Here is a 57,671-nt window from a genome sequence, read left to right on the forward strand (position 1 = left end):
CCCCCGCCCACGCACCGATCCCCCGTTCGCCGTCCCCACCCCGCAATATCCCACGCACCGACCGGGCGGGGCGCCTAGGGTGATCGACCGTGATCGACTGGACCGCCCTCGCCGACCGCGACCCCACCGACGCCGAACTGTCCGCCGTCAGCGCGGCGCTGCGCTCGCCCGACCCGGCGGAGCGCGACGGGCGCGCCTACCCCCGGCTGGTCGGCTGGGTGCCCGGGCTGCCGGAGGAGCGCCGGCTCGCGCTCGGCGACGCGATGGCGGCCCGCTTCGAGGACACCGAGGTCCAGGCGCGGACGTTCGCCCCGCTGGTGCTGGCCGCCGTCGTGCGCACCGGCACCCTGCGGCCCGCGTGGCCGGCCGCCTTCGCCCGCTGGTACCCGGCCGAGACCGACCTGCGCGGCCACCACCCCGAGCTGGGCTGGCTACACGCCGTCGCGCACGGCGCGGACCTGCTCGCCGCGTTCGGGCAGCACCCGGAGGTCGACCCCGAGCCGCTGACCGCGCTCGGCGCGGCCCGGCTGCTCGCCCCGACCGGCCACGTCTTCGACGCGATGGAGGACGACCGCCTCGGCCACGCGCTCGCGCTGACCCTGACCCGGCCGGAGCTGACGGAGCGCCAGGCGGTCGGCTGGCTGGACGCGGTGGCCGAGGTGTTCGCCACCGGGGAGCCCGGGCCGGTGCCCGCCGAGGTCTCCAACACCCTGCGCACCCTGCGGGTGGTGCACCTGCTGGCGGTGCGCGGCGTGCGCCCGCGCTGGGGCGCGCCGCAGGTGCGGGCGCTGCCGCACGGCGCGGCGGTCGGCGGGCGGATCGCCGAGGTGCTGGCGGTGGCGGCGCCGTACGCGGGTTGACGGGCTGTCGGCTTCCGTAGACTGCCGCCCATGCGGAGCAGGGAGTACGGGCCGGATCTGACCCCGCCGTGGAAGCGGCAGCAGGCGGCGCCGGAGGTGGCGGCGGAGCGGGACCTGGTGGTGGAGGAGGCGGCGACCGGGTTCTGCGGGGCGGTGGTGCGCTGCGAGCGGACCGCGGAGGGGTTCACCGTCACGTTGGAGGACCGGTTCGGCAAGCACCGGGTGTTCCCGCTGGTGCCGCGCGGGTTCCTGCTGGAGGGGCGGGTGGTGACGCTGGTGCGGCCCGTCGCCGCGGCTCCGGCGCCGCCGCGCGGGCCGGGGCGCACCGCGTCGGGGTCGGTCGCGGTGCCGGGGGCCCGGGCCCGGGTGGCGCGGGAGTCGCGGATCTACGTCGAGGGCCGGCACGACGCCGAGCTGGTCGAGCGGGTCTGGGGCGACGACCTGCGGGTCGAGGGCGTGGTGGTGGAGTACCTGGAGGGCGTGGACGACCTGCCCGCCATCGTCGACTCCTTCGCCCCCGGCCCCGGCCGCCGGCTGGGCGTGCTGGTCGACCACCTGCTGCCCGGCACCAAGGAGCACCGGATCGCCGAGCGGGTGACCGGCGACCACGTGCTGGTCGTCGGCCACCCGTACGTGGACGTCTGGCAGGCCGTCAAGCCGTCCGCCCTGGGCATCCCCGCCTGGCCCGCGGTGCCGCGCGGCGAGGTCTGGAAGGAGGGGGTGTGCCGCCGGCTGGGCTGGCCGGTGGACACCCCCGCGGCCTGGCGGCGGATCCTCGCCGCGGTCGACGGCTGGAAGGACCTGGAGCCGGAACTGCTCGGCCGGGTCGAGGAGTTGATCGACTTCGTCACGCTGCCCGGCGCGGACGGGTCCTGAGCCGCCGCGCCGGACCTAGCCCGGGATCCGGCCGCCCGGGCTGCCGGACGGGGCCGGGATCCCGGTCGGGGCCGGGATCCCGGTGCCGGAGGGGACGGGCGCGGTCGGGACCGGGGTCGCCCCACCGGAGGGGACGCCCGACGGGGGTGCGTCGGACGGGACCGGGACGGGACTCTGCCGGCTCACCTCCGTGCCCCGCAGCGCGGGCAGGCAGGCGGGCACCGTGTCGACCACCGTGGCGTTGAAGACCCACGCCCCGGGCGAGTCGGCGTCGTAGGACCAGAACCGCAGCAGCACCGTCGCACCGGCCGGGATCCGGCTGGGGTCGATCCGCTCCGCGGCGTGGTCGCCCGGTTCGCTCCGGACCGCGGCCGGGGCCCGCGACGGCTGGTCGGGGGCGTCCGGGCAGTGGTCGTCGGCGGTGCCCTGCACGTGCTTGAGCCCGGCCGCCTTGACGCCGTGCCCCCGTAGCTCGGCGACCATGTCGGACAGCCCGGTCGGGTCGCGCAGTTCGAGCAGGAAGGTGCCGTCGGACTCCTCGGTGACCGCGTAGGCCGCGTTGCCGCCGTGCCCACCGCCGAGCACGGCGGGCAGCACCACGGCGGTGGCGACGGCCGCCGCGCCGACCGCGAGGGCGGCCGACAGCGGGCGGCGCAGCCGCGCGCGGTGCGGGGCGGGGACGGTGGCGGCGCTCCCCGCGGTGCTCCCCGCGGTGCTCCCCGCGGCGCGCTCGGTCGTGCGCTCAGCGGTGCGCTCGGCGGCCATGGCGATCAGTTCCTCGCCGAGCCTGCGCTCGAAGGCGGCGGTGGACGGGGTGCGGTCGGCGCTGGTCACGAGGTCACCTCGAGCATCGGTTCGGTCTTGGCGGCCCGGCGGAGCGGCGGCTCCGGGGCCGGGCGGGCGGCCTCGGGCCCGGCGCCCAGCCAGCGGCGGGCGCGGTGCATCCGCACCCGGACGGTGGCCTGGGAGATGCCGAGGGCCTGGGCGGCCTCGGCGGTGCTCAGGCCGTCCATGACGACCAGGTCGAGCACCTCGCGCAGCGGGGCGCTGAGCCCGGCGTGCCGCTGCGCGAGGTCGCGGACGGCGCGCTCGGCGTCGATCCGCTCCTCCAGGGCGAGGATGTCCTCCTCGGCGAGCAGCCGGCGGCCCTGGAGGCGGCCGAGCGCGCGGCGTTCGCGGTCGTCGCCCCGGCGGTGTCCGGCGATGGTGTGGCGGGCGATGCCGTACAGCCAGCCGATCGCGCTGCCGCGCTCGGGGCGGTAGCCGTCGGCGGCCTCCAGGGCGGCGACGAAGATGTCGGCGGTCAGGTCGGCGGCCAGGTGCGGGTCGCTGACCCGGCGGGTGACGAAGCCGAGCACCGCGTCGACGTGCTGGTGGTAGAACGCGCCGAAGCCGTCCGGTGCGGTCAGTTCCGGCGGGCGGTCCTCGGGACTCGCGGCGCGCCGCTGCCGCTGGGGTGTGCGCATGCGTCCCTCCTCGGTCGGGGAACCCCGTGCGGTTCCTCCACCGAGTACTTGGCCGCAGCGCGCCGGACCGTTTCACCCCGTCCCGGCACCGCCCGGCCCGCCCCCGTGCCCGGCCCCCGTACCTTGCCCGCCGCCGCCGTCAGTCGACCAGGTCGCGGACCACCCGGTCCGCCAGCAGCCGCCCGCGCAGGGTCAGCGCGGCCCGGCCGGCCGCGTACGGTCCGGGTTCCAGCAGGCCGTCCGCGAGGGCCCGGTCGGCGGCGGCGCGGCCGGCGGCGGTGAGCAGGTCCAGCGGGCAGCCCTCGGCGAGGCGCAGTTCGAGCAGGATGCGTTCGACCCGGCGGTCCTCGTCGGCGAGCACTTCGCGGCCGAGCGCGGGGGTGCGGCCCTCGGCGAGCGCCTGGGCGTACGCGGCCGGGTGCTTGGCGTTCCACCAGCGGACGCCGCCGACGTGGCTGTGCGCGCCGGGGCCGGCGCCCCACCAGTCGGCGCCGGTCCAGTACAGCTCGTTGTGGCGGCAGCGGCCCTCGGGGGTGGTGGCCCAGTTGGAGACCTCGTACCAGTGGTAGCCGGCGGCGGCGAGCGCCTGATCGGCCATCAGGTAGCGGTCGGCGTGCACGTCGTCGTCGATCATCGGCAGTTCGCCGCGCTTGACCCGGGCGGCCAGCCGGGTGCCGTCCTCGACGATCAGCGAGTACGCGGAGACGTGGTCCGGTCCGGCGCCGATGGCGGCGTCCAGCGAGGCCTGCCAGTCCTGGTCGGACTCGCCGGGGGTGCCGTAGATCAGGTCGAGGTTGACGTGCTCGAAGCCGGCCGCGCGGGCCTCGGCGACGCAGGCTTCGGGGCGGCCGGGGGTGTGGTGGCGGTCGAGCAGGGCGAGCACGTGCGGGCGGGCGCTCTGCATGCCGAAGGAGATCCGGTTGTAGCCGCCCTCGCGCAGTTCGGCCAGGTACGCCGGGTCGACGGACTCGGGGTTGGCCTCGGTGGTGACCTCGGCGCCGGGGGCGAGCCCGAACTCCTCGCGCAGCGCGGCCAGCATCCGCACCAGGTCGCGGGCGGGCAGCAGGGTGGGGGTGCCGCCGCCGAGGAAGACCGTCCCGACCGGCAGCTCGGTGTCGCCGAGGACGCGGCGGGCCAGCCGGATCTCGGCGATCACGTTGTCCGCGTAGGTCTCCTGCGAGGCGACCGCGCCGGAGGAGCGCAGCTCGGTGGCGGTGTAGGTGTTGAAGTCGCAGTAGCCGCAGCGGCTGGCGCAGTACGGCACGTGCAGGTAGAAGCCGAACGGCCGCGCGCCGAGTCCGTGCAGGGCGGGGGCGGGCAGCGAGCCGTCGGACGGCACGGGTTCGCCGTCGGGGAGTGCGGAGGGCATGCGCCCATTGTCCGGTAGCGGCCGGCGAAACCCGAAAGGGGTCCGACGGCCGCACCGGACGGGCCGGGCGGCGGAGGCCGCTCAGGCCTCGTTGGCGCCCGCGTACATCGCGCTGACCTCGTCGGCGTACGTCCGCTCGACCACCGGGCGCTTGATCTTCAGGCTCGGGGTGAGTTCGCCGTGCTCGATGTCCAGGTCGCGCGGGAGCAGCGCGAACTTCTTGATCGTCTGCCAGCGCTGCAGCTCGCCGTTGAGGCGCTCGACGAAGCCGTCGATCAGTTCGACGGTGGCCGGGTCGGCGACCACCTCGGCGTACGGCTTGCCGGCCAGGCCGTGCTCGGCGGCCCACGGCATGATCACCGCCTCGTCCAGGCCGATCAGCGCGGTGCAGTAGTTGCGGCCGTTGCCGATCACCAGGATGTTGCTGACGAACGGGCAGATCGCCTTGAACTTGCCCTCGACCTCGCTGGGCGCGACGTACTTGCCGCCGGAGGTCTTGAACATGTCCTTCTTGCGGTCGGTGATCCGCAGGTAGCCGCCCTCGCCGAGCTCGCCGATGTCGCCGGTGTGGAACCAGCCGTCCGGCTCCAGCACCTCGGCGGTCTGCTCGGGCATCTCGTGGTAGCCGCGCATGACGCCCGGGCCGCGCAGCAGGATCTCGCCGTCCTCGGCGATCCGCACCTCGGTGCCGGGCAGCGGCAGGCCGACGGTGCCGACCCGGAAGTCCTCGGCCCGGTTGACGGTGGAGCCGGCCGAGGTCTCGGTCAGGCCGTAGCCCTCCAGCACCGGGACGCCCGCGCCCTTGAAGAAGTAGCCGATCTCCGGCGCCAGGGCCGCGCTGCCGGAGACCGCGCCGCGCAGCCGGCCGCCGAACGCCGCCCGGATCTTGGTGTACACCAGCTTGTCGGCCAGCGAGTGCTGCAGCCGCAGGCCCAGCGGGGCGCTCTCCCGCCCGGTGGCGACCTTGCTGGCCTGGACGGTCTGCGCGTACTGGCGGGCCACCCCGGCCGCCCACAGGAAGATCTTGTACTTGGCGCCGCCCTCGGCCCGGGCCTTGCCCGCGATGCCGTTGTAGACCTTCTCGAAGATCCGTGGCGCGGAGGCCATCAGGGTCGGGCGGATCACCGGCAGGTTGTGGATGATCCGGTCCACCCGGCCGTCCACCGCCATCACATGGCCGGTGGCGATCTGGCCGGAGATCAGCGTCTTGCCGAACACGTGCGACAGCGGCAGCCACATGAACTGCACGTCGTCCGCGCGCAGCAGCCCGCTCTCCTCCTGCGCCACGCCCTCGTACGCCCAGCAGTCGTGCACCAGGCGCACGCCCTTGGGGCGGCCGGTGGTGCCGGAGGTGTAGATCAGGGTGGCGAGCTGCTCCTTGTCGAGCGAGTCGACGGCCTTCTGCACCGCGTCGGGGTGCTCGGCCAGGTGCGCGGCGCCGCGCTCCTCCAGCTCGGCCAGGGTGAGCACGGTCAGGCCGTCGGCCTGCGGGGCGCCGCCGGCCGGGACGTCGAACAGGACCACCCACTCCAGCTCGGGCAGCGCGGCCTTCTGCTCGGCGGCCTTGCGCAGCTGGCCCTCGTTCTCGGCGAACAGCGCGCGGCTGCCGGAGTTGGCCAGGATGAACGCGGTCTCGTCGGCGTTGGTGCTCGGGTAGACGGTGGTGGTGGCGGCGCCGGCGCACATGTTGCCGAGGTCGGCGAGGATCCACTCGATCCGGGTGGCGGAGGCGATCGCCACCCGGTCCTCGGCCCGGATGCCCAGGGCCATCAGGCCGGCCGCCACCGCGGTGATCCGCCGGTGGGCCTGCGCCCAGGTCAGCGAGCGCCACTGCTCGGCGCCGGGGGTGCTGTCCGCGGCCTGCTCGTCCACCGGAACCGGGTACCGGTAGGCCTCACCGTTCGGGGTGGCCTTTACCCTGCTGAGCAAAAGGTGCGCCACGGAGGGCGGACGCCGCTCGATCATGGACTGCGCGGAACTCAACGAGGACCTCCGGGGGCGGGTGGACCGAGAGTGGGCGGACACCGGCCGTGGGGGCGGCCGGCCACCGACTTAACCGGTGAGTAACAAGAGGGCACCAGCAGCCTAGGGGGTGGAAAGCCGATCCGTAAGGGGGTGGCGCGGGCTGGCACGCTCCCCGGTCGGCAGTGCAGGACCCGTCCGGACGTGAAGCTTTCCCACAGGTACCCGAAATCGGGATGCGCTCATCCCCTTCGCAGACGAGAGTGTCACGGTGCTTTTCAGACTCCTACGTGCCCATCTGGGCCCCTATTCCAGGGACATCACCCTGCTGGTGCTGCTCCAACTGGTGTCCACCATCGGCATGCTCTACCTGCCGACGCTGAACGCGGACATCATCGACAGCGGCGTGCTCAAGGGCGACACCGGCTACATCCTCCGGGTCGGCGCGGTCATGGTCGGCGTGTCGCTGGCCCAGGCCGCCTGTTCGATCGGCGCGGTCTACTACGGCGCGCGCACCGCCATGTCCATCGGCCGGGACATCCGCTCCGCGGTGTTCTCCCGGGTGCAGGACTTCTCCGCCCGCGAGCTCAACCAGTTCGGCGCGCCCTCGCTGATCACCCGCACCACCAACGACGTCCAGCAGGTCCAGATGCTGGCCCTGATGACCTTCACCCTGATGGTCGCCGCGCCGATCATGTGCGTCGGCGGCGTGGTCATGGCGCTGAACCAGGACGTGCCGCTGTCCGGCCTGCTGCTCGCCGTGGTCCCCGCGCTGGGCCTGGTGGTCACCGTGCTGGTCTCCAGGATGCGCCCGCAGTTCCGCGGCATGCAGACCCGGATCGACGCGGTCAACCGGATCATGCGCGAGCAGATCACCGGCATCCGGGTCATCCGGGCCTTCGTCAAGGACGACCACGAGAAGCAGCGCTTCACCGGCGCCAACGGCGAGCTCGCCGACTACTCGCTGCGGGTCGGTCGGCTGATGTCGCTGATGTTCCCGATCGTGATGGGCGTCGTGAACGTCTCCAGCGTCGCGGTCTTCTGGTTCGGCGCGCACCGCATCAACAGCGGCGGGATGCAGATCGGCGCGCTCACCGCGTTCCTCACCTACCTGATGCAGATCCTGATGAGCGTCATGATGGCCACCTTCATGTTCATGATGGTGCCGCGCGCCGAGGTCTGCGCCGAACGCATCCAGGAGGTGCTGGACACCGAGTCCAGCGTCGTGCCGCCGCTGCACCCGGTCACCGAGCTGCGCGCCCGCGGCACCCTGGAGCTGCGCGGCGTCGACTTCCGCTACCCCGGCGCCGAGGCGCCCGTGCTGCGCGGCGTCGACCTGACCGCCCGGCCCGGCGAGACCACCGCCGTCATCGGCTCCACCGGCTCCGGCAAGACCACCCTGCTCGGGCTGGTCCCCCGGCTGTTCGACGCCACCGGCGGCGAGGTCCTGATCGACGGCGTGGACGTCCGCGAGCTCGACCCGCGGAAGCTGTCCGAGATCATCGGGCTGGTCCCGCAGAAGCCGTACCTGTTCTCCGGCACCGTCGCCTCCAACCTGCGCTACGGCAAGCCCGAGGCCACCGACGAGGAGCTCTGGCAGGCGCTGGAGACCGCCCAGGCCAAGGACTTCGTGCAGAAGTTCCCCGAGGGCCTGGACGCCCCGATCGCCCAGGGCGGCACCAACGTCTCCGGCGGCCAGCGCCAGCGCCTGGCGATCGCCCGCGCGCTGGTCCGCCGGCCCGAGATCTACCTGTTCGACGACTCCTTCTCGGCCCTCGACTACGCCACCGACGCCCGGCTGCGCGCCGCGCTCTCCCGGGAGACCGGGGACGCCACCGTGGTGATCGTCGCCCAGCGGGTCTCCACCATCCGCGACGCCGACCGCATCATCGTCCTCGACGAGGGCGCCGTCGTCGGCACCGGCACCCACCAGGAGCTGATGGCCGGCAATCCGACGTACCGGGAGATCGTGCTCTCCCAGCTCACCGAGCAGGAGGCGGCGTGACCACCCCCGACAAGCCCGACCTGTCCAAGTCCGCGGCCGCGGCCTCGGCCGACGGGGCCGCCGAGGCGCCCGAGGCGCCCGAGCCGTCCGGTTCGCAGGAGGCGGCGGCCCGGCGCGGCGGCGGCGGTCCGGGCCGGTTCATGGGCGCGCAGGGCACCGAGAAGTCCAAGGACTTCGGCGGCTCCGCCAAGCGCCTGCTCGGCCTGCTCGGCCCCGAGCGCAAGCTGCTGCTCACCGTGCTCGGCCTGGGCGCGCTCTCCGTCGGCTGCGCGGTGGCCGGCCCCCGGGTGCTCGGCAAGGCCACCGACCTGATCGTCGCCGGGGCCACCGGTCCGCGCTTCGCGGGCGCCCCCAGCAAGCAGGCCGTCCTGGACGGGCTGCGCGCCAAGGGCGAGGGCAACATCGCCGACCTGCTCTCCTCGATCGACTTCACGCCCGGCCGGGGCATGGACTTCGGCGCCATCGGCGGCATCCTGCTCTGGGTGCTGGGCATCTACCTGGTGGCCGTCCTGTTCGGCATCCTCCAGGGCCGGCTGGCCGCGCTGGCGATCAACCGGACGGTGTTCCGGCTGCGCGAGGAGGTCGAGGCGAAGCTGTCCCGGCTGCCGCTCAGCTACTTCGACCGCCAGCCGCGCGGCGAGGTGCTCAGCCGGGTCACCAACGACATCGACAACATCAACCAGTCCATGCAGCAGACCATGGGCCAGGTGGTGAACTCGCTGCTCACCATCGTCGGCGTGCTGGCGATGATGTTCTGGATCTCGCCGCTGCTGGCGGTGATCGCGCTGATCTCGGTGCCGGTCTCGGTGGTGGTCGCCACCAAGGTCGGCAAGCGCGCCCAGCCGCAGTTCATCAAGCAGTGGGGCTCCACCGGCAAGCTCAACGCGCACATCGAGGAGATGTTCACCGGGCACAGCCTGGTGAAGGTCTTCGGCCGCCAGCAGGAGGCCGCGGAGCTCTTCGACAAGGAGAACCAGGCGCTCTACGAGGCGTCCTTCCGGGCGCAGTTCATCTCGGGCATCATCCAGCCCGCGATGATGCTGGTCGGCAACATCAACTACGTGCTGGTCGCGGTGGTCGGCGGCCTGCGGGTGGCCTCCGGCGCGCTGTCCATCGGCGACGTGCAGGCGTTCATCCAGTACTCCCGGCAGTTCAGCCAGCCGCTCAGCCAGGTCGCCTCGATGGCCAACCTGGTGCAGTCCGGCGTCGCCTCCGCCGAGCGGGTCTTCGAACTGCTGGACGCCGAGGAGCAGTCCCCCGAGCCGCAGCACCCCGAGCACCCCGCCGAGGTCCGCGGCCGGGTCGCGTTCGAGGACGTCTCCTTCCGCTACGACCCCGACAAGCCGCTCATCGACGGGCTGTCCCTGAAGGTCGAGCCCGGCCACACGGTGGCCATCGTCGGTCCGACCGGCGCCGGCAAGACCACCATGGTCAACCTGCTGATGCGGTTCTACGAGGTCAGCGGCGGCCGGATCACCCTGGACGGGGTGGACATCGCCGCGATGTCCCGCGAGGAACTGCGCTCCGGCATCGGCATGGTGCTCCAGGACACCTGGCTGTTCGGCGGCACCATCGCCGAGAACATCGCCTACGGCGCGGAGAGCGCCACCCGCGAGCAGGTGGTGGCGGCCGCGAGGGCCGCCCACGTCGACCGCTTCGTGCGGACCCTGCCCGAGGGCTACGACACCGTCCTGGACGACGAGGGCACCGGCGTCAGCGCGGGCGAGAAGCAGCTGATCACCATCGCCCGGGCCTTCCTCGCCCAGCCCTCGATCCTGGTCCTCGACGAGGCCACCAGCTCCGTCGACACCCGCACCGAGGTGCTGATCCAGCGCGCCATGGCCGAACTGCGCACCGGCCGCACCAGCTTCGTGATCGCCCACCGGCTCTCCACCATCCGGGACGCCGACGTGATCCTGGTGATGGAGAACGGCTCGATCGTCGAACAGGGCACCCACGACGAGCTGATCGCCGCGGACGGCGCCTACGCGCGCCTCTACCAGGCCCAGTTCGCCCAGGCGGTGGCCGAGGTCGACTGACCCCGCACCGCCCGCCGCGCCGGGGGAGGTCCGCCACGGGGCGGGCCTCCCCCGGCGTTTCCCGTCCGCTGACGCCGGGTCACGTACCGGACGCGGCGGCCCCCGTGCGGCGCGCTACCGTGGGCGGGTGGCCGATCCGACTCCCGCCCTCACCCGCCGTCCCGGCCCCGGACCCGCCGGGCCGGTGGACGCCTTCCAGACCGAGCGCCGCTACCTGGGCGCGGTGGCCTACCGGCTGCTGGGCTCGGTCACGGACGCCGAGGACGTGCTCCAGGACGCCTGGCTGCGCTGGCAGTCCGCCGACCGCTCGACGGTCGCCGACCCGCGCGCGTACCTGACCACGGTGGTCACCCGGCTCTGCTACGACCAGCTGGGCTCGGCCCGGGCCCGCCGGGAGGCGTACGTCGGCGAGTGGCTGCCGGAACCGGTGCTCACCGCCGCGGACTCCCCCGCCGAACAGGCCGAGCTGGGCGAGGCGGTGTCGGTGGCGATGCTGGCGGTGATGGAGCAGCTGACCCCGGCCGAGCGGGCGGCGTTCGTGCTGCACGACGTGTTCGCGGTCGGCTTCGACGAGATCGCCCCGGCCCTGGACCGCTCCCCCGAGGCCGCCCGCAAGCTCGCCTCCCGGGCCCGCCGCCGGGTCCGCGACGGCGGTCGGCACGGGCCGGTCGACCCGGCCGAGCACCACCGGGTGGTGACGGCGTTCATCGCCGCGGCCACCGGCGGCGACCTGGCCGCGCTGATGGAACTGCTCGACCCCGAGGTGGCCTGGCACGCCGACGGCGGCGGCATCGTCAACGCGGTGCGCCGCCCGGTGTTCGGCGCGCTCCGGGTGGCCCGGCTGCTGCGCAAGCTCACCACCCGCGTGGTCGACCCGGAGCACCCGCTGCTGCCGGCCACGGTCAACGGCGAGACCGGCGCGCTCTGGTACGCGGCGCCCGGCACGGTCGGCTGCGTGATGGCGTTCACCGTCGCGAACGGCCGGATCACCGCCGCGTACGTGATGGTCAACCCGGAGAAGCTGGGGCACCTCGCGGCGGAGTGACCCGGCCGGCTGCGGTGTGACCCGGCTCACGGTCACACCCGTCCGGGCTGCCCCGTCCCCCTTCCAGAACCGCCACCGGCGGGGTCACGGAGGAGGACGAGATGACCGGCAAGCACATCGTGGTGATCGGCGCGGGCTACGCGGGGCTGTCCGCCGCCGCCGGGATCGGCCGCGGGCCGGACCGGGTCACCCTGGTCGCCCCCGAGCAGCGCTTCGCCCACCGCGTCCGGCAGCACGAGATCGCCGCGGGCCGGACGGTGGCCCGCCCCGAGATCGCCCGCGTGCTGCGCGGCCGCCGGGTCGCCCACCGGGCCACCCGGGCCGTCGGGATCGACCTGGACGCCCGCGAGGTGCGCACCGAGGACGGCGGGCGGCTGGCCTACGACACCCTGGTGTACGCGCTCGGCAGCCGCACCGCCTGGGGCGGCGTCCCGGGGGCCGCCGAGCACGCGTACTCGGCGGAGCGCGCCAAGGAGCTGCGCCGCCGCCTCGCCGGGGCCCCCGCGCCCGGCACCGTCGCGGTGGTCGGCGGCGGCCCGACCGGCATCGAACTGGCCACCGAACTGGCCGAGGCGTACCCGGCCTGGCAGGTCCGGCTGGTCGCCGCCGGCCGGGTCGGCGGCTGGCTGTCGGCACGCGGCCGGGCGCACGTCCTGGCGGTGCTCGGCCGCCTCGGGGTGCGGGTCTACGAGGAGCACCGGGTCACCGCCGTCACCGCGGACGGACTGACCTGCCCGGACGGGGACGTCCCGGCGCAGGTGGTGGTGTGGGCCGCCTCGCTGGAGCCGCACCCGCTGGCCGCCGAGTCCGGCCTGGCCGTCAACGCCCGCGGCCGCGCCCTGGTGGACGACCACCTGCGCTCGCTCTCGCACCCCGACGTGTACGTGATCGGCGACGCCGCCGCCGTCGACCTGCCCGGCACCGGCGAACTCCGGATGGCCTGCGCCACCGCCATGCCGCAGGGCCGCTACCTGGCGAAGCTGCTCACCGGCCGCACCGGCAAGCCGTTCTCGTTCCGCTACGTCACCCAGTGCCTGAGCCTGGGGCGCGGCGAGGCGCTGGTGCAGCTGATCCACGGCGACGACTCGATGCGGCCCCGGGTGCTGACCGGCCCGGCCGGCCGGCTGGTCAAGGCGGGCATCGTCAAGGGCCTGCCGCTGTCGCTGCGCTGACCGCCGGCGGCGGGCCGAGTGCCGTCACTGCGCCGGGTCCGTCGCTGCGCCGCCGTCCGTCACTGCGCCGAGTCCGTCGCTGTCGGACGGCGGCGGGCCGGCACCCCCTCGTCAGGGGTGCCGGCCCGCCGGCGTGGACCGCTCCGGAGCTACTTCTTCTCCTTCGGGGCCTCCGCGTCCGTCGACAGCGCGGCGATGAAGGCCTCCTGCGGGACCTCCACCCGGCCGACCATCTTCATCCGCTTCTTGCCTTCCTTCTGCTTCTCCAGCAGCTTGCGCTTGCGCGAGATGTCACCGCCGTAGCACTTGGCGAGGACGTCCTTGCGGATCGCCCGGACCGTCTCGCGGGCGATCACCCGGGAGCCGATCGCGGCCTGGATCGGCACCTCGAACTGCTGGCGCGGGATCAGCTTCTGCAGCTTGCCGGCCATCATCACGCCGTAGTTGTAGGCCTTGTCCTTGTGCACGATCGCGGAGAACGCGTCCACCGCGTCGCCGTGCAGCAGGATGTCGACCTTGACCAGGTTGGCGGACTGCTCGCCGATGGGCTCGTAGTCGAGCGAGGCGTAGCCGCGGGTCTTGGACTTCAGCTGGTCGAAGAAGTCGAAGACGATCTCGGCCAGCGGGAGGGTGTAGCGCAGCTCGACCCGGTCCTCGGAGAGGTAGTCCATGCCCTGGAGGGTGCCGCGGCGGGACTGGCAGAGCTCCATGATCGCGCCGACGAACTCGTTCGGGGCGAGGATGGTGCCGCGCACCACCGGCTCGTACACCTCGGCGATCTTGCCGGTGGGGAACTCGCTCGGGTTGGTGACGGTGTGCTCGGTGCCGTCCTCCATGATCACCCGGTAGATCACGTTCGGGGCGGTGGAGATCAGGTCGAGGTTGAACTCGCGCTCCAGGCGCTCCCGAATGATCTCCAGGTGCAGCAGGCCGAGGAAGCCGCAGCGGTAGCCGAAGCCGAGCGCAACCGAGGTCTCCGGCTCGTAGACCAGCGCCGCGTCGTTCAGCCGCAGCTTGTCCAGGGCGTCGCGGAGCAGCGGGTAGTCCGAGCCGTCCAGCGGGTAGAGGCCGGAGAACACCATCGGGCGCGGGTCCTTGTAGCCGCCGAGGGCCTCGGTGGCGCCCTTGTTCTGCGAGGTGATGGTGTCGCCGACCTTGGACTGCCGGACGTCCTTCACACCGGTGATGATGTAGCCCACCTCGCCGACGCCGAGGCCGTCGGCGACCTTCGGCTCCGGCGAGATGACGCCGATCTCCAGCAGCTCGTGGGTCGCGCCGGTGGACATCATGGCGATCCGCTCGCGCTTGGTGAGCTGGCCGTCCACCACTCGCACGTAGGTGACCACGCCGCGGTAGGCGTCGTACACCGAGTCGAAGATCATCGCGCGGGCCGGGGCGTCCTTGCGGCCGACCGGGGCCGGGATCTTCTCGACCACGTGGTCGAGCAGGTCCTCGACGCCGAGGCCGGTCTTGGCGGAGACCTTCAGCACGTCGTTCGGGTCGCAGCCGATGATGTGCGCGATCTCGGCGGCGTACTTCTCCGGCTGGGCGGCCGGCAGGTCGATCTTGTTGAGCACCGGGATGATCGTGAGGTCGTTCTCCAGCGCCAGGTACAGGTTGGCGAGGGTCTGCGCCTCGATGCCCTGGGCGGCGTCGACGACCAGGATGGTTCCCTCGCAGGCCGCGAGGGAGCGGGACACCTCGTACGTGAAGTCCACGTGGCCGGGGGTGTCGATCATGTTGAGGATGTGCGTCGTGCCCGCGTGCTCACCGGACCGCGGCGCCCACGGGAGGCGGACGGCCTGGGACTTGATGGTGATGCCGCGCTCGCGCTCGATGTCCATCCGGTCGAGGTACTGGGCGCGCATCTGCCGGGGGTCCACCACGCCGGTGATCTGCAGCATCCGGTCGGCGAGCGTCGACTTGCCGTGGTCGATGTGGGCGATGATGCAGAAGTTGCGAATCACCGCCGGGTCAGTACGGCTGGGCTCTGGCACGTTGCTGGGGGTCGCGGGCACCTTGGTCCGATTTCTGATCCGATCAATAATGGTTCCGCCCATCCTCCCATGCCGAACGACCCTCGGGCCTTCCCGCCCGAGCGGGTGTGCGGGACGATCGCCGCATGATCTTGGAAAGCGCCCTGCTCGACGTCCGCCCCGGCCAGGAGCAGGACTTCCTCGCCGCCTTCGCCGAGGCCCGCCCGCTGATCGCCGCCCAGCACGGCTTCCGCTCTCTCGAACTGCGCCGCTGCTTGGACGGGGGGCGCACCTCGCGCTTCCTGCTCCAGGTCGGCTGGGACACCCTGGAGGACCACACCGAGGGCTTCCGCCGCTCCCCCGAGTACGCGCGCTGGCGCGAACTGCTGCACCGCTCCTACGACCCGTTCCCGGCCGTCGAGCACTACGGCGAGCCGCTGCTCACCGCCTGACGGCCCGTCGGCCGCCGGGCCGGCGACCGGGCCCGCCCCCAGGCCCGCGACAGGGCCCGCGGCAGGGCCCGGCGGTCCGGTTTGGGCGGGCCGGGGCGCCCCTGGTAGCGTGGGCCGCTGCACTCCGCCCTCGGCATGCCCTCTCAGCTGCCCGAGCGGCAACCGGGGTGCGACCCGTCGTAGCAACGATTCACACAGACTGAGGCTCTTTCGTGGCGAACATCAAGTCCCAGATCAAGCGCAACAAGACCAACGAGAAGGCGCGCCTGCGCAACAAGGCCGTCAAGTCCTCGCTGAAGACCGCCCTGCGCAAGGCCCGCGAGGCCGCTGCCGCCGGTGAGTCCGAGAAGGCCACCGAGCTGGCCCGCGCCGCCTCCAAGGCCCTCGACAAGGCCGTGAGCAAGGGCGTCATCCACAAGAACCAGGCCGCCAACAAGAAGTCCGCGATCACCAAGCGCGTCAACGCCGCTGCCTGATCCGGCTTCCCCGGTACGGCCCGCCGTACCCCGGTGCCTCCCGGCACCACCCCGGTCGACACGGACCCGCGGCCCTCTACCCGCCCCGCCGACCACCCGCTCCCGGCAATCCGGCCCTCTACCCGGATCCCGACGAGCCGCACGACCCGTACCGCACGCGGCCTGCGTTCGCCACGCGGGTGCGGTACACCAGCTTCACAGTGCGAGCGCCCGTCCACGGGCCCGCACCCTCCACTGCCCGCCCGGGCCTCCCGGGCGGGCAGTCGGCGTTCCAGCCCCCTCCTCCGGCTCCCGCTCCGGAGCCGGGTGAACGGGCGACGGGCGTCAGCCCGGTACGGGCGCGGAACCGGCCCGCCCGACGCACGAGAGGACCGCCCGCTCCCTCCCGAAACGGGACCCCTTCCGGAACCGGGGGACTGCCCGCCTCCACCTCCGCCTCCGCCAAGATCCAGCGGCAGAGCCCCCGCGTGAAGCCTTGCTGCTCACCCTGGCGCTAATTGCTAGGTGCTAGTAGGAGCGGGACCCGGCCCGGGAGGCCCGGGCGACCGCGACGACGGCGCGTTCCAGCGCGTACGCGGGGTCGTCGGACCCGCCCTTCACCGCGGCATCGGCCTGGGCGACGGCGGTCAGCGCGGCGGCCACGCCGTCGCCCGTCCAGCCGCGCATCTGCTGGCGCACCCGGTCGACCTTCCACGGCGGCATGCCCAGTTCGCGTGCCAGGTCGCCGGGTCGCAGGTTGCGGCCCGCGGAGGCGAGCCGGCCGATGCTGCGGACGCCGGAGGCGAGGGCGTAGGTGATGCCGGTCGGCGGCTGACCGACCGCCAGGGCCCAGCGCAGCCGCTCCAGGGCTTCGGCGGCCCGGCCGGTCACCGCGAGGTCGGCCACCTCGAAACCGGTCGCCTCGGCACGGCCACTGTAGTACTTGGCGACCGCCGTCTCGTCGATCGGGCCCTCGACGTCGGCGGTCAACTGGCTGCACGCGGCCGACAGTTCCCGCAGGTCGCTGCCCAGGGAGTCCAGCAGCGCCTGGCAGGCCTCGGGGCTGGCCGCCCGCCCCAGGGTGCGGAACTCGTTGCGGATGAAGGCCAGTTTCTCGTTCGCCTTGGTGAGCTTCGCACAGGCGACCTCCCGGGCACCCGCCTTCTTCGCCGCGTCCAGCAGGCCCTTGCCTTTGGCGCCGCCCGCGTGCACCAGCACCATGATCACTTCTTCGGCGGGCGACTCCAAGTAGGCCTTGACCTCCTTGACCGAGTCGGCCGAAAGGTCCTGCGCGGCCCTGACCACGATGACCTTCCGCTCCGCGAAGAGCGAGGGCGTGGTGAGCTCCGCCAACTGCCCCGGCTGCAACCCGCCCGGCGCGAGGTCCCGGACGTCCGTCTCCGGGTCCGCCGCCCGTGCCGCCGCCACCACCTCGGCCACCGCGCGGTCCAGCAGCAGCTCTTCCTGGCCGACCGCAACGGTCAGCGGGGCGAGCAGGTCGTCGGGTGCACTCTTCCTGGCCATCGCCTACCAGGATCGCATGCCGCGCCGACAGCCCCTCACTCCACATCCCCGTCCCGCACCTCACCGGACACCTCTCTTCCTTACCTCCCCGCACCCTTTCCCTCAGCCCTTCGCGCGCCGCCCACCGGGGAAGCGGGGGCGGTGCCGGGCGGGCTGCGGGGCCGAGGACAATGACGACGTGATCGAGAACAATGACCGTCAGTTGCTCGTCCTCCCCGACCGCGATGCGGCGGAGGAGGTCGCTGAGGAGTTGAGCGCGCGCTGGCCCGAACTGGGCGACGTCGAGGTGGTCCGGGACTCCCTCGCCGGGGAGGACGACGCCGAGGACGCCCAGTGGTTGGTGGTGGTCGAGGCCCCCGAGGAGGACGGCTGGACCCCCCAACTGCTGACCGCACTCGACCAGCTCGTCGCCGAGCAGGACGGGTGGCGGGAGCAGGGCTGACACTCCTCCGCCCCGCCCACCGAGCCCTTCCCTCCTCACTCCTGGCCCCGCCCGAACGAGGTTCCGCACCCGATCGGGCGGGCGTTTGCGTTCCGGACCGCTTTCCGGCTGCGCACCGGTCAACCCCGGCCCTGGTGCAGGTGGGTCGCCACGGCCAGGGACTGCGCGTCGCCCAGCACCGCGATGTCCCCGGAACGGTCGGTCCGGACCACCGTCGCACCGAGCGCCTTCAGCCCCGCCACGGTCTGGGGCGCCGGATGCCCGTACGAGTTGCCGGCGCCGCAGGAGATCAGAGCCAGCCGCGGACGGAGCGCGGCCATCAGCGACCAGTCCTGGTTCGCCGATCCGTGGTGCGCCACCTTGAGGACGTCCACCCTCCCCACCCCCGGCGGCCCGGGTCCGCTCCGCACCACACCCCGATCGGCACCCCCGCCCGCCCTCGCAGAGCCCACACCCCCACCACCCTTTCCATCCATGGAAGTTGACATCTCATCTCCGGATCCACGAACCGCCGCCGAAGACGAGGGCGGTAGCCCGAGTGCCAGCACTGCGGCCTGGGCCGGGGGTTCCAGGTCTCCGAGCAGGGCGACGCGCAACGGGGCTGCTGGCGGGCCGAGTTCGGCGAGGACCGCGATGCTGGAGTTGTTCGGCCCCTCGGCCTCGGCGGGCAGGGGCGAAGTGGGCCACAGGACCTCCCAGGTGAGTTCGGCTCCGGCAGTGCGGCGTTCGCCCCGCTGCGCGTGCACCACCGGAATGCCGGCGGCAGCCGCCCAGCGGAGCACCCGGGGACGTTCGCCGTTCGACTCCTCCGAGGTGGTCACCTCGATCGCCCCGACCGACCGGCCGCGCAGCACGCCGGGGATGCCTTCCGCGTGGTCGGCGTGGAAGTGGGTGAGCAGCAGCAGCGGGACTCTGGTGACGCCGAGCCCCCGCAGGCAGGCGTCGGCCGTCTTGGGATCGGGCCCGGCGTCCACCACCACGGCGCTGCCCGGCCCGACGGGCAGAACCGTCATGTCGCCCTGCCCGATGTCGCACATCGCCAACCGCCAGCCCGAGGCGGGCCATCCGGTTGCCAGCCGGACGACGGAGGGCGGGCGCAGCAACACCACTGGCAGCAGCAGCGCGACCGCGAGCGCCACCAGTACCCTCGTCCGCCGGTGCCGGAACCGGCGGCCGGCCAGCAGCGGCGGCACCGCCCAGGCCAGCGAGACGATGACCACGATCAGCAGGATCGCGCCGAACGAACCTGCGGGCCAGGCAAGTTCGGCTCCCGGAAGTTCCGCTCCGCGCCGTGCGACCGCGGCCAGCCATCCGACTGGCAGCGCTGCGAGGTCCGCCAGGAACTCTGCGGCGCCCTTCGAGAGGGGCGCGACCACGAGGGCCCCGAACCCGAGCAGGGTGGCCGGGGCGACCGCGATCTCGGCCAGCAGGTTGCACGGCACCCCGACCAGGCTGATCCGGGGCGCGAGCAGCACGGTGACCGGCGAACAGAACGCCTGCGCTGCGGCGGTGGCGCCGACCGCCGACGCCAGGTGGTGCGGCCAGCGACGCGCCCGAAGTGCCGCCGTCCATCTCGGGCCGAGCACCAGTAGCCCGGCGGTGGCCAACGTGGAGAGCAGGAAACCGTACGAGCGGGCCAGGTACGGGTCGAGCAGGATCAGGATCAGCACCGCTCCGGCCAGTGCGGGGACGCCTCTTCGCGGTCGGCCGGTGGCGAGTGCCAGCAGGCCGATCAGCCCGGTGGCTGCGGCTCTGAGCACGCTCGGGTCGGGCCGGCAGACGGTGACGAACGCCAGCGTCAGCACGGTCCCCAGCAGCGCCGTGGTGCGGAACGAGAGGCCCAGCAGTCCGGCCAGACCGCCGCGGCCGGGGGCGTCGGGTTCGCTGGAGGTACCGCCGACCAGGACGGCCAGGACGATCGCCAGGTTGGCGCCGCTCACCGCGACCAGGTGGCCGAGGTCGGTGGCCCGGAACGCGTCCGACAGGTCTTCGGGCAGCCGGGACACGTCGCCCACCACCAGCCCGGGGAGCAGCCCTCGGGTGTCCGGCGGCAAGTGGTCGCAGGCGTCCCGGAGCCCTTTGCGGAGGCGGGCCGCGAGCCGCTGCGGAAGGTTCGGCGGGGTGACGACGCGCGGCTGCCCCTGCGGGGCGAGCAGCGCCGCGCTGTCGATCCGGGACCGCCCTCCCGACGCACCGGCCGCCGGTGGCCGCTCCGGCAGCACTTCTGCTTGTAGTTCCAACTCGGTGGAGGGGATCAACTGCCGCCATGGATAGTCCTCCTGGGAGCGGATCAGCAGGGTGACGGGCGTACGGGTGGCGACGGGCGTCGACGGGGAGCCGTTGCCGGGGTGGGGGGAAGTACGGACTCGGGTGACGAGGGCGGGGACGGTGAGGGTCGGTCTGGACAGGGAACTGCCCTGGGTGTGCGAGCCGTGCTGTTTCGGGTCGCCCGTGACGGTCAGTTCGACGGTGATCTCAGGGTTGGCAGGCTTCTCCTCCTTCGGTTGCACCGGCCCGCTCCGTCCGTCGCCATCGGCCCGTTGTCCGGCCGCGACGGGCAGCGCGGCCGGGTGGGCCAGTGCGGGCAACGGACCACGGTGCAGGTCCGCGGTGTGCAGGACGGTGGTGGTGGCTGCCGTGGCGGCGGTCAGCAGGACTGCGGCGGTCAGGCGGTGGATCGAACGGCGGGGTCCTTTCGTGGCGAGCAGGGCGAGGGAGGCAACTGCGGCTGCCAGAGCGGCCATGAGCAGCGAGGGGTGTCGCCCCGGGTCCAGAACGAGAACGGCGGAGGTCACTGCCCATGCGGTGCAGGCCGGGAGGAGCAGTCGGTAGTCGGTGCGCTGGTGGGCGGCGGCAGGTGCGGCCGGCATCGAAGCTCCTCCCCTCGGCACGGCGGTAGTCGGCAACGGTTGGCGGGATGGTTCGCAAGGTGATGGCGACGCTTCTCCTGGTGCGATCTCCTTCACAAGAGCGGTGGTTGACGCCTGTCGGCGGACGGAGGCGGTGTTGTCGGCCGCTGGGCGGCGAAGTGGTGTGCGGCGGCCTCGCCCGCAGGGGGCGGGGCCCGGACAGAGCGCGGGCGGGACGGGACGGGCCGCCCCGCACGCAGGGGAGCAGGAGGCTGGCGCTGCCTGGCGATTTGAGAGCGGGAGCAGACCGGACAGGGACGGCGATCCGGTCCTCACTCCTCGACCGGGAGGCGGCGGGTTCCCCGGCCTGGCGGGCGGTTCGGTGCGGTGTGGTGTGGTGGCGCGGCAGGTGCGCCGGGGCCTCCTTCGCGTTCTCGGGACGGTGGCCTGGGCTGGGCGGAAGCAGTGGGTCAGAGGGTCAGGAGCGATTTGAGGTCTTCGTACTTCCGCGGGCCGATGCCAGGAACGTGGCGGAGCTGGTCGAGGGATTGGAAGGGGCCGTGGGCGAGGCGGTACTGGAGGATGCGCTGGGCCAGGGCGGGGCCCACGCCGGGGAGTGAGTCGAGCTGGTCCGCGTTGGCCCGGTTGAGGCTCACGGGGCCTGCGGGGCCGGCTGTCGCCGCAACGCCGGGAGGGGGGTCGGTCCCGACGAGGATCTGTTCCCCGTCGGTCAGTGGCCGGGCGAGGTTGAGGAAGCTGGTGTCGGTGTCGGGGAGCGGCCCGCCGGCGGCGGCCAGGGCATCGGCGACCCTCGAACCCGCGGGGAGGGTTCGTAGGCCGGGATGCTGGACTTTCCCGCCGATGTCGATGACCAGGGACGGTCCGGCCGGTTGAAGTGCTGGGGCTCCCTCCGTGGTTCGGTCGGAAACGGATTCGGCGATGGCGATGGCCGGGACGGCAACGGGGTGCGGTCGGCCGAGCCAGAAGTGCTGGACGGCGTAGCCGGTGGCGAGAACGAGCAGCACGGTCAGACCGAGCACGGCCCGGCGGTCCAGGGCGAACGCGCCAGGGAGGCGGAACCGCAAGGGCAGTTTCGGCGGGGCGGGGTGAGACACGGTGGCGGAGTTCGGGGTCGGCGGGGGTTCGGATGGCGAAGGGTCCAGGCCCAGCCGCGGGCCGGGCCTGCTGCCGCCGGGGAGGTTGGGCACGGCCGGCTGCTCCGGCGAGGCGGCATCGTCCGGGGCAGCGTCGTTCGAGGTCGGCACGCCGCCGGGCGGATCTCGTTCCGGCGGCGAACCAGGTCGACTGCGCCTCCTGGCCGGTGCGGTGTCGACGGCAAGGCCGAGGTCTACGGATTCATGGGTGACGGCTGGTGTCGTACGCCTGGGGTGCGCGGGCGCGCCGTACATCTCGAGGAGGCGCGGGGCCGACAGGGCCGGCGGCGGGTCGGGATTCGACGGCACTGGCGCGTTCGCCCGTGCTGCGCCGGGTGGTTCGACAGCCCGGTCGGCACCGTCCTCGTGCTCCGACAGCCCTGCCGGAACGGTCTCCAGATCGTGCGCCGGTTCCGGCAGCCCGCCGTCCGCGCCGTCTGAAGGGGTGTCGAGTGCGAGGAGGCCGGGATCGGTGGACAGGTCTGCCGGGAGGATCCGGTCGAGGCGGGCTCGGGCGGTTGCGGTGGTCAGGCGACGACGGGCTTGGGGTGTGGTGATGGTCCTCATGGCGAGGACAGTAGAACGGTGCTGACGGCCCGTCGGAGAATTCGCCCGCCCCTGTGGATAACTCCGGCCTGTGGATAACTCTTGTCACTCGAACGAGTGATTCAGGCCGGATTCAGTGCGCCGACGCGATGACCGGGGACACCACGACGGCCAGCAGGCCGGGGCCGACGTGCGCGCCGATGACAGCACCGACCTCGCTGACGTAGAGCTCCCTCAGCCCGGGCACCCGCTCCCGCAGCCGTTCTGCCAGTGGCTCGGCCCGGTGCGCGGCGGCCAGGTGGTGAACGGTGATGTCCACCGGCTGTTGCGCCGCCCGCTCGACGGCGATCTCCTCCAGCCGGGCGATCGCCCGGGAGGCCGTACGGACCTTCTCCAACGGCTCGATCCGCCCGCCGGAGAGGTGCAGCAGCGGTTTGACCGCCAGCGCGGAGCCGACCAACGCCTGGGCAGTGCCGATCCGGCCCCCGCGCCGCAGGTGTTCCAAGGTGTCGACGTAGAAGAAACCGGCGGTACCGGCAGCCCGGGCCTTGGTGGAGGCGACCACCAGGTCGAGGTCCGCCACAGCAGCATCGGCATCCGCAGCCACAGCCCCATCGCGACCGCCGCCGTCCCCGTCCCCGTCCCCGGACACCGAACCTGCGCGGGCCGCTTCCAGGGCCGCGACCGACTCGGCAGCGGCCAGCACGCAGCCGCCCAGGGCCATCCCGACGAGCCGGCTGTCGACCACCCGGACCGGGATCGGTGCTGCGGCAGCCGCCAGCTGGGCGGCCTCCACCGTGCCGGAGAGTTCGGCCGACAAGTGGATCGAGACGACGCCGCGCGCACCGGCCTCGGCGGCCGCCCGGTAGGCGGCCGCGAAGGTCTCGGGGCTGGGGCGGGACGTCGTCACCCGCTGCTTGGAGCGCAGGGCTTCGGCAACGTCCTTCGGGGAGATCTCGACGCCTTCGGCGAAGACCTCGTCACCCACCGCGACGCTGAGCGGTACCACCTGGATTCGGTACCGGTCCACCGCCTGCTGGGGCAGATATGCGGTGGAATCCGTGACAAGTGCGAGGTGGCCGGGCATGTGCCGGAGGTTACCCGCCGCAAGGCCGTGAGGACAGCACTCGATATTCGGTGGTTTTCCCCCGGAGGCGGAGGGTAACTTCTCCGAGCACGGACAGCGACCGACTCGTGACGTGGGGTCAGGGGCGGTTGGGTCCTGCCGGGTTCGGCTTGCGGAGGCGGTCGGCGAGGCGGGAGAGCGGCTCGGCGGCCAGTCCGAGCAGTTCCTCGGCGCTGGTCGGGCGGCCGGTGCCCAGTCCCTTGCGGCGGTCGGCGGGCTCCTCCGCAGAAGCGGAGGCCGTGCCCGGGGAGCCCGTTGCGTGGGCGGCGGCCGAAGCGGATTCGGGGCCGTCGGCAGCGCTGGGGTCGGCAGGGGTCCAGTGGCGGAGGGCGCCGGCCTCGTCCTGGCACTCCTTGCCGAGGCGGGCGAGTTCGTCGTCGGCGAAGCGGCGCATCCGGTCCTGGGCGGCCCAGCGCAGGGAGTCCGCGGAGTGGGTGATCCGTTCGGTGCGCTCACGCAGTTCGGGGAGTTTGGCGGTGACCCGGCTGCTCATCGGCTCCCGCTCCAGCATGCGGAGTTCGGCGTCGAGCTCCGCGGCGTGCGAGTCGAGGCGGGCGAGGAGCTGGAGCGCGTCGCCGAGCTGACCGTCCTGCGGGAGGCCGGATTCCAGGACCTGGCGGGTGGAGTCCAGCCCGGTGCGCAGGGACAGCCGGAGCGCGGCGATCCGACCCTGCTCGCCCGGCCTGGTGAGGCTCTTCGCCTTCAGGGCCGCATTCTCCACCGCCCGCTGGGCGTTGGTGCTGTGCCGGTCGACCTTGGCCGCCACCGCCTTCGCCGCCTTCACCGTTCCGACCACGGCCATCACCAGCAGCGTCACCCCGAACAGCGCGACCAGCGCCACCACCACACCGAGCGCTTCCATCGGGAGCCCACCTTCCGCCCGTGACCGACCCTGGACCGCCCGGTGCGGTCCGCTTGTCCGCCGGACTTCCACCGTAGCCCGGAGCGGCGTCCGGCAGCAGGCCGTGGACGCTTCTCCGGCCCGAGATCAGGGACAGCTCAGGGATGTCCCCCAAGCGATCTCCCTGACTCCCCGGACGGTGCGCGCCCGCCGGTCCCCGGTCCGCGCCCGCCCACCGTGCCCACCCACGAAGAACGGAGCCGCCTTGTTCGCATTCCTCCGACTGCCCGCCCGCCCGTACGCACGGACGGCGACGGGCCGGCCACCCCGTCACGGGGGCGACCGGCCCGGACCGGCTGACAGCACGTCAGCCCGGTTCCCGTCAGGCAGTGACGATGTTCACCAGCTTCGGCGCGCGGGCGATGACCTTGCGCACCTCCGCACCGCCGACGGCCGCGACCACGGCCGGGTCGGCCAGGGCCAGCGCCTCCAGCTCGGCGTCCGAGATCGACGGCGAGACCTCCAGGCGGGCCTTGACCTTGCCCTTGATCTGCACGACGCAGGTCACCGTCTCGTCGACCACGTACGCCGGGTCCGCGACCGGGTAGTCCGCGAAGGCCAGCGACTCCTCGTGGCCCAGGCGGCGCCACAGCTCCTCGGCGATGTGCGGCGCCAGCGGGGCGACCAGCAGGACGATCTGCTCGGCCACCGAACGCGGCGTGGAGCCGCGCTTCACCAGGAAGTTGTTCAGCTCGATGGCCTTGGCCACCGCGGTGTTGAACCGCATGCCGGCCATGTCGCCGCGGATCCCGTCGATCGCCTTGTGCAGCGCGCGCAGCGTCGCCTCGTCCGGCTCGTCCTCGGTGACCACCAGCTCGCCGGTGACCTCCGAGACGACGTTGCGCCACAGCCGCTGCAGGAAGCGGTAGGAGCCGACCACGGCGCGGGTGTCCCAGGGGCGGGAGACGTCCAGCGGGCCCATCGCCATCTCGTACAGGCGCAGCGTGTCCGCGCCGTACTCGTCGGCGATCTCGTCGGGGGCGACCGCGTTCTTCAGCGACTTGCCCATCTTGCCCGCCTCGCGGCGGACCGGCTCGCCGTCCCAGTAGTACTGGCCGTCGCGCTCCTCGACCTCCGCCGCGGGCACCGGGAAGCCCCGGTCGTCGCGGTAGACGTCGGCGGTGATCATGCCCTGGTTGAACAGCTTGTGGAACGGCTCGACCGAGGAGACGTAGCCCAGGTCGTGCAGCACCTTGTGCCAGAAGCGGGCGTACAGCAGGTGCAGCACGGCGTGCTCGGCACCGCCGACGTACAGGTCGACGCCGCCGGCCGGCTTCTCGGCGGTCGGGCCCATCCAGTAGGACTCGTTGGCCGGGTCGACCACCGCGGAGGAGTTGACCGGGTCGACGTAGCGCAGCTCGTACCAGCACGAACCCGCCCAGTTGGGCATGGTGTTGGTCTCGCGGCGGTAGGTCTTGACGCCGTCGCCCAGGTCCAGCTCGACGTTGACCCAGTCCTCGTTGCGGGACAGCGGGGTCTTCGGCGAGGAGGCGGCGTCGTCGGGGTCGTAGGTGTGCGGCGAGTAGTCGTCCACCTCGGGGACCTCGACCGGCAGCATCGACTCGGGCAGCGCGTGCATCGCGCCGCTCTCGTCGTAGACGATCGGGAAGGGTTCGCCCCAGTAGCGCTGGCGGCTGAACAGCCAGTCGCGCAGGCGGTAGTTGACGGTGCCTTCGCCGATGCCCCGCTCGTTCAGCCAGGCGGTGACGCGGGCCTTGGCGTCGATCACGGACAGGCCGTTCAGCGACAGGCCGTCGCGCTCGGAGTTGACCAGCACCGAGTCGTAGGTGTCGAAGGCGTCGTCCCAGGTGTGCGGGTCCTCGCCGCGCCCGTCGGTCGGCTGCACCACGCAGCGCATCGGCAGGTTGAACGCCTGCGCGAAGGCGAAGTCGCGGCTGTCGTGCGCCGGGACGGCCATGATCGCGCCGGTGCCGTAGCCCATCAGCACGTAGTCGGCGATGAACACCGGGATCTGCTCACCGCTGACCGGGTTGACCGCGAAGGCGCCGGTGAACACGCCGGTCTTGACCTTGGCGTCGGCCTGGCGCTCCACGTCGGACTTGGCGGCGGCCGCGGCCCGGTAGGCGGCGACGGCGGAGGCCGGGTCGGCGGCGCCGCCGGTCCACTCGTCGCGGGTGCCGGCCGGCCACTCGGCGGGGACGATCGTGTCGACCAGGGCGTGCTCGGGGGCCAGCACCATGTAGGTGGCGCCGAACAGGGTGTCGGGGCGGGTGGTGAAGACGGTGACGGTGTCGCCGCCGACCGGGAAGTCCACCCGGGCGCCCTCGGAGCGGCCGATCCAGTTGCGCTGCTGCAGCTTGATCGCCTCGGGCCAGTCCAGCAGGTCCAGGTCACCGATCAGGCGGTCCGCGTAGGCGGTGATGCGCATCATCCACTGGCGCAGGTTCGACTTGAACACCGGGAAGTTGCCGCGCTCGGAGCGGCCGTCCGCGGTGACCTCCTCGTTGGCCAGCACGGTGCCCAGGCCGGGGCACCAGTTGACCGGCACCTCCTTGGAGTAGGCCAGCCGGTACTCGCCCAGCACCTCGTCGCGCTCGATGCCGGACAGCCCGGTCCAGTCGCGGCCGCCCGGCACCTCGCGCGCGCCGGACTCGAACTCGGCGATCAGCTCGGCGATCGGACGGGCCTTGCCGGCGGCCTCGTCGTACCAGGAGTTGAAGATCTGCAGGAAGATCCACTGGGTCCAGCGGTAGTACTCGGGGTCGATCGTGGAGATCGAGCGGCGCGGGTCGTGGCCCAGGCCCAGCCGGCGCAGCTGTCGGCGCATGTTGGCGATGTTGTCCTCGGTGGACACCCGCGGGTGCACGCCGTGCTGCACCGCGTACTGCTCTGCGGGCAGGCCGAAGGCGTCGTAGCCCAGGGTGTGCAGGACGTTGTGCCCGTTCATCCGCTGGAAGCGGGCGTACACGTCGGTGGCGATGTATCCCAGCGGGTGGCCGACGTGCAGGCCCGAACCCGACGGGTAGGGAAACATGTCCATGATGAAGCTGTGGGGCTTCGTGGCGACGGGCGAGCCGTCGGCCAGCGGGCCGGTCGGGTTGGGGGCGTTGAACGTCCCCTCCTTCTCCCACAGGTCCTGCCAGCGGGACTCGATCTCGGCGGCCAGCGCGGCGCCGTAGCGGAAAGGCTCGGTGGCGGCTTCGGCCGCGCCGGAAGCGGGGGTCGTCTCGCTCATGGTCCTTCAGGCTCCATCGTCATCAGTCAGCGAACAGGCCGTAGAAAGCAGAAAACCCCTCCGCAGGAGGGGACGCCACGCCGACTCCGGCCTTCAAGCCGGTCCTGGTCAGCGCGGCCGGCTAAGAAGCAGGCGCACGGTTCGCATGGGCTCAGGGTACCGCACCCCCTCAACCCCCTTTCGCCCCGCTGCGTCAATCCCCCGCCCGCGTCCGGCCTGCCGGGCGGCCCTCGTGGGCCCCGCTCCCCTCAGCCACGGCCCGGTGCCCCGCGCGGCCTGCCGCTACGCCTCCGCGCGCATCGCGGTGTCGAAGTCCCGCAGGGCCCGGGCCACCCGCGCCGACTGCATGCCCGCCGCGAGCAGCCGGGCCCGGTCGGCGGTGCGCTCCGCCTCCACACGCTCGCCGGTGCGGCGGTAGGAGTCGGCGAGGCGCACCATCAGCAGCGCCTTGACCCGGGCCCGTTCCATCGAGAGCGAGTCGATCGCGGCCAGCAGCAGGCTGCGCGCCTGCTCGTGCTCGCCGAGCAGCAGGTACCCCTCGCCGATCATCCCCTCCAGGTCGGCCCGTTCCTGGGCGTGCTCCGGCACGTCCTCCAGCACCCGGAACGCCCGCTCGGCGACCGCCTCCGCACTGATCTGCTCCCCCTTGCGGCCGTGCGCCCGGGCGATCCGCCCCAGCTGCAGGGCCCGCTCGCACGGGGTCAGCACCTCGTCGGCGGCCCGCAGCGCGGTGGAGAGCATCGCCACCGGGTCCAGCCCCCGCCCCCCGGAGTTGTACGTCGCCTGGACGGCGAGGCAGCCGACCACGCCGACGCCGAGCCGCGGGTCGCCGGAGACGTGCGCGGCCCGCAGCGCGGCGACGAAGGCCCGCTGCGCGGCGGCGTCGTTGCCCATGTCGTAGTTGGCCCAGCCCACCAGCCGGGCCAGCCGGCTGGCGGCCCCGTACAGCTCGCGGCCGAGCGGCTCGTCGTAGCTGCCGAGCTCCAACAGCTTTCCCACCATGGCGAGTTCAGCCTTGGCGAGGTCGAGGATCAGGCCACCGCCGTAGGTCCGCTCCAGCCGCTGCTTGGATTCGTAGGACAGCTGCAGGTCGGCCAGTTGCTCCGGGGCGATCCGCAGCGCGCCCTCCCCGCCGGTGACCTGCGGCGGCGGGGAAGCCCAGTGCCGGGCCGCCTGCTCCAGTTCGTCGCCGCGGAACAGGTCGGTCAGGCGGACCGGGGCGCCGTCGGCGCCCGCCTCGCGGAGCGCGGTCTGCGCGGTGTCGGCCGTCCACGGGTCGGTCAGCAGCCGGGGAGAGAGCATCTTGGCACCCCGATGAGAGCCCATCTGCCCCCAGAGCTGCTCGTAGGTGACCGCGATGCCGACGCTGCGGCCCAGCACCTCGCAGACGGTCTGGTCGTGCGGCGAGCGCGGCACCATGCCCCGGTCCCGCCACTTGTACGGGGCGGTGGAGCTGATCGCCATGCCCGCCGGGAGCACCGCGTTCACCTCGCGGGCCAGCCGCTCCGGGCTCCAACCGAGCTGGTGGAGTATCCGGGCGAGCTCGTCGTTCCGTTTTCGCACCAGGTCGGCCATGGCACGACCGTAGCGGCCCCGCGCTCCGCCCGGCAGGGAAGTCCCGTGAACGGCCGAAGGCCGCCCCTCGCGGGACGGCCTTCGAACTGCTGTGGAGCTAAGGAGAATCGAACTCCTGACCTATTGCATGCCATGCAATCGCTCTACCAACTGAGCTATAGCCCCATGCTCTTGCTGCTGTCACCTGCGGTTTCCCTCGGCGGCATCGCCAACTGTACACGGTCGGCGCCCCCGGCCCTAATCCGTTCCGACGCCCCCGCAGCGGCCCCGACCTGCCCCGCACCCGGCGCCCACCCGGACCCCGGCACACCCGCGGACCCCGGACCGACGCCCGTCCTCGACCACCACTTCCGCACCCGCCCCGGAAACACCGAAGGCCGCCACCCTGATCGGGCGGCGGCCTCGCGGAACTGCTGTGGAGCTAAGGAGAATCGAACTCCTGACCTATTGCATGCCATGCAATCGCTCTACCAACTGAGCTATAGCCCCGCGACACTGACGACCACTCACGGACCACCGGTGCGGAGTGGAGCTAAGGAGAATCGAACTCCTGACCTATTGCATGCCATGCAATCGCTCTACCAACTGAGCTATAGCCCCTCAGTTCCGCGACTCCCGCCCCCGGTTTCCCGTCTGCGTTCCTCGCTGCGAACGAGGAAGACTCTAGCCGGTCGGAGCCGGAACTGTGAAATCCGAGCCGGCCGAGCCTCAGGTCTCGTCGCCGATGACCGGCTGCGGCAGCGTGCCGGCGTTGTGCTCCAGCAGCCGCCAGCCGCGCGAGTCCTCGCCGAGCACCGACCAGCAGCAGTTGGAGAGGCCGCCGAAGCGCTCCCACATCTGCGGCTCCAGGCCCAGCATCCGGCCGATCATGGTGCGGATGGTGCCGCCGTGGCTGACCACCACCAGGGTGCCGCCCTCCGGCAGTTTGCCCACCGCGTCCAGCACCACCGGGACGGCCCGGTCGGCCACCTCGGTGGCCAGCTCGCCGCCGCCGCGGCGCACCTGCTCGCCGTTCGCCCACGCCTCGTACTGCTCCGGGTACCGGGCCCGGATCTCGGCGTTGGTGAGCCCCTGCCACTCCCCCGCGTAGGTCTCCCGCAGGCCCTCGTGGTGGTGCACTTCGAGGCCGGTGAGGTCGGCGAGCTCGGCGGCGGTGCGCCGGGCCCGCTGCAGGTCGGAGGAGATCAGCAGGTCGGGCCGGAGCCCGGCGAGCAGCCGGGCCGCCCGCTGGGCCTGGAAGATCCCCTGGTCGGTGAGCTCGATGTCCGTACTGCCCTGGAACCTCGATTCAAGGTTCCAGGAGGTCTGACCGTGCCGCCAGAAGACGATGCGCGGCCAGGCCCCGGACCGGCTCAGAGGTCGCCCCCGGAGACGGCGTTGCCCGCGGCGTCGGTGACGGCGTTCTCCGGCCGGTTGCGGGTGGCCAGCGCGTCCTCGGGGAGCGGCAGCTCGGGGCAGTCCTTCCACAGGCGGTCGAGCGAGTAAAAGGAGCGCTCCTCGGAGTGCTGGACGTGCACCACGATGTCCAGGTAGTCGAGCAGGATCCAGCGGCCCTCGCGCTCGCCCTCGCGGCGCACCGGCTTGACGTCGAGCTTCTCGCGCAGCTGGTCCTCGATCTCCTCGGCAATCGCCCGCACCTGGCGGTCGTTGGCGGCGGAGGCGATCAGGAAGGCGTCGGTGATCGACAGCACCTCGCTGACGTCGAAGGCGATGATGTCGTGCGCCAGTTTGTCGGCCGCCGCCTGCGCGGCGACGGTGATCAGTTCCTGGCTTCGGTCGGTGACGGTCACGATGCTCTTCCGGATCGGCTGTGGGGATACCCTCCCAGGATCTCACGAACGCGACGGAGCCCCCGAGCGTTTTCCGCCCGGGGGCTCCGACCGCGCCTCAGCAGCGCCTTCCCGGCACCTCTCCGACCGAGCCGCCCCACCGCCGAACGGGGGCCGACCGGCCGCCACGCAGGCCCGGCCGCGGGCCCGGCCCGGCCGGGCCGGTCAGCCATGGGGCCGACCGGCCACCGCCGGTTACTGCGTCTTCTGCACCGGCGGCTGGTAGTCCTTGCCGATCACCAGCACCAGGTCCGCGTTCTGCGCCTCGGTGACCTTCTTCACCGCGCTGTCCGGCAGGCCCATGCTGGTGGCCAGGGTGAGGGCCGCGGGCTGCTTGGCGTCGTCGGTGTAGCGGATCTCGGAACTCGCCTGGTCCGGCGCCTTGGCGCTGGAGGGCAGCGGGTCCATGCCCGAGTTGATCACCGCGACCTGCGCGGCGGCGGCCGAGGTCCCGTTGCCGGAGGCGTTCACGATGGTGACCCGGGTGGAGCCGCCGGTGCCCTTGGCGCTGCCGATGGTGCCGCCGAGGATCTCCTTGACCTGCTTGCCCGCCGTGGTGTCGTCCAGGGTGCCGTCGGCCTTGGTGGTGAGCACCGAGGTCGACAGGTGTCCGGCCTTCGCCTGCTTGGCCAGGTTGACCAGCACGCCGGCCAGCGCGTTCTCGGGGAGCGACGGGTCGGCGACCATGTTCATCCGGCGCACGTCGTCGGTGGCCTCCGGCATGGTGGTCGGCATGGTGCTGATCACCGCGGCCATCACCTGCCCGAACCGGGCGAGTTGGGCGTCCGGCTTCTCTCCGGGGGCCTGCAGGGTCGCGTAGGCGACGGCGGCGTGCCCGTTCAGCAGGACGCCCTTGCCCGCCGGGGCGAGCACCTTGCCGTCCGCCTTGTTGTCCTCGCGTACCTCGGCGTTGGTGTCCACCCTGACGCCGCCGAGCTGGGAGACCAGCAGCAGCAGGTAGGGGGTGTCCAGCCGCCAGGTGCCGGCCACCTTGGCGCCGAGCACCGAGGAGAGGCCGTCGCGGGTCGCGGAGGCGCCGAGCTCGGACGGGGCCTTGCCGATCGTCGTGGTGGCGGAGTCGCCGTTGCTGGGCAACTGCAGGGTGTCCGGCAGCAGCAGCACGGTCGCCTTCCGGCCGCCCTCGTCGTCCACCAGCAGCGCGGTGGTGACCTTGCCCTGCGGATCGTGCAGGTGCACCACGTTGACGTACCGGCCGCCGACCGCCGTGGCCGCGTCGTCACCGCCGCCGAGCTTCCCGGTCCACCACAGGTATCCCACGCCGCCGGACGCCAGCACCGCCACCACCACCAGCAGCGAGACCAGCCGGTTGCGCAGCCGCCGCCGGCGCTCGGCCCGCACCTCGCTGCGCGACTCGGCGAACTTCAGCCAGTCGATCGCGTCCTCGGACTCCTCCGTCTGCTCGTCGACGAAGCTGAACTCGCCCGTGGTGTACGAGTCCCCGTTCTTGCCCTTCGCCCGGGCCGCCGCCGCTGCCGCAGCCCGCCCGCCGACCAGCTCGGACGGCTCCGCTCCCGGCGCGTCCGCCCCGCCCGCACCGCTCGCCCCACCCGGCGCGGACGCCGGAGCCCCCGGACGCGCCCGCGGCGGCACCACCCCGGCCGCGGCCGACGCCGCCCCCGGGCTCGCCGGCGGCACCGACCGCCCGACGGTCTGCCCCAGCCCGGCCGCCGCCCCGGCCCCCTGCCCTGTTCCCTGCCCAGGCACCTGGCCGAGCATCTGCCCCGGAGCCTGCGTCCGGGTCGCGGCCGACTGCGGGTGGAGCCCCTGCACGTGCTGCTGCTGCTCGTAGTAGGGGTCGTAGGGCTGCTGCCCGTACGCGTCCCCGCCCGGCTGCCCGCCGCCCTGCGACCGGCCGCCGAACTGCCCTTCGTAGCCGCGCTGTTCGAACCCCTGCGACTCGTACCCGGGCTGCTCATAACCCTGCCCCGGCTCGTAGGCCGGTCCCTGCTCGTAGCCCTGCCCCTGCTGGTACCCGGACTGCTCGTACCCGCCCCGCCCGTACCCGGAGGACTCGCGCCCGGAGGGCTGGTAGCCGGACGCCTCGTAGCCGGAGGAGTCGTACCCGCCCTGCCCGTAGCCCTGCGCCGGGTACCCGGGCGCGGCGGCCTGCTGCCCGCCACCGCCGTAAGGATCCTGCGGGTACCCCCCGGGCTGCTGGTACTGGGCGCCGTACTGGTCGTGCTGGTCGTACTGCCCGCCCTGCCCGTACGCCGACTGCGGCGATGACGACGACGGCTGCTGCTGCCCGTACCCCTCGTAGCCCTGCTGCTCGTACCCCTCGTACCCCTGCTGCGCGTAGTACCCGGTCTGCGGCGGGGCGGTCGGCTGCGACTGCGGCTGCTGGGGGTGGGGCTGCCGGGGCTGGGACTGGGGCTGTTGGCCGAACCAGTTCTGGTCGTCGGGCGTTCCGGTCACGTCGTCCCTCCCGGGGGCATCAAGGCCGGGCCGACGCGTACAGCGCCCGCTTGTGGATGTATCGGACCACGCCGTCCGGCACCAGGTACCAGATGGGTTCGCCCTTGGCGACGCGCATCCGGCAGTCGGTGGAGGAGATGGCGAGGGCGGGCACCTCGACCAGCGAGACGCCGCCGACCGGCAGGCCGGTGTCGGAGAGAGTATGGCCCGGCCGGGTGCAGCCGATGAAGTGCGCGAGGTCGAAGAGTTCCTCGGAGGAGCGCCAGGAGATGATCTGGGCGAGGGCGTCGGCGCCGGTGATGAAGAAGAGTTCGGCGTCGGGGTGCAGGTCGCGCAGCTCGCGCAGGGTGTCGACGGTGTAGGTGGGGCCGTTGCGGTCGATGTCGATCCGGCTGACCGAGAACTGGGGGTTCTCGGCGGTGGCGATCACCGTCATCAGGTAGCGGTCCTCGGCCGGCGAGACCTGCCGGTCGGACTTCTGCCAGGGCTGCCCGGTGGGGACGAAGATCACCTCGTCCAGTTGGAAGGCGCTCGCCACCTCGCTCGCGGCGACCAGGTGCCCGTGGTGGATGGGGTCGAAGGTGCCACCCATCACACCCAGCCGTCGCCTGCGCGGACCACCGCTCGGTGCCGGGGTGCCCGGCGCGGAGGTGCCCGGCGCCACGTTCGTCCCGGAGGTCTCGACCTGCTCTCTCATGGCGCCACACCTTACGCGACCCGGATGTCCCGGGGGTTCCGCCCGTGGACGGACCCCGGGCGCACCGGGCTCCGCCACCCCGGGGGCCGCGGACGCGCGGCGGGCGGGGCGGCGGCGCGGCCGGTCAGCGGTCGCGGTTGAAGCGCGTGGTGATGAAGAGCAGGAGCAGCAGGATGAACAGCGCCGCGCCGCCCGTCAGCAGGGGGTTGAGGCTGTCGTGGTTACCGCCCTCCTCGGCGAGGTGGACGATGGCGGGCAGGGCAGCAGGGCTCATGATCGGCGGGACCTTCTCGGCTCGGTGTGAGGACCAGGCGGTCACGGACCGTACGGCCCGCGCGCTCATCGTACGGGGGCCTGACACGCAACCGCGCGGCGGCCCACCGCGTCTGACCACCCGTGAACCGCCGCCCGGCCGGAGGCACGTCCACCGCGCCGGGAACCCGCACCCGGGAGCCCCACCGACCGGGGCCCGACCGGGACCTGACCAGCCGACTGACGGGCCGTCAGCAACCTGGACCCGAACCGGACCGCGCCAAAACCGGACCGGACCGGACCGACGAGCCGAAACCAGGCCGGCCCGGCGAGCCGGAACGGAGACCGGACCCGTCAGCCCAGGTCGTCGGCCGGCCGCCCGGCCGCCGCGCCGGTCCGCTCGGCCTCGCGGGCGGCCTCGCGCGCCGCGTCGCGCTTCGCGCCGTCGCGGCTGGCCCGGGCCAGCGCCCACACCATCAGGCCGACTCCGACGAAGGAGGCGATCAGGATGAACCGCAGGAACAGACCGGGGCCGTTCTCGGTGGAGATCGGTCCGGCGAGCTGGACCAGGTCGGCAGGGGACATCACGGGCTCCTTGTTCGGTACGGCAGAGCCAGGGTAGTCCCGTTTACCGCCGCCCCGGCCCGGCACCCCCGGAGTGTCCGCGGGCGCGCCGGAAGGGGCGTCCCCGCTCTCCCCGGCCGCGGGCGGACGGCGTAGCGTGACCGCGGGGACGAGTACGGACACACCGACGTTGAAGTGGAAAGCAGCGGGGGCCGGCCACAGGTGCCGGTGCCGGCGTCGATCCAGGAGAGGTACTCAATGACCGACATGACCAAGGGTTCTGCGCCGAGCCGTCGCCGCCAGCGCTTCCCGGAGATCTCCACCCGGGCCTGGGAGCACCCGGCGGACCGCTCCGGACTGGTGGCGCTGCGCAAGCTCACGGGTTTCGACGACGTCCTGAAGAAGCTGGCCGGCCTGGTGTCGGAGCGCAGCGTGCGCCTGATGTTCCTGGCCACCGCGGTGAAGGCGTCGGAGCGTCAGTTCCCCGAGCTGTACGACATGGTGCGGGACGCCGCGTACATCCTGGACCTGGAGAAGGTCCCGGACCTGTACGTCTCCCAGGACCCGAAGGTCAACGCGTACTGCATCGGCATGGAGACGCCGGTGATCGTGGTCACCACCGGCCTGGTCGAGCTGATGGACGAGGAGGAGCTGCGGGCGGTGATCGGCCACGAGGTCGGTCACGCGATGTCCGGGCACGCCGTCTACCGGACGATGCTGCTGATCCTCACCAACTTGGCGGCCCGGATCGCCTGGATACCGCTGGGCAACCTGGCGGTCATGGCGATGATCACCGCGCTCAAGGAGTGGTTCCGCAAGGCGGAGCTGTCCAGCGACCGGGCCGGCCTGCTGGCCGGGCAGGACCTGCAGGCGTCGATGCGCTCGCTGATGAAGCTGGCCGGCGGCGCGTCCCTGGCCGAGATGAACGTGGACGCGTTCCTGGAGCAGGCCGAGGAGTACGACAAGGCGGGCGACCTGCGCGACAGCGTGCTGAAGCTGCTCCAGGTGCTGCCGCAGTCGCACCCGTTCGCGGTGGTGCGGGTGGCCAAGCTGAAGAAGTGGGCGGAGAGCGAGGAGTACCGCTCGATCATGGCCGGGGCGTACCCGCGCCGCGGCGACGACCCGGAGGCCACGGTCAGCTCGCAGTGGAAGGCCGCCGCCGAGTCGTACTCGCAGTCGGTGAAGGACAGCAAGGACCCGCTGATGGGCCTGCTGCGCGACCTGGGCAACGGCGTCGGCACGGTCGGCGGCAAGCTCCGCGACACCTTCACGGGCGCCGGCCGCGGCAACGGCAACGGCGCTTCCAAGGACGGCGGCTCCCAGGACTGACCCCCTGAGGGCCCCCTGAGTGACCCGCCCGAGCACCCCGCCGGGCCACGACCGGCCACGCCCCGGCCGTGAACCCGGCCGCCCCACTCCGCCCCGCCCCGGTCCCGCGGGCTCAGCCGGTGATCGGCCCGAGCACTCCGCAGGACTGCCAGGCCGGCCGGTCGTGGTCGGCCGGGTTCACGGCCGGCGGGGTGCTCGGGCGGACGCCCGCCGTGGTGGCCAGCATCGGCTGCAGGTAGTCGCTCTGCCCGGCCGAGCAGGAGCTGGGTCCGGCCTGCACGGCGGTGTCGACCACCCGCAGCCGGCCGGCGTCCAGGTCGGCCCGGTCGATGTCGAGGCGCACCGCCCGGCGCACCGCGTAGAGGGTGACCGCCGGGTCGCTGGTGGTGCCGGCCGGGCGCAGCGCGTACACCAGGGTGTGGTCGGTGGTGACCTCCAAGGTGTTGCCGTCGAGCTCGCCGATGTGGACGCTGCCGGTGACCTTGACGGTGTCGGTGGCCAGCGCGATCTGCCCGGGGTCGAAGCGAACCATCCAGCCGGTGGCGTCGTGGTGCTGGTCGTCCCGGGGCGAGTTGGTGCTGTCGTCGTACTGGACGAGTTCGCCGGCCGTGATCAGGGCGCGGACCTGCGCGGTGCCGTTGGCGGTCAGGGTGCTCGGGGTCAGCGCGGAGGCCACCAGGTACTGCTGGGCGGTGTCCAGGGCCCGCTGCACCTGGGAGCCGGTGAAGTGGGCGGTGGCGGTGGCGGCGGGCAGCCCGAGTCCGGCCGAGCCGTCGGCGTACCCGGCGGGCAGCCCGGCGAACGGGTTGGTGCGGTCGGCGGCCGCGGTGACCGTCCCGGCCGGGGCGAGCGGGGTGAGGCTGACGGTCAGCTGGGTGCCGCTGGGCGGGGCGACCGACCCGCGCGGGGAGCTGATCCCGAAGTAGACGGCGGCGGCGAACGCCAGCGCGACCACCAGCAGCAGGACGACGGCCTGTCGGGGCAGCGAGAGCCAGCCGCGGGTCCGGGTGGCCCGGCCGAAGGCGCCCGACAGCCGCTCCTGCGCGGAGAGTTCCTGGATCCGGGCAGCCCGGACGAACGATTCGTCGAAGACGACGGACCGGAACTCGTCATCGTTGGAACCACCCTCGGGCGTGCCCCCAGGAGGCTCGCGCGGGTCACCCATACCACCAGGGTAGACTCGCGGGCCGCCCGCGACGAGGGTGCGCGGGTAACGAGCGTGCCACGGTGCGTCACACCCGCCCGCAGCCCCGGCACCCGGCCGCGCCGCCACCGGAGACGGGCCCCAGAGACGCCCCCCGGAGACGAACCGCCGGAGCCGCCAGAGCCGCCGGGCCTCAGCCCACCGGAACGGCGGCCACCGCAGACGGCGGGCCGGGCACCGCGGACGCGGCGCCCCCGGCTGGGGCCCCGCTCCCCTGGCTCCCGCCGCCGTCGCTCCGGCTGCTGTTGCCGCTGCTCGGCCGGGCCGGCGACTCCTGCGCGGCCCCGCCGACGCCCCGGTACACCGCGGCGACCGACAGCGCGACCAGGCCGACGCCCATCACCAGGGCCAGCACCCAGGCCACCGGCCGGTGCCAGCGCTGCTGGGCGACCGCCCCGCCGCGCAGCGGGTCGAAGGCGCGGACCCGGGAGCGGCGGGTGCGCCGTTCCTGCCGGTCGCAGCCGGACCACGGGTCGGGGTAGAAGCGGTCCTCGTCGAGTCCGCCGGGCAGCGGGCGCAGCTCCAGCGGCAGCACCTCGTTCCCGCCGGCGAACTCGGTGGACTCGGTGAACTCGTGACTCCGGGCCGCCCCGGCCTGTTCCGGTTCGAGCCGGGCCTCGGCGGCGGCGAGTTGCCGCTCCAGGGCGCTCGGCTCGTGCACGGCGGCGGAGCGGACGAAGTTCTCGTCGAAGACCACGGTGGCGAACTCGTCGTTCGCATCACCGTGGTCGGCGCCGTCGGAGTACGGCGAGCCCCCCACATCCTCAGCCACGGATTCAATGTATTACCGGCCGGGGCGTTTGTCTGTGGGTCTCGCCGATCGGGTCCGGACGGGCTACCGCATTCGGCCGCGCGAGCCGGGGCGCACGCGATCGGAGCGCACGCGATCGGAGCGCGCTCCTCCGGAACCCGCGCGACCGGGGCGCGCAGGCTGCGGCCCGCGCGCCCCGGGCAGAGGGACGGCCGGGTCAGCCGCCGACGGTCTGCCGGGCCTCGCCGCGCACGTGCCCGTCGCCGGTGACGATGTACTTGGTGCTGGTCAGCTCCGGCAGGCCCATCGGGCCGCGGGCGTGCAGCTTCTGGGTGGAGATGCCGATCTCCGCGCCGAAGCCGAACTCGGCGCCGTCGGTGAACCGGGTGGAGGCGTTGACCGCCACCGTGGTGGAGTCGACGAGCTGGGTGAAGCGGCGGGCGGCGGGCTGCGAGCCGGTGACGATCGCCTCGGTGTGGCCCGAGGAGTAGCGGCGGATGTGCTCCACCGCGGCCTCCAGCGAGGGCACCACGGCGGCTGCCAGGTCGAGCGAGAGGTACTCGGTCTCCCAGTCCTCCTCGGTCGCCGGGACGGCCGTGACCCCGGTGCCCTCGGCGGCCTTGAGCACCGCCTCGTCGCCGTGCACGGTGACGCCGGCCTCGGCCAGCGCGGCCAGCGCGAGCGGCAGGAAGGCGTCCGCGACGTCCTGGTGGACCAGCAGCGTCTCGGCGGAGTTGCAGACGCTGACCCGCTGGGCCTTGGAGTTCAGCAGCACGCCGACGGCCATCGCCAGGTCGGCCTGCGCGTCCACGTACACGTGGCAGTTGCCGGTGCCGGTCTCGATCACCGGGACGGTCGAGCCCTCGACCACGGTGCGGATCAGCGAGGCGCCGCCGCGCGGGATCAGCACGTCGACCAGGCCGCGGGCGCGCATCAGTTCCTGCACCGACTCGCGGCTCTCGCCCGGCACCAGCTGGATCACGTCGGCCGGCAGGCCCGCGCCGGCCACCGCCGCGCGCAGCACCTCGACCAGCGCGGTGTTGGAGCGGTACGCGGAGCCGGAACCGCGCAGCAGCACCGCGTTGCCGGACTTCAGGCAGAGCGCGGCGGCGTCCACCGTGACGTTCGGCCGGGCCTCGTAGATGATGCCGACCACGCCCAGCGGGACGCGGACCTGGCGCACGTCCAGGCCGTTGGGCAGGGTGTAGCCGCGCACCACCTCGCCCACCGGGTCGGGCAGGCCGACCACGCTGCGGACGTCGGCGGCGATCGCGGCGATCCGCTCCGCGTCCAGCGTCAGCCGGTCGATCACCGACTCGGCGGTGCCGGCCGCGCGGGCCCGCTCGACGTCCTGCGCGTTGGCGGCGGTGATCTCGGCGGTCCGCTCGACCAGCGCGTCCGCGATCGCCAGCAGCGCGGCGTCCTTCACCGAACGCGGCACTGGCGCCAGGGCGGCGGCCGCCTCCCGGGCACGGCGCGCGGCGGCGAGGACGGGGCTGTCGGCGGTGGCGGTGAGATCGCTCATGCCGCCAAGCCTAGCGAGCCGACACCGCCGCCCCGCCGCGCATTTCGCCCGCTGAGACGTCCCCGCCGATGCACTCACGGAACCGGCGCGCCCACGGAACCGGCGCACTCGCAGAACCGGCGCGCCCGCGGAACCGACGGGCGCCCCTCAGTACGGGTGCACCCCGCCGAGCTGCGGCGGCGGATCGCCGAAGCCCTCGGCGACCCGCTTGTGGTACGTCGGGCGGTCCACCACCTCCAGGCCGACGATCTCCCAGGCCGGGAGCTTCGCGCTGGCCTTGTGCTCGCCCCACAGCCGCAGCGCGATCGCCGCCGCGTCGTGCAGGTCCCGCGCCTCCTCCCAGTAGCGGACCTCGGCGTGGTCCGCGGCGTAACGGGCCGTCAGGAAGAACGAGTGGTCGTGCGCCAGTTTCTCCAGTGCCGTCCGCAGCTCCGGCAGCGGTGTCGCCGCCCCGGCCACGCTCAGCACCACGTGCCACATCCGGGCCTGCTCGCGCGGGGCACCCTGTCCCGGGTCCTCCTGCGCGGCCTCCTGCCCGACGCCCCGGCCGCCCTCGATGCTGGTGAGCCGCCGCTCGGGCCTCTGTCCCGGCAGCGCTTCCTCCCGCCTGCGAACCACCGGCGGCCTCCTGTTCAGCGTGTCGCGCGGGCCCCCCGGCCCGCTGCTCCCACCCCCCGTACCGGCCCCGCCGCTCGCGCTCAGCCGCGCAGCACGACCAGGTCGTCGCGGTGGACGACCTCGCGTTCGTACGCGGCGCCGAGCTCCTGGGCCAGCTCTCGGGTGGACCGGCCGAGCAGACGGGGCAACTCCCTCGCATCAAAGTTGACCAGTCCGCGGGCGACGATGTGACCGTTTTCGCCAAGAAGGTCGACCGGATCGCCCGCGGCGAACTCGCCCTCCACCCGGGTCACCCCGGCCGGCAGCAGCGACTTCCCGCCGTGCACGACGGCCGCCACCGCCCCGTCGTCCAGGGTCAGCGAGCCGCGCGGCGAGGAGGCGTGCTCCAGCCAGAGCAGCCGGTCGGCGGAGCGGCTGCCGGTGCGCCGGAACAGCGTGCCGGTGGGCCGGCCGGCCAGCGCGTCGGCGGCCTGGCTGGCCGCGGTCAGCACCACCGGGATGCCCGCGCCGGTGGCGATCCGGGCCGCCTCGACCTTGGTGACCATGCCGCCGGTGCCGACGCCCGCCTTGCCGGCGCTGCCGATCTCGACGCCCGCCAGGTCCTCCGGGCCGTTCACCACGGCGATCCGGCTGGTGCCGGGCTTGGCCGGGTCGCCGTCGTACAGGCCGTCCACGTCGGAGAGCAGCACCAGCAGGTCGGCCCGCACCAGGTGGGCGACCAGCGCGGCCAGCCGGTCGTTGTCGCCGAACTTGATCTCGGCGGTGGCCACCGTGTCGTTCTCGTTGACGACCGGCATCGCGCCCATCGTCAGCAGCTGCTCCAGCGTCCGGTACGCGTTGCGGTAGTGCGCCCGGCGGCTGGCGTCCTCGGCGGTCAGCAGCACCTGGCCGACCCGCACCCCGTAGCGGGCGAACGAGGCGGTGTACCGGGCCACCAGCAGCCCTTGGCCGACGCTGGCCGCGGCCTGCTGCCGGGCCAGGTCCTTGGGGCGCTTCTCCAGCCCGAGCGGGGCCAGTCCGGCCGCGATCGCGCCGGAGGAGACCAGCACCACCTCGGGCGCGTCCGGCCGCCGGCGCAGCTTGGCCAGCGCGTCCACCAGGGCGTCCACCCGGTCCGCGTCCAGCCCGCCGGCGGCGGTGGTCAGCGAGGAGGAGCCGACCTTCACCACGACCCGCCGCGCCGAAACGACCTCCTCGCGGAGCAACTGATCCACCATCAGTCCGACCTTTCCGACGCAGCCTGTGTACGTCCGCAATCTAGCGAGCGGAATTGCAGGCACGAAATCCGAGCTGGACACTTGCGCCCGCGCAAGCGGGACCCGGCGGGCGGGGGCCCACAGCAAGATCCGCCCGAGGCGGGGTCTCCCCACCTCGGGCGGATCGCCCGGCACTTCCGCAATCGCCCGCGCCCCGGTACGCGCCGGTTACCGTCCCACCGGAGCCGCAGCCGGAACCGGACCTACTGGTCGAGCTCCTCGCGGCCGGAGGAGAGCGCCTCGAAGTCCAGGTACTCCTGCTCCGCCGCGTCCCGGCCGCGCTGCCGCTCGCGGCGGCGCTCGACGGCGGGGCGCTGGGTCTCCATCCGGTGGTCCTCGCCGCGCCGGCCGAGCATCTCGGCGCCGGCCGCCATGGTGGGCTCCCAGTCGAAGACGACCGCGTTCTCGTCGGGGCCGATGATGACGGTGTCGCCCTCCTTGGCGCCGATCTTCCACAGCTCCTGCTCGACGCCGAGCCGGGCCAGCCGGTCGGCGAGGTAGCCGACCGCCTCGTCGTTGGCGAAGTCGGTCTGCCGGACCCAGCGTTCGGGCTTGCCGCCGCGGATCCGGTAGGCGCCGTCCTCCTCCTCGATGGTGAAGCCGGCGTCGTCGACGGCGGTGGGCCGCAGGACGATCCGGGTGTTCTCCTGGACGGGCTTGGCGGCGCGCGCGGTGGCGACGATCTCGGCCAGCGCGTAGGAGAGTTCGCGCAGGCCCTTGTGGGCGAGCGCGGAGACCTCGAAGACCCGGTAGCCGCGCTCCTCCAGCGAGGCGCGGGTCAGGTCGGCGATGTCCTGGCCGTCCGGGACGTCGATCTTGTTGAGCGCGACCAGTCGCGGCCGGTCCTCCAGGCCGCCGTACTGGGCGAGTTCGTCCTCGATGGTCTCCAGGTCGGTGAGCGGGTCGCGGCCCGGCTCCAGGGTGGCGCAGTCCAGCACGTGCACCAGCACCTCGCAGCGCTCGACGTGCCGCAGGAACTCCAGGCCGAGGCCGCGGCCCTGGCTGGCGCCGGGGATCAGGCCGGGCACGTCGGCGATCGTGTAAACGGTCTCGCCGGCGGTGACCACGCCGAGGTTGGGGACGAGGGTGGTGAACGGGTAGTCGGCGATCTTCGGCTTCGCGGCGGAGAGCACCGAGATCAGCGAGGACTTGCCGGCGCTCGGGTAGCCGACCAGCGCGACGTCGGCGACGGACTTCAGCTCCATCACGATGTCGCGGGCCTCGCCGGGCTCGCCGAGCAGCGCGAAGCCGGGGGCCTTGCGGCGGGCGGAGGCCAGCGCCGCGTTGCCCAGTCCGCCGCGGCCGCCCTGGGCGGCGACGAAGCTGGTGCCGTGACCGACCAGGTCGGCCAGCACGTTGCCCTGGCGGTCGAGCACCACGGTGCCGTCCGGGACGGGCAGCACGATGTCCGGGCCGAGCGCGCCGGTGCGGTGGCCGCCGGCGCCGGGCTTGCCGTTGGTGGCCTTGCGCTTGGGCGAGTGGTGGTACTCGAGCAGGGTGGTGACCTGCGAGTCGACGACCAGGATCACCGAGCCGCCCTCGCCGCCGTTGCCCCCGTCGGGGCCTCCCAGCGGCTTGAACTTCTCCCGGTGCACGGAGGCGCAGCCGTGGCCTCCGTTACCCGCGGCGACGTGCAGTTCGACGCGGTCCACGAAGGTGGTCATGAGGGGTGCCTCCAGTGCGAAGAAACGAGGTTGTCCTGCGGTAAAGCGGAAGGGTGGGCCCGGATCATCCCGGCCCACCCTTCACAGCGAGTCTGTACGGACTCAGGCCTCGACGGCCACGATGTTGACGACCTTGCGGCCGCGACGGTTGCCGAACTGCACGGCACCGGCGGTCAGCGCGAACAGGGTGTCGTCGCCGCCACGGCCGACGTTCGCACCCGGGTGGAAGTGGGTGCCGCGCTGGCGGACGATGATCTCGCCGGCGGAGACGACCTGACCGCCGAAGCGCTTCACGCCGAGGCGCTGGGCGTTCGAGTCACGACCGTTGCGAGTGGAACTCGCACCCTTCTTGTGTGCCATCTGGCTATCCCCTTTCTAGGAAAGACCGCAGGAAGTGGTTACTTGCTGACCGAGTCGATGCTGGTGATGCGCACCGCGGTGTGCTTCTGGCGGTGGCCCTGACGACGGCGGTAGCCGGTCTTGTTCTTGTAGCGCAGGATGACGATCTTGTCGCCCTTGGTCTGGTCGACAACCTCGGCGTGGGCCTTCACGCCGCCGAGCACCCACGGGTCGGAGGTGATGGACTCACCGTCGACGACGAGGATGGTCGAGAGCTCCACCGAGTCACCCGGCTTGGCGTCGATACGGTCGATCTCCAGCACGTCGCCGACGGCGACCTTGTGCTGGCGGCCGCCGGCGCGAACGATCGCGTACATGCGGTACCTGCTTTCCTAACTCGGTCGGAACTCCGGATGCCAGCCGCCTGGGTATGGACACAAGCGGGCCTCCCCCGGAGAGCGCCGGAAGCGGCGTCCACCCGGGAGGTGAGGTGCTCTGGAGCGTGGCGTCAACACGCCGATGGTCAAGAATACGGACCAGTCCATCCGAAGACAAACCGGGACGTGCGAGGGGGCCGGGAGCGCCGCCGAAGCGGTGCTCCCGGCCCCCTCGGGCTCACTCCGCGGCGCCGTCGCCCTCGGCGGCCGCGGCCTTCTTGGCCGCCGCGCCGGTCCGCTTGGTGGCGGTCTTCTTCGTCGCGGTCTTCTTGGCGGCCGCGGCGGTGGTGGTCTTCTTCGCCGCGGTCTTCTTGGCCGCCGTGGTCTTCTTGGCGGCGGTCTTGGTCGCGGTCTTCCGGGCGGCCCGCTTCTTCGGCGCGGCCTCCTCGGCCGGGGCCTCGGCGGCCTGCTCGGTGTCGACCTCGACGGCGACCTCGGCTCCGGGCTCCACCGCGGCGACGGCCTCGGCCGCCACCTCCGCGGCGGTCCCGGCGACCTCGACGGCCGACTGCTGCTCGGCGGCCGACTTCTCGGCGGCGCTCAGCGCGGCCTCCATCGCGGCCTCGGCGCGGGCCTGCAGCACCACGATCTCGGCCTCGCCGGACGCTCCGGCCGGGGCGGTGGCCTTGCGCACCGCGCGGCGCCGGGTGCGGCCACCTGCCGCGGGGGCGGCCGGCGGGATCTCCACCAGGCTGGGCTTCTCCTCGGCGACCGGCGCGGCGGCCGGCTCGACGACGACCTCGGCCTCGGCGGCCTCCACCGGGGCGGCCTCCTCGACGACCTCGACGTCGGCGAGCTCCTCGATCGGCTCCAGCTCGTCCACCACGTCGAGGACGGCCTCGGCGGCGGCCTCGACGGCCTCGGTGCCGCTCTCGACCGCGTCCGCCTCGGCGGTCCCGGCCCCGCCGCGGCCCCGGCGGCGGCGCTTGCCGCCGCCCTCGCCCGCGGCGGCCGCGGGCGAGGTGTGCGAGCCGTGGTTGTGACCGGGCTGGTCCATGTGGACGATCACGCCGCGGCCGTTGCAGTGCACGCAGGGCTCGGAGAAGGACTCCAGCAGGCCCTGGCCGACCCGCTTGCGGGTCATCTGGACCAGGCCGAGCGAGGTGACCTCGGCCACCTGGTGCTTGGTCCGGTCACGGCCCAGGCACTCCAGCAGGCGGCGCAGCACCAGGTCCCGGTTGGACTCCAGCACCATGTCGATGAAGTCGATCACGATGATGCCGCCGAGGTCGCGCAGCCGCAGCTGGCGGACGATCTCCTCGGCCGCCTCGATGTTGTTGCGGGTGACGGTCTCTTCCAGGTTGCCGCCCTGGCCGACGAACTTGCCGGTGTTGACGTCGACGACGACCATCGCCTCGGTCCGGTCGATCACCAGCGAACCGCCGGAGGGCAGCCAGACCTTGCGGTCCAGCGCCTTCATCAGCTGCTCGTCGATCCGGTAGGTGGCGAACACGTCGACGTCCGAGGTCCACTTCTGCAGGCGCTCGGTGAGGTCGGGGGCGACGTTGGAGACGTAGTCGTGGATGGTGCTCCAGGCGTCGGCGCCGCTGACGATGACCTTGGTGAAGTCCTCGTTGAAGATGTCGCGGACCACCCGGACCGTCATGTCGGGCTCGCCGTAGAGCAGCGCCGGGGCGTTGCCGGTGGCGGCCTTCTTCTGGATCTCCTCCCACTGCTGCTGGAGGCGCTGGACGTCGCGGGTGAGCTCCTCCTCGGAGGCGCCCTCGGCGGCGGTGCGGACGATCACGCCCGCGTCGTCCGGGACGATCTTCTTGAGGATCTGCTTGAGGCGGGCCCGCTCGTTCTCCGGCAGCTTGCGGGAGATGCCGGTCATCGAGCCCTCGGGCACGTACACCAGGTAGCGGCCGGGCAGCGAGATCTGGCTGGTCAGCCGGGCGCCCTTGTGGCCGATCGGGTCCTTGGAGACCTGCACCAGCACGGACTGGCCGGACTTCAGCACCGACTCGATCCGGCGCGAGCCGCCGTGGCCGCCGAGCGCGCCGAAGTTGACCTCGCCCGCGTACAGCACGGCGTTGCGGCCCTTGCCGATGTCGACGAACGCGGCCTCCATCGACGGCAGCACGTTCTGCACCTTGCCCAGGTACACGTTGCCGACGTACGAGGTGGCCTGCTCCTTGTTGACGTAGTGCTCGACCAGCACGCCGTCCTCGAGCACGCCGATCTGGGTGCGGGCGCCGTTCTGACGGACCACCATGACCCGCTCGACGGACTCGCGGCGGGCCAGGAACTCGGCCTCGGTGATGATCGGGACCCGGCGGCGGCCCAGCTCGCGGCCCTCGCGGCGGCGCTGCTTCTTGGCCTCCAGGCGGGTGGAGCCCTTGATCGACTGCACCTCGTCCGGGTCGAACGCGGGCTCGGCCGAGCGGCGGCGCGGCTCGCGCACCTTCACCACGGTGCGCACGCCGTCCTCGGTGGTCTCGGCCTGGTCGGCACCACCCTCGCCACTGCGACGGCGGCGGCGACGGCGGCGGCGCGAGGAGGACAGGCCGGCGGCCAGGTCGTCGTCCTGGTCGTCCTCGGCCTCGTCGTGCTCGTCGGCCTCCTCGTGGGAGGCGTCCTCGGTCTCGGCGGTCTCGGCCTCGACCGTCTCGGGCGCGTCCTCGGCCTCACCGCGGCGGCGGCGACGGCCACCGCGACGGCGGCGGCGGGACGGGCGGTCGTCCTCCCACTCGGCGTCCTGCTCGGGGCCGGCGGCGGGCGCCTCGACCTCGGCGGGGGCCTCGACGGCGGGCGCGGCCGGGGCGGCGGCCTTCGCGGGCTGCGGGGCGGCCTTCGCGGGCTTGGCCGGCTGCTGGACGCGCACCGCGGTGCGGACCCGGCGGCGGCGGCCGACGCCGCTGTACTCGAACTCGTCCTCGCCGGCGGCCGGCTGCTCGGGCTCGGCCGCGGCGGCCGGGGCCGGCTCGGCGGCCTTGGTGGCCTTGGCGGCGGCCGGCGCGGGGGCGGCGGGCGCGGTGTAGGGCGCGGGCTCCTGGAAGACCGGCGCCTGGAAGATCGCGGTGGACGGGCGGACCGCCCGGCGGCGGGCCCGCGGCGGCTCGGCCTCGACGACCGGCTCGGGCTCGGCGACGGCCTCGACCGGGGCCTCGGTCTCCGGCTCCTCCTCGACGGCCTCGGCGACCGGCTCGGGCTCGGCGGCGGGCTCCTCGGCCGCCACCGGCGACTGCACCGGCGCGGAGGCGCGCTTGCGGGTGCGGCGGGCCCGGGCGGGCTTCTCCTCGGCGGCCGGCTCGGCGGCAGCGGGGGCCTCGGCGGCGGGCGCGGGCTCGGCGACGGCCTCGGCCGGGGCCTCGACGGCCTCCGGCGCACCGGCGGGCGCCTCGACCCGCTTGCGGGTGCGGCGGGCCCGGACGGGCTTCTCCTCGGCGGCCGGCTCGGCGGCGGGCGCCTCGGGCGCGGCCTCGGCCGCAGCGGCCTCCGGCGCACCGGCCGGGGCCTCGACCCGCTTGCGGGTGCGGCGGGCCCGGACGGGCTTCTCCGCGACCGGCTCGGCGGCCGGCTCCACCACCGGCTCGGCGGCCGGAGCGGCGCTCTCGGCCGCGACCACGGTCTCGGCGCCCTCGCTCGCGGCCCCCTGCGGGGAGCCCGCCGGGCGGGAGACCGCCCGGCGGCGGCGCCGCGGCGGGGCCGCGGAGGCGCCGTCGGCGCCGTTGTTGTCGTTGTGGTCGGCCGCAGCGGGCTGCGGTTCGGTGTTTTCGAGCATGCGGGTGTGTCTCCCGTCAGGCCCCCGGGCTCCGCATCCGGGCACGACGCTCCACCGCAATTCACCAGCCGGACGCCGCTTCGGGCGGTCCGGCTCCCACGGTGCCGTCGTGCGGACGCGAGGCCGCACAGGGGCTCGTAGTCTCGCTCGACCTCCCGCGGGGCGCGGGGGGTCGAAAAGTCTTCTGGTCTGACCAGTCTTCTCAGTTTTCAAGGGCCGGGCCGAGGGGGTGGCCGGGCCTGCGCGCGACGACGCTCGCTCCCCTGGGGAGCCGCGGGGGCCGGGGAGCCGCAGGCCCGGAGTTCTCTCCGTGCCTGCGCTCCCGCCCACTCGGCGGACGGCGGTTGCGCGCGGCGGGGCGGCCTACCGGCCGACCTCGGCCGCGGCGCGGTCGAGCGCCAGCGGGTCGGTCACCGTGCCGGTCTGCTCGTCGAGCGGCCCCTGCGCCAGCCTGGTCACCTCTGCGGGGACCGGCGGCGCGAGGTCGGCCGTCGAACGGAGACCGGACAATACGTCGTCGGGTCGTACGGCGGGTGTGGCGTGTCGTACTACCAGGCGCAGTATCGCACAGGGAGCACCCGGACGAACATCGTCCGCACCGTCCGTGGCCGTGTTGTCACCGATCCCGACCAGGGCGGAGCCCTCGGGGACGATTTCCATCGCGGCGACGGCGGAGCGCGCGTCGAAGGTGCGCAGGCCGTTCTTGGTCATCCGCTGGACCTCGACCGCCTCGGCGGCCAGGAACGCGGCGGCGGCCTTGCCGGCCTCGGCGGGCTCCACGCCGGGCAGGCGCAGCAGCCACTCGGAGGCTTCCAGCCGCTCCACGAAGTTGCTCGTGGCGACCTCGACGGCGTCGGTGACGTCCAGGCCGGGCGGCAGCGACGCGTCCAGCTGGCGGCGCAGCGCCTCGGGGTCGCGGTGCTCGGCGAGGCCGATCTCCAGGTACTCGGCCTCGCTGGCGGTGCCGGTCGGGGCGGCGTTCGCGTAGGAGACCTTGGGGTGCGGGGTGAAGCCCGCGGAGTAGGCCATCGGGACGGCCGAGCGGCGGAGCGCGCGCTCGAACGCCCGCTGGAAGTCCCGGTGGCTGGTGAAGCGCAGACGGCCGCGCTTGGTGTAGCGGAGACGGATGCGCTGCACCGTCGGCGCGGGCGGCGGACCGTCGGGCGTGCGGCGTGCCAGGGGGCTCAGTCCTTCGTCAGTTGTCCCCGTCCGGCCTCGCACCGCGTGCGGCTCCGGCCGGACCTTGTCCTCACCTAGGGTACGCGGTGCGTCAGCCCAGCAGTGTCCGCCGTACCTCCCGGGCCACCCGGCGGATCTCCGCCTTGACGGGCCACCAGACGTCGCGGCGCACCCAGCGGCACGGGGCGACCACGGTGAAGCGCCAGATCCGGCCGCCGAGCCGCCAGGCCCAGAGGAACGCCAGCCCGAGCGCGCGCAGCACCGGGAAGAGCACCGGCCGCCACAGCCCGTGGTAGAACGCCTTGCCGAGCGGCACCAGCACCCACCGCCAGCAGGCCCGGAGCGGCACCGCGACCAGGTAGTACGCCAGCCGGGCGACCACCTTGCCGAACCCGACCGCGAGGTACGCCGCGCCGCGGCCGATCGGGGCCAGCACGTAGCGCCACAGCGCCTCCAGCGAGGGCAGCAGCACCCACTCCCACAGCCAGGTCAGCGGCACCACCACCAGCCAGTGCCACAGCCAGCCGACCGGGACGACCACCAGCGGCCGCAGCACCCACCGCCAGAGCATCCGCAGCGGCCACAGCAGCACCTTGTCGACCAGCCAGCCGATCCCGCGGGCGATCAGCACCACGAGTTCCCACAGCAGCCGCAGCGGCACCACGACCGCCACCACCACCGGCCGCACCACCGCGACCAGACATCCCCCGCCCTGTTGCGGCTGTCCCTGCTGCTGAGCCATCGTCACTCCCCGTAAACCGATCAGCCGATGGTAATACCCGAGCAAAGAGCCCCCACCACGGGGTCGTGGCGGGGGCCCGGGGGTGAGGGTGCGTCAGCTGTTGACGACCGTCAAGGGGAGCAGCTTCTTGCCGGTCGGACCGACCTGGATGTGGGTGTCCATCTGCGGACAGACACCGCAGTCGAAGCACGGGGTCCAGCGGCAGTCCTCGACCTCGACCTCCTCCAGGGCGTCCTGCCAGTCCTCCCAGAGCCAGTCCTTGTCGAGGCCGCTGTCCAGGTGGTCCCAGGGCAGCACCTCCTCGTAGGAGCGCTCGCGGGTGGTGTACCAGTCGACGTCGACGCCGGTGCCGGACAGGCCCTTCTCGGCGGAGGCGATCCAGCGGTCGTAGGAGAAGTGCTCGCGCCAGCCGTCGAAGCGGCCGCCGTCCTCGTAGACGGCCCGGATGACGGCGCCGATCCGGCGGTCGCCGCGGGAGAGCAGGCCCTCGATGATGCCGGGCTTGCCGTCGTGGTAGCGGAAGCCGATGTTCTTGCCGAACTTGCGGTCGCCGCGGATCGAGTCGCGCAGCTTGGTCAGGCGCGCGTCGGTGTCCTCGGCGGACAGCTGCGGGGCCCACTGGAAGGGGGTGTGCGGCTTGGGCACGAAGCCGCCGATCGAGACCGTGCAGCGGATGTCGTTGGTGCCGGTGACCTCGCGGCCCTTGGCGATGACGTTCTTCGCCATCTCGCCGATCTGGAGGACGTCCTCGTCGGTCTCGGTGGGCAGGCCGCACATGAAGTACAGCTTCACCTGGCGCCAGCCGTTGCCGTACGCGGTGGCCACCGTGTTGATGAGGTCCTCCTCGGACACCATCTTGTTGATGACCTTGCGGATCCGCTCGGAGCCGCCCTCGGGGGCGAAGGTGAGGCCGGAGCGGCGGCCGTTGCGGGAGAGCTCGTTGGCCAGGTCGATGTTGAAGGCGTCGACCCGGGTGGAGGGCAGCGAGAGGCCGACCTTGTCCTCGGCGTAGCGGTCGGCCAGGCCCTTGGTGATGTCGGCGATCTCGGAGTGGTCGGCGGAGGAGAGCGAGAGCAGGCCGACCTCCTCGAAGCCGGTGGCCTTCAGGCCCTTCTCCACCATCTCGCCGATGCCGGTGATGCTTCGCTCCCGCACGGGGCGCGTGATCATGCCGGCCTGGCAGAAGCGGCAGCCGCGGGTGCAGCCGCGGAAGATCTCCACCGACATCCGCTCGTGCACGGTCTCGGCGAGCGGGACGAGCGGCTGCTTGGGGTAGGGCCACTCGTCGAGGTCCATCACGGTGTGCTTGGAGACCCGCCACGGCACGCCGGGCCGGTTCGGGACCACGCGCGCGATCCGGCCGTCGGCCAGGTACTCGACGTCGTAGAACCGCGGGATGTACACCCCGCCGGTCTTCGCCAGGCGCAGCAGCAGTTCGTCGCGGCCGCCGGGGCGGCCCTCGGCCTTCCAGGCCCGGACGATGTCGGTGATGTCGAGCACGGCCTGCTCGCCGTCGCCGATCACGGCGGCGTCGATGAAGTCGGCGATCGGCTCGGGGTTGAACGCGGCGTGGCCGCCCGCGAGGACGACCGGGTCGTCCATGGTGCGGTCGGCGGCGTTCAGCGGGATGCCGGCCAGGTCGAGCGCGGTCAGCATGTTGGTGTAGCCGAGCTCGGTGGAGAACGACAGGCCGAACACGTCGAACGCCTTGATCGGGCGGTGCGCGTCGACCGTGAACTGCGGGACGCCGTGCTCGCGCATCAGCGCTTCCAGGTCCGGCCAGACGCTGTAGCTGCGCTCGGCGAGGACGCCCTCGCGCTCGTTCAGCACCTCGTAGAGGATCATGGTGCCCTGGTTGGGCAGTCCGACCTCGTAGGCGTCGGGGTACATCAGCGCCCAGCGGACGTCGCAGGCGTCCCAGTCCTTGACGGTCGAGTTGAGCTCGCCACCGACGTACTGGATCGGCTTCTGGACGTGCGGGAGGAGGGCCTCCAGGCGTGGGAAGACCGATTCGACAGTCATGTGCGAGGACCTTTACGGCAGAAAAAGCAGTGACCCTTCAGGGTAGCCGAGCCCCGAGGGTCACTGTTTCCACGCCTGCGGTCGGCGCTAGATCCCTATCGGCCGCTGCGAGCGCACCGACTGCAGCAGGCCCACCGCGATCCAGACCGCGAACATCGAGGAGCCGCCGTAGGAGACGAACGGCAGCGGGATGCCCGCGACCGGCATGATGCCGAGGTTCATGCCGATGTTCTCGAACGCCTGGAAGGCGAACCAGGTGACCGCGCCGGCCGCCAGGATCGTCCCGTACAGGTCGCTGGCCTGGCGCGCTATCCGGCAGGCGCGCCACAGGATGACGCCGAGCAGGCCGATCATCACCAGGCCGCCGACGAAACCGAGTTCCTCGCCGGCCACGCTGAACACGAAGTCGGTCTGCTGCTCGGGGACGAACTGGCCGGTGGTCTGGGTGCCGTGGAACAGGCCCATGCCGGTCAGGCCACCGGAGCCGATCGCGATCCGGGCCTGCGCGGTGTTGTAGCCGACGCCGGACGGGTCGAGCGCCGGGTTGGCGAAGGCCGCGAAGCGGTCGATCTGGTACTGGCTGAGGATGCCGAGCTTCCAGACCGCCAGCGCCCCGGCGGTGCCGCCGGCCAGCAGGCCGATCACCCAGCGGTTGGCGGCGCCGGAGGCCAGCAGCACGCCGAGCATGGTGACCACCATGACCATCACCGAGCCGAGGTCCGGCATCAGCAGGACCACGGCCATCGGGAAGCCCGCCACCGCGAGCGCCTGCAGCACGCTGCGGGTGGGCGGGTTCTCCCGCTCGCCGGTGTCCACCCGGGAGGACAGCACCACGGCCATCCCGAGCACGATCGCCAGCTTGGCGAACTCGGCGGGCTGGATGGAGAAGCCGCCGCCGAACTGGATCCAGGAGTGCGCGCCGTTGATGGTCGAGCCGAGCGGGCTGAGCACCGCGAACAGCATCAGGATCACGGCGAGGTAGATGAACGGCACCGCGGTGCGCAGCCGGCGGGTGCCGAGCACGATCACCGCCGCGCACAGGCCGATGCCGATCAGCAGGTTGGTCAGGTGCCGGTACAGGAAGTACTGCGGGTCGCCGTGGGTCAGCGAGTCCCGGCCGCGGGTGGCCGACCAGACCAGCAGCGAGCCGATCAGGGAGAGCGCCAGCGCCGCCAGGATCATGATCCAGTCGAGCCGCCGCAGCGGGGAGTCCTTGGCCAGCGCCCGGGCCAGCGAGGACTTCCGGGGTCCGAAGCGGAAGGAGCCGTAGGAGTCGTACGGGGTCATGCCCGGCCCCTTCCGTACCCGCCGCCGCGGGTGGGTTCGACGGCGGCCAGCAGCACGCCGGCGGGCTGGACGGCCCGGGTCGGCGGGGCCGGGTCCAGGAAGGTCGCGCCCGGCTCGTAGCTGAAGGTGGTGGGGACGATCGCGGTGCCGTCCGGGTTGAACTTGGGCAGTTCGGCCTGCGGCTTGGGCAGCAGGGCCTTGGAGTTGTCGATGTTGCCCTTGTCGTCGACGCCGTACAGCGCCTGGTAGATCCGGCGCACCGAGTCGCCGGAGCCGCCGGAGCCGGTGCCGCCCTGACTGATCGTCATGACCACCGCGTAGTCGCCGCTGTAGGTGGTCAGCCAGGAGGTGGTCTGCTTGCCGGCGACCTCGGCGGTGCCGGTCTTGGCGTGCAGCTCGATCTTGCCCTGCGGCCAGCCGGAGCCGGTGAACTTCCAGGCCGCGGTGCCGGAGGTGATGACGCCGGCGGTGGCCTGGTCGATGTACTGCAGGAGCTTGCCCTGGGCCGGGATCTTGCCGTCCTCGTGCGGGGCGATGTCGCGCACCAGGCTGCCGTCGGGGCTGACCACGGCCTTGCCGATGGTGGGCCGGTACAGCGTGCCACCGTTGGCCAGCGCCGAGTAGATCCGGGCCATCTGCAGCGGGGTGACCAGGGTGTCGCCCTGGCCGATGGCGAAGTTGACCATGTCACCGGCGCGCATCTGGTTGCCGTCGGCGCAGTTCTCGCGGGCGATCTCGTCGGCGTACTCGTGGCCGCCCTTGGCCGCCTGGTCGCACCAGGAGGTCTTCATCGCGTCGTAGTACGACTGCTTCCACTGCCGGTCGGGGACGCGCCCGGCCACCTCGCCGGGCAGGTCGATGCCGGTCTTGGCGCCGAGGCCGAACTCGTGGGCGGTCTTGAAGAACCAGTCCTGGGCGTCCTTCTTGGGCTTGAGGCCGCCGTCCTTCATCCACTGGTCGTAGGCCAGGCCGTAGAACACGGTGTCGCAGGAGACCTCGAGCGCCTTCTCCAGCGAGATGTCGCCGAAGCTCTCGGACTCGAAGTTCTTGAACTCGCGGCCGCCGATGGTCAGCGACTTCGGGCACGGGTAGTGCCCGTTGAGGTCGTAGCCGGCCTGCACGGCGGCGGTGGTGGAGATCACCTTGAAGGTCGAGCCGGGGGCGGACTGACCCTGTATGGCCCGGTTGATCAGCGGGTAGTTGGAGTCCTTGCTGTTCAGCGCCTCGTAGTCCTTGGCGGAGATGCCGCCGACCCACAGGTTGGGGTCGTAGGTGGGGGCGCTGGCCATCGCCACGATCCGGCCGGTGTGCACGTCCATCACGACGGCCGCGCCGGAGTCGGCGATGTAGTTCCGGCTGGTCTCCTTGTCGTACTGGGTGCGGGCCTCGACCATGGCCTGGTTCAGCTGGTCCTCGACCACCTTCTGCACCCGGGCGTCGATCGAGGTGACCAGGTTGTTGCCGGACTGCGCGGGGGTGGTGCCGGCGCTGCCGATCACCCGGCCGAGGTTGTCGACCTCCAGCCGGTCGACGCCGGTGGTGCCGCGCAGGTCGTCGTCGTACACCGACTCCAGGCCGGCCCGGCCGATCTGGTCGGAGGGCAGCCGGCGCTCCCGGCCGGTCTTGTCGGCGCTCTTGGTGACCTCGTCGTCGGTGACCGGCGAGAGGTAGCCGAGGATCTGGGCGGCGCTGGCGCCCTCCGCGTTGGTGTAGCGGCGCAGCGCGGTGGGCTGGGCGGTGACGCCGGGGAAGTCCTCGCGGCGCTCCATTATCTGCATCGCCTGCTGGGTGGTGGCCTGCTGGGTGACCGGGATCGGCTGGTACGGGGAGCCGTTCCAGCACGGCTGCGGCGTCTTGGCGTCGCACAGCCGGACCTTGTTCTTCACGTCGTCGGCCGGGACGCCCAGCACGTCGGCGAGCCGGGTCAGCACCGCCTTGCCGTGGTCCTTCTGCTGGAGCAGCGCGGTGCGGGAGACCGACACCACCAGCTTGGTCTCGTTGCCGGCCAGGATCCGGCCGGAGGCGTCCAGGATCTCGCCGCGGACGGCGGGCTCCACCACCTCGCGGATGTGGTTGCCCTGGGCCTTCTCGGTGAACTCCTTGCCGTTGCGGATCTGCAGGTACCACAGCCGCCCGCCGAGGGTGGCCAGCAGCGACAGGACCAGCACCTGCAGGACGACCAGCCGGATCGTCACCCGGCGGGTCCGTCCGGTCTCGGGGATGTTGCTCACGTGCGCGGACTCCGTCCCGGCTCAGGGGCGCTTGGCGAGGCCGAGCGCGCGCTTCTTCTTGTAGGGGGTGGCGGAGGGCTCGCGGGTGGTCCGGTAGCGGGCCAGCGCGCCGAGGCCGGAGCCGCCGTCCGCGCCGCGCTCGGTCTCGTTGACCACCCGGTCGCCGTCGAAGCGGCGGGCCAGCAGCATCACCAGCGGCACCGTGAACGGGGCCAGCAGCACGTCGTACAGCAGGGCGCTGAAGACCAGGCCGGTCAGGCCGACGTGCCGGGCCGCGGTGTCGCCGACCAGCGCGCCCACCGTCGCGTACAGCAGGGTGGAGAGCACCGCGGCGACCGCCACCACGCCCAGCGCGGACAGCGCCGAGCGCTGCCGGCCGCCCTCCGGCCTGAGCAGTCCGGCGCCGTAGCCGACCAGGCAGAGCACCAGCGCGTACCGGCCGACCGCGTGGTCGGACGGCGGGGCGAGGTCGGCCAGCAGGCCGGCGCAGAAGCCGACCAGGCAGCCGCCCGTCGGGCCGTAGACCAGGGCCAGGCCGACCACCACCAGCATCAGCAGGTCCGGGGTGGCGCCGGGCAGTTGGAGCCGGCCGAGGATGCTGACCTGGATCACCAGGGCCAGCACCAGCAGCACGGCGGACAGCAGGATCCGGTTGACGCGCGGCATCAGTTCCCCCCGGTGGTCGGCGGTACGGCGGCGATCGGCGCCTGCGGGTTGCCCGCGGCGCCGGCGGACGCGGCGGGCACCGGCGGCAGCACCGCGTCCCGCGGGTCGGTGCGCGGCGGGACGACCACCACGCCGACCAGGTCGAGCCGGGTGAACTGCACGTACGGCTCGACCAGGATGGTCTTGGTGAGCTGCCCGGGGGTGGCCTGCACCTCCTTGACGGTGCCGACCGGCACGCCGGGCACGAACGGGCGGCCGCTCTGCGAGCCGAAGGTGACCAGCCGGTCGCCGGCCTTCACCTGGGCCCGGCCGTTGAGCAGTTCGATCCGCATCGGCGAGGCGCCCTGCCCGGCCGCGAAGCCGATCTCGCCGCTGCCCTCCAGCCGGACGCCGGCGGTGAAGCCGGGGTCGGAGGCGAGCAGCACGGTGGCGGTGGTCGGGGCGACGGTGGTGATCCGGCCGACCAGGCCCTGTCCGTCGATGACGGTCATGTCGCGGGTCAGGCCGTCGTCGCTGCCGGCGTCGATGGTGATGGTCCAGGAGAAGCCCTGGGCCGCGCCGATCGCGATGACCTGGGCGGCCTTGACGGTGTAGCCGCCGGAGCCGGCCGTGCGCAGCATGTCGTCGAGCTGCTTGGTGCGGCCCGCCGCGGCGTCCGAGGAGGCCAGCTTCTGGCGCAGCTCGGTGTTCTCCCTGGTGATCTGGTCGAGCCGCTGCTGGTGGGTGCCGGCGTCGCGGATCGCCCGGATGTAGCCGGCGACCGGGTCGACCGCGCCGGCCGCGGCGTTCTCCACCGGGCCGAGCGCGGAGGCCGCGGCCCGGCGGGCGCCGCCGAGCGGTGAGTCCTGGCCGCCCTTGATGTCCACGGTGATCAGGGCGAAGGCCACCACCACCAGTAGGACCAGCAGTAGTCGACTCTCTCGGGTGTCCCTCACGGTGCCGCCGCCGCCCCTTCGTGCTGCCTGCCCATCGGCTCGGCTCGTTGTGTAGTTCGAATGGCCTTGCTCAACGACGCGGCTGGGCGTCCAGGACCTGCTGCAGCGCCTCGAACTCCTCGACGCACTTGCCCGCCCCCAGCGCCACCGAGTCCAGCGGGTTCTCCGCGATGTGCACCGGCATGCCGGTCTCCCGGCGCAGCCGCTCGTCCAGGCCGCGCAGCAGGGCGCCGCCGCCGGTGAGCACGATGCCGCGGTCCATCACGTCGCCCGCGAGCTCCGGCGGGCACTGGTCCAGCGTGGTCTTCACCGAGTCGATGATCGAGTTCACCGGCTCGTCGATGGCCTCGCGGACCTCGGCGGCCGAGATCACCACCGTCTTCGGCAGGCCGGAGACCAGGTCGCGGCCGCGGATCTCGGCGTGCTCGTCCTTCTCGCCCTCCAGGCCGAACGCGGAGCCGATCGACATCTTGATCTGCTCGGCGGAGCGCTCGCCCAGCAGCAGGCTGTACTCCTTCTTGATGTGCTGGACGATCGCGCTGTCCAGCTCGTCGCCCGCGACCCGCAGCGACTGCGCGGTGACGATCCCGCCGAGCGAGATCACCGCGACCTCGGTGGTGCCGCCGCCGATGTCGACCACCATGTTGCCGGTGGGCTCGTGCACGGGCAGGCCCGAGCCGATCGCCGCCGCCATCGGCTCCTCGATGATGTGCACCTGGCGGGCGCCGGCCTGCATGCTGGCCTCGACCACGGCGCGGCGCTCGACGCCGGTGATGCCGGAGGGGACGCAGACCACGACCCGCGGGCGGACCAGGTAGCGGCGGCGGTGGATCTTCATGATGAAGTACCGCAGCATCCGCTCGGTGATCTCGAAGTCGGCGATCACGCCGTCCTTGAGCGGACGGATGGCGACGATGTTGCCGGGGGTCCGGCCGATCATCTTCTTCGCCTCGGCGCCGACCGCCAGGATCCCGCCGGTGTTGGTGTTCACCGC

General features: G+C 73.0%; 45 protein-coding genes and 3 tRNA genes (1 of these 48 running past the window's edge). 10 read left to right on the top strand and 38 right to left on the bottom strand.

The features are described from left to right. Nucleotides 1-89 precede the first annotated feature (89 nt). Both IH44_RS0105185 and IH44_RS0105190 read left to right on the top strand, forming a co-directional pair. On the top strand, nucleotides 90-860 hold the full coding sequence (locus IH44_RS0105185; RefSeq protein WP_030458200.1) for a DUF2785 domain-containing protein: 771 nt from the start codon (nucleotides 90-92) through the stop codon (nucleotides 858-860). A gap of 30 nt (nucleotides 861-890) precedes the next feature. After that, nucleotides 891-1,736 carry a DUF3097 domain-containing protein gene (locus tag IH44_RS0105190; RefSeq protein ID WP_030458201.1) on the top strand — a complete coding sequence of 282 codons (846 nt, stop codon included), beginning with the start codon at nucleotides 891-893 and terminating at the stop codon, nucleotides 1,734-1,736. 15 nt (nucleotides 1,737-1,751) lie between these two features. On the opposite strand, the gene IH44_RS0105195 is transcribed toward IH44_RS0105190, so the two are convergent. The 4 genes from IH44_RS0105195 to IH44_RS0105210 form a co-directional block, all read right to left on the bottom strand. Then, a complete protein-coding gene (locus IH44_RS0105195) occupies nucleotides 1,752-2,570 on the bottom strand; it encodes a hypothetical protein (protein ID WP_030458202.1) in 819 nt (272 codons plus the stop codon). Next, nucleotides 2,567-3,202 carry an RNA polymerase sigma factor gene (locus IH44_RS0105200; RefSeq protein WP_051816568.1) on the bottom strand — a complete coding sequence of 212 codons (636 nt, stop codon included), beginning with the start codon at nucleotides 3,200-3,202 and terminating at the stop codon, nucleotides 2,567-2,569. Before IH44_RS0105200 ends, IH44_RS0105195 begins: the two co-directional genes overlap by 4 nt. A 139-nt stretch (nucleotides 3,203-3,341) precedes the next feature. After that, a complete protein-coding gene (hemW, locus tag IH44_RS0105205) occupies nucleotides 3,342-4,571 on the bottom strand; it encodes a radical SAM family heme chaperone HemW (RefSeq protein ID WP_030458204.1) in 1,230 nt (409 codons plus the stop codon). 81 nt (nucleotides 4,572-4,652) lie between these two features. After that, nucleotides 4,653-6,554, bottom strand: a complete 1,902-nt coding sequence (locus IH44_RS0105210) for a long-chain fatty acid--CoA ligase (RefSeq protein ID WP_030458205.1) — start codon at nucleotides 6,552-6,554, stop codon at nucleotides 4,653-4,655. Nucleotides 6,555-6,804: 250 nt separating this feature from the next. Between IH44_RS0105210 and IH44_RS0105215 the strand changes: the two genes are divergently transcribed. The 4 genes from IH44_RS0105215 to IH44_RS0105230 all read left to right on the top strand — a co-directional run bounded on the left by IH44_RS0105215 (nucleotide 6,805) and on the right by IH44_RS0105230 (nucleotide 12,794). Continuing rightward, nucleotides 6,805-8,538, top strand: a complete 1,734-nt coding sequence (locus tag IH44_RS0105215) for an ABC transporter ATP-binding protein (protein WP_081966732.1) — start codon at nucleotides 6,805-6,807, stop codon at nucleotides 8,536-8,538. 140 nt (nucleotides 8,539-8,678) lie between these two features. Next, entirely contained in the window at nucleotides 8,679-10,577 is a 1,899-nt protein-coding gene (locus IH44_RS0105220) for an ABC transporter ATP-binding protein (protein WP_030458207.1), read from the top strand. A 127-nt stretch (nucleotides 10,578-10,704) separates the two neighbouring features. Then, a complete protein-coding gene (gene sigJ, locus IH44_RS0105225) occupies nucleotides 10,705-11,622 on the top strand; it encodes an RNA polymerase sigma factor SigJ (RefSeq protein ID WP_369794898.1) in 918 nt (305 codons plus the stop codon). Between the two features lie 101 nt (nucleotides 11,623-11,723). Then, nucleotides 11,724-12,794 carry an NAD(P)/FAD-dependent oxidoreductase gene (locus tag IH44_RS0105230; protein ID WP_030458209.1) on the top strand — a complete coding sequence of 357 codons (1,071 nt, stop codon included), beginning with the start codon at nucleotides 11,724-11,726 and terminating at the stop codon, nucleotides 12,792-12,794. A gap of 149 nt (nucleotides 12,795-12,943) precedes the next feature. Here IH44_RS0105230 and lepA read toward each other — a convergent pair whose 3' ends face one another. Further along, nucleotides 12,944-14,812: a translation elongation factor 4 gene (gene lepA / locus IH44_RS0105235; protein WP_030458210.1), complete on the bottom strand. Its 1,869-nt coding sequence runs from the start codon at nucleotides 14,810-14,812 to the stop codon at nucleotides 12,944-12,946. Nucleotides 14,813-14,916: 104 nt separating this feature from the next. Here lepA and IH44_RS0105240 point away from each other — a divergent pair, with 104 nt between their 5' ends. Then, a complete protein-coding gene (locus IH44_RS0105240) occupies nucleotides 14,917-15,222 on the top strand; it encodes an antibiotic biosynthesis monooxygenase (RefSeq protein ID WP_030458211.1) in 306 nt (101 codons plus the stop codon). A gap of 212 nt (nucleotides 15,223-15,434) precedes the next feature. After that, nucleotides 15,435-15,698 (top strand): 30S ribosomal protein S20, encoded by a 264-nt coding sequence (rpsT, locus tag IH44_RS0105245; RefSeq protein ID WP_030458212.1) that lies wholly within the window; start codon nucleotides 15,435-15,437, stop codon nucleotides 15,696-15,698. Between the two features lie 507 nt (nucleotides 15,699-16,205). On the opposite strand, the gene holA is transcribed toward rpsT, so the two are convergent. Further along, nucleotides 16,206-17,201, bottom strand: coding sequence for a DNA polymerase III subunit delta (gene holA, locus IH44_RS0105250; RefSeq protein WP_030458213.1), 996 nt, complete (start codon nucleotides 17,199-17,201; stop codon nucleotides 16,206-16,208). A gap of 178 nt (nucleotides 17,202-17,379) precedes the next feature. Between holA and IH44_RS0105255 the strand changes: the two genes are divergently transcribed. Then, nucleotides 17,380-17,643 (top strand): hypothetical protein, encoded by a 264-nt coding sequence (locus tag IH44_RS0105255; RefSeq protein ID WP_030458214.1) that lies wholly within the window; start codon nucleotides 17,380-17,382, stop codon nucleotides 17,641-17,643. 119 nt (nucleotides 17,644-17,762) lie between these two features. On the opposite strand, the gene IH44_RS0105260 is transcribed toward IH44_RS0105255, so the two are convergent. The 15 genes from IH44_RS0105260 to IH44_RS0105330 all read right to left on the bottom strand — a co-directional run bounded on the left by IH44_RS0105260 (nucleotide 17,763) and on the right by IH44_RS0105330 (nucleotide 34,789). After that, entirely contained in the window at nucleotides 17,763-20,513 is a 2,751-nt protein-coding gene (locus tag IH44_RS0105260; protein WP_051816569.1) for a ComEC/Rec2 family competence protein, read from the bottom strand. A 449-nt stretch (nucleotides 20,514-20,962) separates the two neighbouring features. Then, nucleotides 20,963-22,213 carry a ComEA family DNA-binding protein gene (locus tag IH44_RS45170; protein ID WP_232794827.1) on the bottom strand — a complete coding sequence of 417 codons (1,251 nt, stop codon included), beginning with the start codon at nucleotides 22,211-22,213 and terminating at the stop codon, nucleotides 20,963-20,965. Nucleotides 22,214-22,325: 112 nt separating this feature from the next. Next, entirely contained in the window at nucleotides 22,326-23,279 is a 954-nt protein-coding gene (locus IH44_RS0105270) for a DegV family protein (RefSeq protein WP_030458217.1), read from the bottom strand. 118 nt (nucleotides 23,280-23,397) lie between these two features. After that, nucleotides 23,398-24,180, bottom strand: a complete 783-nt coding sequence (locus IH44_RS0105275) for a hypothetical protein (protein ID WP_030458218.1) — start codon at nucleotides 24,178-24,180, stop codon at nucleotides 23,398-23,400. A 361-nt stretch (nucleotides 24,181-24,541) separates the two neighbouring features. Further along, on the bottom strand, nucleotides 24,542-27,415 hold the full coding sequence (gene leuS, locus IH44_RS0105280; protein ID WP_030458219.1) for a leucine--tRNA ligase: 2,874 nt from the start codon (nucleotides 27,413-27,415) through the stop codon (nucleotides 24,542-24,544). Between the two features lie 282 nt (nucleotides 27,416-27,697). Continuing rightward, on the bottom strand, nucleotides 27,698-28,990 hold the full coding sequence (locus tag IH44_RS0105285; RefSeq protein WP_030458220.1) for a hypothetical protein: 1,293 nt from the start codon (nucleotides 28,988-28,990) through the stop codon (nucleotides 27,698-27,700). A gap of 92 nt (nucleotides 28,991-29,082) precedes the next feature. Further along, nucleotides 29,083-29,155 (bottom strand) — tRNA-Ala (locus IH44_RS0105290). Between the two features lie 251 nt (nucleotides 29,156-29,406). Next, a tRNA-Ala gene (locus IH44_RS0105295) sits at nucleotides 29,407-29,479 on the bottom strand. Between the two features lie 38 nt (nucleotides 29,480-29,517). Further along, nucleotides 29,518-29,590 (bottom strand) — tRNA-Ala (locus tag IH44_RS0105300). A gap of 108 nt (nucleotides 29,591-29,698) precedes the next feature. Further along, nucleotides 29,699-30,346: a histidine phosphatase family protein gene (locus tag IH44_RS0105305; RefSeq protein ID WP_030458221.1), complete on the bottom strand. Its 648-nt coding sequence runs from the start codon at nucleotides 30,344-30,346 to the stop codon at nucleotides 29,699-29,701. Continuing rightward, nucleotides 30,343-30,780, bottom strand: a complete 438-nt coding sequence (rsfS, locus tag IH44_RS0105310) for a ribosome silencing factor (protein ID WP_030458222.1) — start codon at nucleotides 30,778-30,780, stop codon at nucleotides 30,343-30,345. The genes IH44_RS0105305 and rsfS overlap by 4 nt, the downstream gene beginning before the upstream one ends. A 234-nt stretch (nucleotides 30,781-31,014) precedes the next feature. After that, nucleotides 31,015-33,255, bottom strand: a complete 2,241-nt coding sequence (locus IH44_RS42380; protein WP_051816570.1) for a LytR C-terminal domain-containing protein — start codon at nucleotides 33,253-33,255, stop codon at nucleotides 31,015-31,017. Between the two features lie 19 nt (nucleotides 33,256-33,274). After that, nucleotides 33,275-33,952 (bottom strand): nicotinate-nucleotide adenylyltransferase, encoded by a 678-nt coding sequence (gene nadD, locus IH44_RS0105320; RefSeq protein WP_030458224.1) that lies wholly within the window; start codon nucleotides 33,950-33,952, stop codon nucleotides 33,275-33,277. Between the two features lie 124 nt (nucleotides 33,953-34,076). Then, nucleotides 34,077-34,226 (bottom strand): hypothetical protein, encoded by a 150-nt coding sequence (locus IH44_RS47130; protein WP_162870004.1) that lies wholly within the window; start codon nucleotides 34,224-34,226, stop codon nucleotides 34,077-34,079. A 332-nt stretch (nucleotides 34,227-34,558) separates the two neighbouring features. Then, a complete protein-coding gene (locus IH44_RS0105330) occupies nucleotides 34,559-34,789 on the bottom strand; it encodes a hypothetical protein (protein ID WP_030458225.1) in 231 nt (76 codons plus the stop codon). Between the two features lie 237 nt (nucleotides 34,790-35,026). On the opposite strand from IH44_RS0105330, the gene IH44_RS0105335 reads away from it, so the two are divergent. Next, nucleotides 35,027-36,097 carry a M48 family metallopeptidase gene (locus IH44_RS0105335; RefSeq protein WP_035953995.1) on the top strand — a complete coding sequence of 357 codons (1,071 nt, stop codon included), beginning with the start codon at nucleotides 35,027-35,029 and terminating at the stop codon, nucleotides 36,095-36,097. A gap of 112 nt (nucleotides 36,098-36,209) precedes the next feature. Here IH44_RS0105335 and IH44_RS0105340 read toward each other — a convergent pair whose 3' ends face one another. The 17 genes from IH44_RS0105340 to IH44_RS0105420 all read right to left on the bottom strand — a co-directional run. Continuing rightward, a complete protein-coding gene (locus IH44_RS0105340; protein WP_063759549.1) occupies nucleotides 36,210-37,262 on the bottom strand; it encodes a hypothetical protein in 1,053 nt (350 codons plus the stop codon). A 172-nt stretch (nucleotides 37,263-37,434) separates the two neighbouring features. Continuing rightward, nucleotides 37,435-38,073 (bottom strand): hypothetical protein, encoded by a 639-nt coding sequence (locus IH44_RS0105345; protein WP_035953998.1) that lies wholly within the window; start codon nucleotides 38,071-38,073, stop codon nucleotides 37,435-37,437. Nucleotides 38,074-38,269: 196 nt separating this feature from the next. Continuing rightward, complete coding sequence (locus IH44_RS0105350) at nucleotides 38,270-39,577, bottom strand: glutamate-5-semialdehyde dehydrogenase (protein ID WP_030458229.1); 1,308 nt, start codon at nucleotides 39,575-39,577, stop codon at nucleotides 38,270-38,272. A gap of 147 nt (nucleotides 39,578-39,724) precedes the next feature. Next, nucleotides 39,725-40,195 (bottom strand): hypothetical protein, encoded by a 471-nt coding sequence (locus IH44_RS0105355; protein ID WP_051816572.1) that lies wholly within the window; start codon nucleotides 40,193-40,195, stop codon nucleotides 39,725-39,727. Between the two features lie 80 nt (nucleotides 40,196-40,275). Further along, on the bottom strand, nucleotides 40,276-41,412 hold the full coding sequence (gene proB / locus IH44_RS0105360) for a glutamate 5-kinase (protein ID WP_030458231.1): 1,137 nt from the start codon (nucleotides 41,410-41,412) through the stop codon (nucleotides 40,276-40,278). Nucleotides 41,413-41,654: 242 nt separating this feature from the next. Then, nucleotides 41,655-43,115: a GTPase ObgE gene (gene obgE, locus IH44_RS0105365; protein ID WP_030458232.1), complete on the bottom strand. Its 1,461-nt coding sequence runs from the start codon at nucleotides 43,113-43,115 to the stop codon at nucleotides 41,655-41,657. A 102-nt stretch (nucleotides 43,116-43,217) separates the two neighbouring features. Next, nucleotides 43,218-43,475, bottom strand: a complete 258-nt coding sequence (gene rpmA, locus IH44_RS0105370) for a 50S ribosomal protein L27 (protein WP_014135732.1) — start codon at nucleotides 43,473-43,475, stop codon at nucleotides 43,218-43,220. A 38-nt stretch (nucleotides 43,476-43,513) separates the two neighbouring features. Further along, on the bottom strand, nucleotides 43,514-43,831 hold the full coding sequence (rplU, locus tag IH44_RS0105375; protein ID WP_014135733.1) for a 50S ribosomal protein L21: 318 nt from the start codon (nucleotides 43,829-43,831) through the stop codon (nucleotides 43,514-43,516). Nucleotides 43,832-44,069: 238 nt separating this feature from the next. Next, complete coding sequence (locus IH44_RS0105380) at nucleotides 44,070-47,615, bottom strand: Rne/Rng family ribonuclease (protein ID WP_030458233.1); 3,546 nt, start codon at nucleotides 47,613-47,615, stop codon at nucleotides 44,070-44,072. 363 nt (nucleotides 47,616-47,978) lie between these two features. After that, nucleotides 47,979-48,752, bottom strand: coding sequence for a TIGR03936 family radical SAM-associated protein (locus IH44_RS0105385; protein WP_030458234.1), 774 nt, complete (start codon nucleotides 48,750-48,752; stop codon nucleotides 47,979-47,981). 133 nt (nucleotides 48,753-48,885) lie between these two features. Continuing rightward, nucleotides 48,886-49,536 carry a hypothetical protein gene (locus tag IH44_RS0105390; protein ID WP_198544948.1) on the bottom strand — a complete coding sequence of 217 codons (651 nt, stop codon included), beginning with the start codon at nucleotides 49,534-49,536 and terminating at the stop codon, nucleotides 48,886-48,888. 93 nt (nucleotides 49,537-49,629) lie between these two features. After that, nucleotides 49,630-51,558 (bottom strand): TIGR03960 family B12-binding radical SAM protein, encoded by a 1,929-nt coding sequence (locus tag IH44_RS0105395; protein ID WP_030458236.1) that lies wholly within the window; start codon nucleotides 51,556-51,558, stop codon nucleotides 49,630-49,632. 87 nt (nucleotides 51,559-51,645) lie between these two features. Beyond that, a complete protein-coding gene (rodA, locus tag IH44_RS0105400; protein ID WP_030458237.1) occupies nucleotides 51,646-52,845 on the bottom strand; it encodes a rod shape-determining protein RodA in 1,200 nt (399 codons plus the stop codon). Further along, a complete protein-coding gene (mrdA, locus tag IH44_RS0105405; RefSeq protein WP_030458238.1) occupies nucleotides 52,842-55,076 on the bottom strand; it encodes a penicillin-binding protein 2 in 2,235 nt (744 codons plus the stop codon). Before mrdA ends, rodA begins: the two co-directional genes overlap by 4 nt. A gap of 21 nt (nucleotides 55,077-55,097) precedes the next feature. Next, nucleotides 55,098-55,742 carry a rod shape-determining protein MreD gene (gene mreD / locus IH44_RS0105410; RefSeq protein ID WP_030458239.1) on the bottom strand — a complete coding sequence of 215 codons (645 nt, stop codon included), beginning with the start codon at nucleotides 55,740-55,742 and terminating at the stop codon, nucleotides 55,098-55,100. Beyond that, complete coding sequence (gene mreC / locus IH44_RS0105415; protein ID WP_030458240.1) at nucleotides 55,742-56,677, bottom strand: rod shape-determining protein MreC; 936 nt, start codon at nucleotides 56,675-56,677, stop codon at nucleotides 55,742-55,744. Before mreC ends, mreD begins: the two co-directional genes overlap by 1 nt. Nucleotides 56,678-56,747: 70 nt before the next feature. After that, nucleotides 56,748-57,671: the 3' portion of a rod shape-determining protein gene (locus tag IH44_RS0105420; RefSeq protein ID WP_030458241.1), read on the bottom strand. The gene runs 102 nt beyond the window's last position; only the last 924 of its 1,026 coding nucleotides appear in the window; the start codon falls outside the window, past its right edge; its stop codon occupies nucleotides 56,748-56,750.

This window comes from Kitasatospora sp. NRRL B-11411, assembly GCF_000721345.1.
GTDB classification, from domain to species: Bacteria; Actinomycetota; Actinomycetes; order Streptomycetales; family Streptomycetaceae; genus Kitasatospora; species Kitasatospora cineracea.

Coding starts and splice junctions, on each gene's coding strand:
- IH44_RS0105190 (WP_030458201.1), top strand. CDS start 891: ATGCGGAGCAGGGAGTACGGGCCGGATCTGACCCCGCCGTGGAAGCGG.
- IH44_RS0105200 (WP_051816568.1), bottom strand. CDS start 3,202: ATGCGCACACCCCAGCGGCAGCGGCGCGCCGCGAGTCCCGAGGACCGC.
- hemW (WP_030458204.1), bottom strand. CDS start 4,571: ATGCCCTCCGCACTCCCCGACGGCGAACCCGTGCCGTCCGACGGCTCG.
- IH44_RS0105220 (WP_030458207.1), top strand. CDS start 8,679: ATGGGCGCGCAGGGCACCGAGAAGTCCAAGGACTTCGGCGGCTCCGCC.
- IH44_RS0105230 (WP_030458209.1), top strand. CDS start 11,724: ATGACCGGCAAGCACATCGTGGTGATCGGCGCGGGCTACGCGGGGCTG.
- IH44_RS0105240 (WP_030458211.1), top strand. CDS start 14,917: ATGATCTTGGAAAGCGCCCTGCTCGACGTCCGCCCCGGCCAGGAGCAG.
- holA (WP_030458213.1), bottom strand. CDS start 17,201: ATGGCCAGGAAGAGTGCACCCGACGACCTGCTCGCCCCGCTGACCGTT.
- IH44_RS0105260 (WP_051816569.1), bottom strand. CDS start 20,513: ATGCCGGCCGCACCTGCCGCCGCCCACCAGCGCACCGACTACCGACTG.
- IH44_RS45170 (WP_232794827.1), bottom strand. CDS start 22,213: ATGAGGACCATCACCACACCCCAAGCCCGTCGTCGCCTGACCACCGCA.
- IH44_RS0105270 (WP_030458217.1), bottom strand. CDS start 23,279: ATGCCCGGCCACCTCGCACTTGTCACGGATTCCACCGCATATCTGCCC.
- IH44_RS0105275 (WP_030458218.1), bottom strand. CDS start 24,180: ATGGAAGCGCTCGGTGTGGTGGTGGCGCTGGTCGCGCTGTTCGGGGTG.
- leuS (WP_030458219.1), bottom strand. CDS start 27,415: ATGAGCGAGACGACCCCCGCTTCCGGCGCGGCCGAAGCCGCCACCGAG.
- IH44_RS0105285 (WP_030458220.1), bottom strand. CDS start 28,990: ATGGCCGACCTGGTGCGAAAACGGAACGACGAGCTCGCCCGGATACTC.
- nadD (WP_030458224.1), bottom strand. CDS start 33,952: ATGAGAGAGCAGGTCGAGACCTCCGGGACGAACGTGGCGCCGGGCACC.
- IH44_RS47130 (WP_162870004.1), bottom strand. CDS start 34,226: ATGAGCCCTGCTGCCCTGCCCGCCATCGTCCACCTCGCCGAGGAGGGC.
- IH44_RS0105330 (WP_030458225.1), bottom strand. CDS start 34,789: ATGTCCCCTGCCGACCTGGTCCAGCTCGCCGGACCGATCTCCACCGAG.
- IH44_RS0105335 (WP_035953995.1), top strand. CDS start 35,027: ATGACCGACATGACCAAGGGTTCTGCGCCGAGCCGTCGCCGCCAGCGC.
- IH44_RS0105340 (WP_063759549.1), bottom strand. CDS start 37,262: ATGGGTGACCCGCGCGAGCCTCCTGGGGGCACGCCCGAGGGTGGTTCC.
- IH44_RS0105350 (WP_030458229.1), bottom strand. CDS start 39,577: ATGAGCGATCTCACCGCCACCGCCGACAGCCCCGTCCTCGCCGCCGCG.
- proB (WP_030458231.1), bottom strand. CDS start 41,412: ATGGTGGATCAGTTGCTCCGCGAGGAGGTCGTTTCGGCGCGGCGGGTC.
- obgE (WP_030458232.1), bottom strand. CDS start 43,115: ATGACCACCTTCGTGGACCGCGTCGAACTGCACGTCGCCGCGGGTAAC.
- rpmA (WP_014135732.1), bottom strand. CDS start 43,475: ATGGCACACAAGAAGGGTGCGAGTTCCACTCGCAACGGTCGTGACTCG.
- rplU (WP_014135733.1), bottom strand. CDS start 43,831: ATGTACGCGATCGTTCGCGCCGGCGGCCGCCAGCACAAGGTCGCCGTC.
- IH44_RS0105380 (WP_030458233.1), bottom strand. CDS start 47,615: ATGCTCGAAAACACCGAACCGCAGCCCGCTGCGGCCGACCACAACGAC.
- IH44_RS0105390 (WP_198544948.1), bottom strand. CDS start 49,536: ATGGCTCAGCAGCAGGGACAGCCGCAACAGGGCGGGGGATGTCTGGTC.
- IH44_RS0105395 (WP_030458236.1), bottom strand. CDS start 51,558: ATGACTGTCGAATCGGTCTTCCCACGCCTGGAGGCCCTCCTCCCGCAC.
- rodA (WP_030458237.1), bottom strand. CDS start 52,845: ATGACCCCGTACGACTCCTACGGCTCCTTCCGCTTCGGACCCCGGAAG.
- mreD (WP_030458239.1), bottom strand. CDS start 55,742: ATGCCGCGCGTCAACCGGATCCTGCTGTCCGCCGTGCTGCTGGTGCTG.